General features: G+C 61.9%; 58 protein-coding genes (2 of these 58 cut by a window edge). 31 read left to right on the top strand and 27 right to left on the bottom strand.

The window, feature by feature from the left end:
* A protein-coding gene (locus LVY75_21615; GenBank protein ID XAZ21427.1) for a LysR family transcriptional regulator crosses the window boundary here: on the top strand, window positions 1-38 show its final stretch. Its footprint begins 922 nt before the window's first position; the window shows 38 of its 960 coding nt (coding positions 923-960); its start codon lies beyond the left edge, outside the window; it ends in the stop codon at window positions 36-38.
* A gap of 43 nt (window positions 39-81) precedes the next feature.
* On the opposite strand, the gene LVY75_21610 is transcribed toward LVY75_21615, so the two are convergent.
* Window positions 82-1,416, bottom strand: a complete 1,335-nt coding sequence (locus tag LVY75_21610) for an MFS transporter (protein ID XAZ25796.1) — start codon at window positions 1,414-1,416, stop codon at window positions 82-84.
* A gap of 179 nt (window positions 1,417-1,595) precedes the next feature.
* On the opposite strand from LVY75_21610, the gene LVY75_21605 reads away from it, so the two are divergent.
* The 7 genes from LVY75_21605 to LVY75_21575 all read left to right on the top strand — a co-directional run bounded on the left by LVY75_21605 (window position 1,596) and on the right by LVY75_21575 (window position 7,865).
* Window positions 1,596-2,495 carry a LysR substrate-binding domain-containing protein gene (locus LVY75_21605; GenBank protein XAZ21426.1) on the top strand — a complete coding sequence of 300 codons (900 nt, stop codon included), beginning with the start codon at window positions 1,596-1,598 and terminating at the stop codon, window positions 2,493-2,495.
* A 216-nt stretch (window positions 2,496-2,711) separates the two neighbouring features.
* On the top strand, window positions 2,712-3,770 hold the full coding sequence (locus LVY75_21600; GenBank protein ID XAZ21425.1) for an ABC transporter substrate-binding protein: 1,059 nt from the start codon (window positions 2,712-2,714) through the stop codon (window positions 3,768-3,770).
* Window positions 3,767-4,801, top strand: coding sequence for an iron ABC transporter permease (locus LVY75_21595; protein ID XAZ21424.1), 1,035 nt, complete (start codon window positions 3,767-3,769; stop codon window positions 4,799-4,801). The genes LVY75_21600 and LVY75_21595 overlap by 4 nt, the downstream gene beginning before the upstream one ends.
* Window positions 4,791-5,579, top strand: coding sequence for an ABC transporter ATP-binding protein (locus LVY75_21590; protein XAZ21423.1), 789 nt, complete (start codon window positions 4,791-4,793; stop codon window positions 5,577-5,579). Before LVY75_21595 ends, LVY75_21590 begins: the two co-directional genes overlap by 11 nt.
* Window positions 5,576-6,307, top strand: coding sequence for a molybdate ABC transporter substrate-binding protein (locus LVY75_21585; GenBank protein XAZ21422.1), 732 nt, complete (start codon window positions 5,576-5,578; stop codon window positions 6,305-6,307). The genes LVY75_21590 and LVY75_21585 overlap by 4 nt, the downstream gene beginning before the upstream one ends.
* A 195-nt stretch (window positions 6,308-6,502) precedes the next feature.
* Complete coding sequence (locus tag LVY75_21580) at window positions 6,503-6,898, top strand: hypothetical protein (protein ID XAZ25795.1); 396 nt, start codon at window positions 6,503-6,505, stop codon at window positions 6,896-6,898.
* Window positions 6,899-6,956: 58 nt separating this feature from the next.
* Window positions 6,957-7,865, top strand: a complete 909-nt coding sequence (locus LVY75_21575; GenBank protein XAZ21421.1) for a helix-turn-helix transcriptional regulator — start codon at window positions 6,957-6,959, stop codon at window positions 7,863-7,865.
* Between the two features lie 16 nt (window positions 7,866-7,881).
* On the opposite strand, the gene LVY75_21570 is transcribed toward LVY75_21575, so the two are convergent.
* The 4 genes from LVY75_21570 to LVY75_21555 all read right to left on the bottom strand — a co-directional run bounded on the left by LVY75_21570 (window position 7,882) and on the right by LVY75_21555 (window position 13,178).
* Window positions 7,882-8,676, bottom strand: coding sequence for a metallophosphoesterase (locus tag LVY75_21570; protein XAZ21420.1), 795 nt, complete (start codon window positions 8,674-8,676; stop codon window positions 7,882-7,884).
* A gap of 345 nt (window positions 8,677-9,021) precedes the next feature.
* Window positions 9,022-10,149, bottom strand: a complete 1,128-nt coding sequence (locus LVY75_21565) for an alpha/beta hydrolase (GenBank protein XAZ21419.1) — start codon at window positions 10,147-10,149, stop codon at window positions 9,022-9,024.
* A gap of 390 nt (window positions 10,150-10,539) precedes the next feature.
* On the bottom strand, window positions 10,540-11,847 hold the full coding sequence (locus LVY75_21560; protein XAZ21418.1) for a hypothetical protein: 1,308 nt from the start codon (window positions 11,845-11,847) through the stop codon (window positions 10,540-10,542).
* 440 nt (window positions 11,848-12,287) lie between these two features.
* Window positions 12,288-13,178: a LysR family transcriptional regulator gene (locus tag LVY75_21555; GenBank protein XAZ21417.1), complete on the bottom strand. Its 891-nt coding sequence runs from the start codon at window positions 13,176-13,178 to the stop codon at window positions 12,288-12,290.
* 309 nt (window positions 13,179-13,487) lie between these two features.
* Here LVY75_21555 and LVY75_21550 point away from each other — a divergent pair, with 309 nt between their 5' ends.
* Together LVY75_21550 and LVY75_21545 are read left to right on the top strand one after the other, a co-directional pair.
* Window positions 13,488-14,576: an alpha/beta hydrolase gene (locus LVY75_21550; GenBank protein ID XAZ25794.1), complete on the top strand. Its 1,089-nt coding sequence runs from the start codon at window positions 13,488-13,490 to the stop codon at window positions 14,574-14,576.
* 41 nt (window positions 14,577-14,617) lie between these two features.
* The gene (locus tag LVY75_21545; GenBank protein XAZ21416.1) at window positions 14,618-15,379 is read left to right on the top strand and encodes an SDR family oxidoreductase; all 762 of its coding nucleotides are present in this window, start codon (window positions 14,618-14,620) and stop codon (window positions 15,377-15,379) included.
* Between the two features lie 127 nt (window positions 15,380-15,506).
* Here the strand turns inward: LVY75_21545 and LVY75_21540 are convergent, their stop codons facing one another.
* Window positions 15,507-16,403 carry a LysR family transcriptional regulator ArgP gene (locus LVY75_21540; protein ID XAZ21415.1) on the bottom strand — a complete coding sequence of 299 codons (897 nt, stop codon included), beginning with the start codon at window positions 16,401-16,403 and terminating at the stop codon, window positions 15,507-15,509.
* Window positions 16,404-16,503: 100 nt separating this feature from the next.
* Between LVY75_21540 and LVY75_21535 the strand changes: the two genes are divergently transcribed.
* Genes LVY75_21535 through LVY75_21525 form a run of 3 tightly spaced genes read left to right on the top strand, consistent with a single transcriptional unit; the run spans window position 16,504 to window position 18,704 of the window.
* On the top strand, window positions 16,504-17,112 hold the full coding sequence (locus tag LVY75_21535) for a LysE/ArgO family amino acid transporter (protein XAZ21414.1): 609 nt from the start codon (window positions 16,504-16,506) through the stop codon (window positions 17,110-17,112).
* Between the two features lie 39 nt (window positions 17,113-17,151).
* Window positions 17,152-17,787, top strand: coding sequence for a LysE family translocator (locus LVY75_21530; protein ID XAZ21413.1), 636 nt, complete (start codon window positions 17,152-17,154; stop codon window positions 17,785-17,787).
* Window positions 17,788-17,801: 14 nt separating this feature from the next.
* On the top strand, window positions 17,802-18,704 hold the full coding sequence (locus LVY75_21525; protein ID XAZ21412.1) for a dihydrodipicolinate synthase family protein: 903 nt from the start codon (window positions 17,802-17,804) through the stop codon (window positions 18,702-18,704).
* 81 nt (window positions 18,705-18,785) lie between these two features.
* Here LVY75_21525 and LVY75_21520 read toward each other — a convergent pair whose 3' ends face one another.
* From LVY75_21520 to LVY75_21510, 3 genes are all read right to left on the bottom strand, one after another.
* Window positions 18,786-19,136, bottom strand: coding sequence for a DUF2200 domain-containing protein (locus LVY75_21520; GenBank protein ID XAZ21411.1), 351 nt, complete (start codon window positions 19,134-19,136; stop codon window positions 18,786-18,788).
* Between the two features lie 63 nt (window positions 19,137-19,199).
* Window positions 19,200-20,165 carry an MBL fold metallo-hydrolase gene (locus LVY75_21515; protein ID XAZ21410.1) on the bottom strand — a complete coding sequence of 322 codons (966 nt, stop codon included), beginning with the start codon at window positions 20,163-20,165 and terminating at the stop codon, window positions 19,200-19,202.
* A gap of 39 nt (window positions 20,166-20,204) precedes the next feature.
* Window positions 20,205-20,531: a hypothetical protein gene (locus LVY75_21510; protein XAZ21409.1), complete on the bottom strand. Its 327-nt coding sequence runs from the start codon at window positions 20,529-20,531 to the stop codon at window positions 20,205-20,207.
* 174 nt (window positions 20,532-20,705) lie between these two features.
* Between LVY75_21510 and LVY75_21505 the strand changes: the two genes are divergently transcribed.
* Both LVY75_21505 and LVY75_21500 read left to right on the top strand, forming a co-directional pair.
* The gene (locus LVY75_21505; GenBank protein ID XAZ21408.1) at window positions 20,706-21,449 is read left to right on the top strand and encodes an SDR family NAD(P)-dependent oxidoreductase; all 744 of its coding nucleotides are present in this window, start codon (window positions 20,706-20,708) and stop codon (window positions 21,447-21,449) included.
* Entirely contained in the window at window positions 21,446-22,348 is a 903-nt protein-coding gene (locus LVY75_21500) for a sigma-70 family RNA polymerase sigma factor (GenBank protein ID XAZ21407.1), read from the top strand. Before LVY75_21505 ends, LVY75_21500 begins: the two co-directional genes overlap by 4 nt.
* A 52-nt stretch (window positions 22,349-22,400) precedes the next feature.
* Here LVY75_21500 and LVY75_21495 read toward each other — a convergent pair whose 3' ends face one another.
* From LVY75_21495 to LVY75_21485, 3 genes are read right to left on the bottom strand one after another with little or no spacing between them, the layout of a single operon-like run.
* Window positions 22,401-23,252, bottom strand: coding sequence for an SDR family oxidoreductase (locus LVY75_21495; GenBank protein ID XAZ21406.1), 852 nt, complete (start codon window positions 23,250-23,252; stop codon window positions 22,401-22,403).
* 19 nt (window positions 23,253-23,271) lie between these two features.
* Window positions 23,272-23,691 carry a heme-binding protein gene (locus tag LVY75_21490; protein XAZ21405.1) on the bottom strand — a complete coding sequence of 140 codons (420 nt, stop codon included), beginning with the start codon at window positions 23,689-23,691 and terminating at the stop codon, window positions 23,272-23,274.
* A gap of 46 nt (window positions 23,692-23,737) precedes the next feature.
* Window positions 23,738-24,400: a DsbA family oxidoreductase gene (locus LVY75_21485; GenBank protein ID XAZ21404.1), complete on the bottom strand. Its 663-nt coding sequence runs from the start codon at window positions 24,398-24,400 to the stop codon at window positions 23,738-23,740.
* Between the two features lie 339 nt (window positions 24,401-24,739).
* Between LVY75_21485 and LVY75_21480 the strand changes: the two genes are divergently transcribed.
* The 4 genes from LVY75_21480 (at window position 24,740) to LVY75_21465 (ending at window position 28,131) form a co-directional block, all read left to right on the top strand.
* Window positions 24,740-25,078 (top strand): hypothetical protein, encoded by a 339-nt coding sequence (locus LVY75_21480; GenBank protein ID XAZ21403.1) that lies wholly within the window; start codon window positions 24,740-24,742, stop codon window positions 25,076-25,078.
* Between the two features lie 94 nt (window positions 25,079-25,172).
* Window positions 25,173-25,526: an antibiotic biosynthesis monooxygenase gene (locus LVY75_21475; GenBank protein ID XAZ21402.1), complete on the top strand. Its 354-nt coding sequence runs from the start codon at window positions 25,173-25,175 to the stop codon at window positions 25,524-25,526.
* Between the two features lie 130 nt (window positions 25,527-25,656).
* Complete coding sequence (locus tag LVY75_21470; GenBank protein ID XAZ21401.1) at window positions 25,657-27,663, top strand: ABC transporter ATP-binding protein/permease; 2,007 nt, start codon at window positions 25,657-25,659, stop codon at window positions 27,661-27,663.
* A gap of 105 nt (window positions 27,664-27,768) precedes the next feature.
* Window positions 27,769-28,131 carry a hypothetical protein gene (locus LVY75_21465; GenBank protein XAZ21400.1) on the top strand — a complete coding sequence of 121 codons (363 nt, stop codon included), beginning with the start codon at window positions 27,769-27,771 and terminating at the stop codon, window positions 28,129-28,131.
* Between the two features lie 44 nt (window positions 28,132-28,175).
* On the opposite strand, the gene LVY75_21460 is transcribed toward LVY75_21465, so the two are convergent.
* A complete protein-coding gene (locus LVY75_21460; GenBank protein XAZ21399.1) occupies window positions 28,176-28,802 on the bottom strand; it encodes a cysteine hydrolase in 627 nt (208 codons plus the stop codon).
* Window positions 28,803-29,156: 354 nt separating this feature from the next.
* Window positions 29,157-29,303: a hypothetical protein gene (locus tag LVY75_21455; GenBank protein XAZ21398.1), complete on the bottom strand. Its 147-nt coding sequence runs from the start codon at window positions 29,301-29,303 to the stop codon at window positions 29,157-29,159.
* 199 nt (window positions 29,304-29,502) lie between these two features.
* Between LVY75_21455 and LVY75_21450 the strand changes: the two genes are divergently transcribed.
* Window positions 29,503-29,946 (top strand): hypothetical protein, encoded by a 444-nt coding sequence (locus LVY75_21450; protein XAZ21397.1) that lies wholly within the window; start codon window positions 29,503-29,505, stop codon window positions 29,944-29,946.
* Between the two features lie 34 nt (window positions 29,947-29,980).
* On the opposite strand, the gene fabI is transcribed toward LVY75_21450, so the two are convergent.
* Genes fabI through LVY75_21430 form a run of 4 tightly spaced genes read right to left on the bottom strand, consistent with a single transcriptional unit; the run spans window position 29,981 to window position 35,267 of the window.
* Window positions 29,981-30,766 (bottom strand): enoyl-ACP reductase FabI, encoded by a 786-nt coding sequence (gene fabI, locus LVY75_21445; GenBank protein XAZ21396.1) that lies wholly within the window; start codon window positions 30,764-30,766, stop codon window positions 29,981-29,983.
* Window positions 30,767-30,798: 32 nt separating this feature from the next.
* The gene (locus tag LVY75_21440) at window positions 30,799-31,971 is read right to left on the bottom strand and encodes an acetate/propionate family kinase (GenBank protein XAZ21395.1); all 1,173 of its coding nucleotides are present in this window, start codon (window positions 31,969-31,971) and stop codon (window positions 30,799-30,801) included.
* A 4-nt stretch (window positions 31,972-31,975) separates the two neighbouring features.
* Window positions 31,976-32,941 (bottom strand): phosphate acetyltransferase, encoded by a 966-nt coding sequence (locus LVY75_21435; protein XAZ21394.1) that lies wholly within the window; start codon window positions 32,939-32,941, stop codon window positions 31,976-31,978.
* Window positions 32,942-32,990: 49 nt separating this feature from the next.
* Complete coding sequence (locus LVY75_21430; protein XAZ25793.1) at window positions 32,991-35,267, bottom strand: DUF3141 domain-containing protein; 2,277 nt, start codon at window positions 35,265-35,267, stop codon at window positions 32,991-32,993.
* 325 nt (window positions 35,268-35,592) lie between these two features.
* Between LVY75_21430 and LVY75_21425 the strand changes: the two genes are divergently transcribed.
* The 3 genes from LVY75_21425 (at window position 35,593) to LVY75_21415 (ending at window position 37,622) form a co-directional block, all read left to right on the top strand.
* A complete protein-coding gene (locus LVY75_21425) occupies window positions 35,593-36,426 on the top strand; it encodes a universal stress protein (GenBank protein ID XAZ25679.1) in 834 nt (277 codons plus the stop codon).
* 113 nt (window positions 36,427-36,539) lie between these two features.
* Window positions 36,540-37,064, top strand: coding sequence for a GNAT family N-acetyltransferase (locus tag LVY75_21420; GenBank protein ID XAZ25678.1), 525 nt, complete (start codon window positions 36,540-36,542; stop codon window positions 37,062-37,064).
* 84 nt (window positions 37,065-37,148) lie between these two features.
* Entirely contained in the window at window positions 37,149-37,622 is a 474-nt protein-coding gene (locus LVY75_21415) for a nucleoside deaminase (protein XAZ25677.1), read from the top strand.
* Between the two features lie 10 nt (window positions 37,623-37,632).
* Here LVY75_21415 and cadA read toward each other — a convergent pair whose 3' ends face one another.
* From cadA to LVY75_21385, 6 genes are all read right to left on the bottom strand, one after another.
* Complete coding sequence (gene cadA, locus LVY75_21410) at window positions 37,633-39,408, bottom strand: cadmium-translocating P-type ATPase (protein XAZ25792.1); 1,776 nt, start codon at window positions 39,406-39,408, stop codon at window positions 37,633-37,635.
* Window positions 39,409-39,708: 300 nt separating this feature from the next.
* Window positions 39,709-40,203, bottom strand: coding sequence for a GNAT family N-acetyltransferase (locus tag LVY75_21405; protein XAZ25676.1), 495 nt, complete (start codon window positions 40,201-40,203; stop codon window positions 39,709-39,711).
* 19 nt (window positions 40,204-40,222) lie between these two features.
* A complete protein-coding gene (locus tag LVY75_21400) occupies window positions 40,223-41,437 on the bottom strand; it encodes an MFS transporter (GenBank protein XAZ25675.1) in 1,215 nt (404 codons plus the stop codon).
* An 8-nt stretch (window positions 41,438-41,445) separates the two neighbouring features.
* Window positions 41,446-42,537: an FAD-dependent oxidoreductase gene (locus LVY75_21395; GenBank protein ID XAZ25791.1), complete on the bottom strand. Its 1,092-nt coding sequence runs from the start codon at window positions 42,535-42,537 to the stop codon at window positions 41,446-41,448.
* 1 nt (window position 42,538) lies between these two features.
* On the bottom strand, window positions 42,539-43,240 hold the full coding sequence (locus tag LVY75_21390) for a cupin domain-containing protein (GenBank protein ID XAZ25674.1): 702 nt from the start codon (window positions 43,238-43,240) through the stop codon (window positions 42,539-42,541).
* Between the two features lie 2 nt (window positions 43,241-43,242).
* Window positions 43,243-43,989, bottom strand: coding sequence for an SDR family oxidoreductase (locus LVY75_21385; protein XAZ25673.1), 747 nt, complete (start codon window positions 43,987-43,989; stop codon window positions 43,243-43,245).
* 120 nt (window positions 43,990-44,109) lie between these two features.
* On the opposite strand from LVY75_21385, the gene LVY75_21380 reads away from it, so the two are divergent.
* The 4 genes from LVY75_21380 (at window position 44,110) to LVY75_21365 (ending at window position 48,450) form a co-directional block, all read left to right on the top strand.
* A complete protein-coding gene (locus LVY75_21380) occupies window positions 44,110-45,027 on the top strand; it encodes a LysR substrate-binding domain-containing protein (protein XAZ25672.1) in 918 nt (305 codons plus the stop codon).
* A gap of 110 nt (window positions 45,028-45,137) precedes the next feature.
* Window positions 45,138-46,115: a PAS domain-containing protein gene (locus LVY75_21375; GenBank protein XAZ25790.1), complete on the top strand. Its 978-nt coding sequence runs from the start codon at window positions 45,138-45,140 to the stop codon at window positions 46,113-46,115.
* 6 nt (window positions 46,116-46,121) lie between these two features.
* Window positions 46,122-46,505: a response regulator gene (locus tag LVY75_21370; protein ID XAZ25671.1), complete on the top strand. Its 384-nt coding sequence runs from the start codon at window positions 46,122-46,124 to the stop codon at window positions 46,503-46,505.
* 184 nt (window positions 46,506-46,689) lie between these two features.
* Window positions 46,690-48,450, top strand: a complete 1,761-nt coding sequence (locus LVY75_21365) for an adenylate/guanylate cyclase domain-containing protein (protein XAZ25670.1) — start codon at window positions 46,690-46,692, stop codon at window positions 48,448-48,450.
* Window positions 48,451-48,516: 66 nt separating this feature from the next.
* Here LVY75_21365 and LVY75_21360 read toward each other — a convergent pair whose 3' ends face one another.
* Window positions 48,517-49,089, bottom strand: coding sequence for a TetR/AcrR family transcriptional regulator (locus LVY75_21360; protein ID XAZ25669.1), 573 nt, complete (start codon window positions 49,087-49,089; stop codon window positions 48,517-48,519).
* A 155-nt stretch (window positions 49,090-49,244) separates the two neighbouring features.
* On the opposite strand from LVY75_21360, the gene LVY75_21355 reads away from it, so the two are divergent.
* The 3 genes from LVY75_21355 to LVY75_21345 all read left to right on the top strand — a co-directional run bounded on the left by LVY75_21355 (window position 49,245) and on the right by LVY75_21345 (window position 52,783).
* On the top strand, window positions 49,245-49,820 hold the full coding sequence (locus LVY75_21355) for a DUF308 domain-containing protein (GenBank protein XAZ25668.1): 576 nt from the start codon (window positions 49,245-49,247) through the stop codon (window positions 49,818-49,820).
* 229 nt (window positions 49,821-50,049) lie between these two features.
* Window positions 50,050-51,369, top strand: a complete 1,320-nt coding sequence (locus LVY75_21350; GenBank protein XAZ25667.1) for a hypothetical protein — start codon at window positions 50,050-50,052, stop codon at window positions 51,367-51,369.
* A 250-nt stretch (window positions 51,370-51,619) separates the two neighbouring features.
* Window positions 51,620-52,783, top strand: coding sequence for a M20 family metallopeptidase (locus LVY75_21345; GenBank protein XAZ25666.1), 1,164 nt, complete (start codon window positions 51,620-51,622; stop codon window positions 52,781-52,783).
* A gap of 227 nt (window positions 52,784-53,010) precedes the next feature.
* Here LVY75_21345 and LVY75_21340 read toward each other — a convergent pair whose 3' ends face one another.
* A complete protein-coding gene (locus LVY75_21340; GenBank protein XAZ25665.1) occupies window positions 53,011-53,589 on the bottom strand; it encodes a TIGR00730 family Rossman fold protein in 579 nt (192 codons plus the stop codon).
* Between the two features lie 142 nt (window positions 53,590-53,731).
* A complete protein-coding gene (locus tag LVY75_21335; protein ID XAZ25664.1) occupies window positions 53,732-55,030 on the bottom strand; it encodes an ATP-binding protein in 1,299 nt (432 codons plus the stop codon).
* A gap of 260 nt (window positions 55,031-55,290) precedes the next feature.
* Between LVY75_21335 and LVY75_21330 the strand changes: the two genes are divergently transcribed.
* Window positions 55,291-55,429: the beginning of a LysR family transcriptional regulator gene (locus LVY75_21330; protein XAZ25663.1), read on the top strand. Its footprint extends 788 nt past the window's final position; only the first 139 of its 927 coding nucleotides appear in the window; it begins with the start codon at window positions 55,291-55,293; the stop codon falls past the right edge of the window.

The following is a 55,429-nucleotide window of genomic DNA, read 5'->3' as shown; positions in this document are numbered from 1 at the left end:
TGCTATCGGCGTGCGAGGGTTCTGCGGGATCGGCCTGACCGGGAACGAAGGAATGCTCTCGGCCCCTGGTGAACAGAATGCTCATCGACTGCTCGCTCCAGATTGTCCCGCCAGTTCGTAGCGGGCGCGGCTCAGGCTGACCAGGCTGGCAATTGCCGCGCAGGCAGCCGACAGGACGACCGCAGATTCGAGCGCGGCAGAGAGCGGCAATGTCGCGAAGATCAGCGACATGGAGATCCCGCCCAGGGTCTGGCCGAGAAGCCGCGCAGTGCCTTGCATGGCGCCTGCCGCGCCGCTTCTGGCTTTCGGAGCCGAGAGCAGCAGAATGCGGTTGTTCGGCGTCTGGAACAGGCCGAAACCCAGGCCGGCAATCACCGTGCCGACCAGAAACGCGATGCCTCTCGGATCGGGCGGGCAGAGAGCGGCCACAAGGAGACCGACAGCCAGCAGCGCGCCGCCTGTCGCGCAGAGCCATGCGGTCTTGACGCGGTTTGCCAGACGTCCCGAAAATGGCGCGATGATCGCGGTCGCAACCGGCCAGGGCATCATGTAGAGACCGGCCAGAACCGGGGTCATGTGCAGGCTGTGCTGGAGATAGAAGGGCAGCGCGATGTAGCTCAGCATCTGGCCGCAGAAGCAGGATATCGAGGCGATGACCGCCACGCGGAATGCGGGTGCCGCCAGGAGATCCGTCGGAATGATCGGGGCATCGCTTTTGCGTTCCAGGCGCAGCAGGACGACTAGGCAAGCTACCGAGGCGGCAATGAGGACCGTGCCGCTTGCCGGCGCGGTCGCTATCCGGTCGGTGCCGCAGAAGAAGAGGATGAACATCGACGTGTTGGCCAGCAAGGCCTTGACGTTCAGCTTTCGCTTCGTGCCCTGCATCTTCTCCAGCAGACCGCCGCTGAGCAGCACGATGATGCCGAGCGGTATATTGACCGCAAAGAGCCAGGGCCAGGTCGTGACGGAAAGGATGGCGCCGGCAATGCCCGGACCGGCAGCGGAAGAAATCGCGATGACCATGGCATTGACGCCGATGATCGGACCCAGCATGTGCTGCGGCAAGGCCGAGCGCAGGTTCATCATGGCAAGTGCCATGATCGCGCCCGCGCCGAGGCCCTGCGCGAAACGGGCAAGGATCAGCAGGGAAAGGTCGCCTGCGAAGGCGCAGGCAGCCGAAGCCGCTGTGAACAGCGCGACGCCGATCAGGAAGACCCGCCGCGCGCCATAGACTTCCCCGAGCGCGCCACACGGAAGAAGGGCGACCAGCACGGCCAGCTGATAGGCTGAGACGACCCATACGGTGCTGCCCGCTTCCACGTGCAGCGAAAGCGCGATCGTGGGCAGGGCGACGTTGGCAATGGCTCCATCAAGAACGACGAGAACGGCGGAGAGAAGGATGAGTGCGATGGCCATGTACTGTCGAGGCGATGCCGGGCCATCCTGAGAAATCGGTGCGGTAGAGGCGAGGGACATTGAGAAACTCCCAATCGTTGTCGGATGGCCGACCAGTTAGGCCTTGACGGCTACAAGCGCCAGACGCAACGAAATCAAACGACTGTTGCATCAAACGCCATGCCTGAGTAAATTGAGCCATGTCCGATCTCGACCTCAATCTTCTGGTGGCACTCGATGCGCTGCTGCGCGAGAGAAGCGTATCGGCCGCCGCGCGCCGGCTTGGCCTCAGTACATCAGCCATGAGCCGGACACTGTCACGATTGAGGGCTGCGCTCGGCGATCCGATCCTTGTGCCGGCCGGGCGCGGCATGGTCGCAACGCCCCATGCCCTGGCGATCGCCGAAGACGTGCATTCGTTGAGAGAAGCCGTGAAAGCGGTGCTCAGTCCGCCGTCAACAGTGGAAATCCGCGAGGTGCGCCGCGATTTCACCATCCGTGCCAATGAGGCGTTCGTGCTTATTTTTGCCGCGGGCCTGAGCGCTGCTGTGGCGAACACGGCACCAGGGATAAGGCTTCGGTTTGCGCCGCGAGCGGACAAGGACGTTCAATCCCTGAGAGACGCGGCCGTGGATCTCGATATCGGCGTCCTGCCGACGGAGAGCGGGGAACTTCGTTGCCAGACCCTTTTTCAAGACCGGTATGTGGGTCTTGCACGGACAGGACACCCAATTTTCGATGCAGATCCGATCACGGTCGAGAGCTATTCCGCCTGGGGCCACGTACTGTTTTCACCGCACGCGGATTTTGCCGGCCCGGTCGACAGGGCGCTCGCCGAACTCGGCGTCTACCGCGACGTCAGACTGATCGTGCCAAGCTTTCCAACAGTAATCGCGGTTGCGGCGGCATCCGATTTGATCGGCGCGATTCCGAATTCCTATCGCAAATCCGCCGCAACAAGCCAGATCAGGACTTTCGAGCTGCCGGTCGCGGTGCCGGGTTTCGACATCGTCCAGGCGTGGCACCCGCGGATGGATGCAGATCCCGTTCATCGTTGGCTGAGAGCGCTGATCTTCGAGACGTTCAAGTCAATGAACTGAATGCGCATTCGATAGTGAAAAGGACGGGCATCGGGGCAAGGCAGACGCTGTTCGTCGCCGTGCGCCGGCCGCTTTTGCGCGTGTCGCTTTGATCGCAGATTGACAGACCATCATTCCTTGTTCCCGCGTGATCGACATATTCATCCTGATATAACGCCGTTGTATACGGCGGGATATCATGCTAGCGGTCGGCTCCATCCTTGAGGACCCATGCCCATGATCGCCCGTCTCGCTTTCGTTGCGAAAATCGCCATTTCTATCAGTGGTTTATTGCTGTCTGCCCCCGCCTGGGCCGACCGTCTGGTTACCGATCAGATCGGCCGACAGGTGCACATCCCTGACGTCGTCAGCCGTGTCGTCATCCTGCAGCACCAGACGCTCAATATCGCCGTGCAGATGGATGCGATGGACAAGGTGGTCGGTGTACTCGACGAGTGGAAGAAGCAGCTCGGCGCCAATTATGTGCGTCTCGCACCACAGCTTCCGAACCTTGCCATGCCGGGTGGCCTCACCAAGGTCAATATCGAGGAGTTGCTGAAGCTGAAGCCGGATGTGGTGTTCGTCACCAACTATGCGCCGGCCGACATGGTCAAGCAGATCGAGGATGCCGGCCTCGCGGTCGTCGCCATTTCGCTGCTCGACGTGCCGCCGGCCGAAGCCGTCAAGCTCAATCCGAGCGTCAAGGACGAGCCGGCCGCGATCGACGCTGGTTTCGCGACCGGCGTGCGGCTGATCGCCGACGTGCTTGACCGCAAGGAAAAGGGCGAGGAGATGATCGCGGTCACCAAGAAGACCCGCAAGCTCGTTGCCGACCGGCTCGCCGACATCCCGGAAGACAAGCGCGTCGCCACCTACATGGCCAATCCGGACCTCTCCACCTATGGCCGCGGCAAATATACCGGCCTGATGATGGAGCGCGCCGGCGCCCGCAACGTTGCGAACTCGATCGCCGGTTTCAAGCAGGTGTCGATGGAAGACGTCCTGACATGGAACCCGGCCGTCATCTTCGTCCAGGAGCGTTATCCGGCCGTCGTCGACGAGATCAAGAAGGGTGCTTCCTGGCAGACGATCGATGCCGTCAAGAACGGCAAGGTCTACCTGATGCCGGAATATGCCAAGGCCTGGGGCTACCCGATGCCGGAAGCGATGGCGCTCGGTGAACTCTGGATGGCGAAGGAGCTTTATCCCGAGCGCTTCAAGGATATCGACATGCAGAAGGAAGCAGATGCCTATTACAAGGAGTTCTACCGCACCGACTATCGCCCTGCGCAATGAATGACGACGTCTTGCCGCGACGCCCGCCATCGGTGATCATCGCCATACTGGCGGTCACTCTGGCGCTCGTCGCGGTCGCTTCCCTTGGCATAGGCCGTTACGACATTCCGTTCGCACGGGTAATCCAGATCCTCTGGGCGCCGATTTCCCCGCCGGACGTGCCGGTAACCCCGACGGAGGCGAACGTCGTCTTCACGGTGCGCATGCCGCGCATCCTTCTGGCGCTTCTGGCCGGCGCGGGTCTCGCACTTTCCGGCGCCACGATGCAGGGCGTGTTCCGCAATCCGCTCGTGGGGCCGCAGGTGATGGGCGTCTCCTCGGGTGCTGCCTTCGGTGGTGTGCTCGCCATCCTCTTTGGCTTTCCGCGTTACGGGCTGCTTGGCTCGGCTTTCGTCTTCGGGCTTTCGGCCCTGGTTCTGGTCTATGCGCTGAACGGCATCGTCGCGCGCCGCAACATCCTGGCGCTGGTACTGGCCGGTGTCGTCGTCACCGGCTTCTTCGGTGCGCTCGTCAGCCTCGTCCAGTATCTGGCCGATACGGAGGACAAGCTGCCGGCCATGGTCTTCTGGCTGCTCGGCAGTTTCGCCACCGCCAACTGGGAAAAGTTCCTGCTGATCGCCGCACCCGTTCTGATCTGCAGCTTTCTGCTGCTCGGCCTGCGCTGGCGCATCAATCTGCTCTCCATCGGCGACGAGGATGCCCGCGCCCTCGGCGTCAATGTCGAGCCGCTCCGCTGGCTGATCCTGATCCTCGTCTCCTGCATCGTATCGGCGCAGGTGGCCGTCAGCGGCGCTATCGGCTGGGTCGGGCTGGTCGTGCCGCATATGGCGCGCATGCTGGTCGGCCCCGATCACCGGGTGATGATGCCGGCCTCGTTGATGACAGGCGCGCTTTACCTGCTGATAATCGATACCGTCGCCCGCACTGCCACAGCCACTGAAATCCCGCTCGGCATCCTGACCGCGCTGATCGGCACGCCGGTCTTCGCGCTGGTGTTGAAGCAGACCCAGAGAGGCGCACGTGGATTCTGATCCGGTCATGCTGCGCATCGAGGCCGTCAGCCAGTCCTATGACGGCGAGCACTGGCAGTTCCGCGATCTCGATTTCGACCTGAGGGCAGGTGAGATCACCGCTATCCTGGGGCCGAACGGCCGCGGCAAATCGACATTGCTGCGGGTTTTGGCAGGACTTCTGAAGCCAACCTCCGGCCGGGTGGAACTCAATCAGGGCACCGGCTTCGTACCGCAGGAATTCATCGGCTCCTTTCCCTATTCGGTACTGGATGTGGTGCTGATGGGCCGCGCCCGGCATATCGCAGTTTTCCAGACGCCGCGAAAGCGCGATGTGGAAAAGGCGATGGCGGCACTCAGCGCCACCGGCATGGCCGACTACGCGTCGCGCAATATCGAGGCTTTGTCCGGTGGCGAGCGTCAACTCGTGCTGATTGCCCGCGCGCTTGCGGGTGAGAATGCGGTTCTGTTGCTCGACGAGCCGGCTTCCGCGCTCGACCTGAAAAATCAGGATGTCGTGCTCTCCCTGCTCAGCGAATTGGCCGACCGTGAAAAGCTCGCCATTGCCTTTACCACCCATCAGCCCAACCACGCGGTCGCCGTGGCTGACAAGGTGCTGCTCATGCTGCCGCAGACGAGAACCGTCTTCGGCGCAACCGGAGAGGTGATGACGGAAGCCTATCTGGAAGCGCTTTACGGCATTCCGATCCTGTCGGCACGCCTCGGCAGCGGTGAGCGTGAAGAAACCGCTTTCGTACCGCTCTTCCGGCAAAGAGACCGAAAAGGAGAACGTCGATGACCCAATCCGTGAAGGTGCTCTCCGCTGGCAGCATGCGGCATGCATTTCCTGCCATCATCGGCGCTTTCGGGCAGATGACGGGTATCGGGATTTCGCTGTCACTTGGACCTGCCGGCCTGCTGCGCGAACGGATCGAGGCGGGCGAGGCATTCCATCTTTTTGCTTCGGCCAATATGGCGCATCCGCGACGTCTCGCTTCCCTCGGCATCACCGAACAGCCCGTCTGCTTCGCGCGCAATCGGCTTTGCGTGATCGCACGCGCCGATCTCGGCCTCGCGACGGAGAATTTTCTCGACATCCTCTCAGATCCCCAGGTGAAGATCGGCACATCGACGCCAGGCGACGATCCTTCCGGGGACTATGCTTTCGAGGTTTTCGACCTCGTGGAGGCGCAGCATCCAGGCATGGGCGTCGCGCTGAAAGCCCGCGCGCGGCAACTGGTCGGCGGCCGCAATTCGCCGCCGACACCGCCCGGCAAGGGCGGCGGCTATCTGATCACTGACGGCGAAGCCGACCTTTTCCTGAGCTATTATTCCAACGCCCGGCTGCTGGAGGCCGATCCAGCTTTCCGCGTCGTGGAAATCCCGGCGGAATTCTCTCCCAAGGTCGAATATGGTTTGGGGCTGTGCAAGGGCGCTCCGGACGATGCGAGAGAACTGCGGGATTTTCTCCTGTCCGATCAAGGGCAGGAGATCTTGAAAGAAGCAGGCTTTTCGCGGGTCGGCTAGATTTTGCGGATGCAATCCTCATGTGCCTGGCCGTTCGGCGGATCGCAACCATGCGCGATAGCCGAAACCCCGCCATCGAGCTCCCTCGCAAAACTTGGCCGATCCAGAACATTTGTTGGCAGCTTCGCGAAATCCGGCTTCGGCGCGGAATGCTAGGCTCGTCTCACTTGCTTCACTCTCGAAAGGCCGTTGCCCGTGCTTCTGGATCGTTCCCGCCTGCCTGTCGTCTTCATCCGCACCGAGGCTAATGCCGAAACTCCCATCAATGATCAGATCGAGGCTCTCCTGGAGGAGCGGCGGCCTTTCGTGCTCGTCACGGATCACGCACCCGACGATCATGACGAGGACACGCAGGAGGAACGCAAGGAGCGGGCGCTGTTTTTCAAGAAGATCAAGGACCGGATGAGGGCCTATTGCCGCGGCATGATCGTCATCGACGGCGGCAGGCCGATGTCGCCTGCCATCAAGATCGCGGCGGTCACGGCCGGAAAGGCCTTCGGCTTCGCGATCGTCTTTGCGGCAGATGAAAAGGAGGCGGAACGCAAGGGGGGCAGCCTGCTCGGCAGCAGAGACGATGCCTGGTTACTCTGAATCCGGCTTCTGTGATAGGTCACGCGCCGTCGGCCAAGTTCGCTCATGGGGATCGGCAATGGATATTCCGGATAGATTTGACCCCGCGCGGATCGACGATGTGTCGTGGCCGGCCTTCAGCTTCATCACCGAGACGACATTCGTCGGCGAGTCCGAACCTCATCGCCACCAGAAGGCACAGCTGCTCTACGTGATCAGCGGGGTGCTGACGATGAGGGCGGCCGGCGGCGTCTGGACGGTGCCGCCGAATTGCGCGCTGTGGATTCCGGGCGGCACCGCCCATAGCGGGCGCGTCTGCGGCCATGTCAGGATCGGCAATCTCTATGTCGACGCCAAACTGACCGACGGACTGCAGGACGAGTGCGGCATTCTCTTCGTCCAGCCTTTCCTGCGCGAGCTGATCTTTCGGCTGGAGCCGCGCCCGGATGGTCCGGATATCGCGCCCGAACGGCTTAACCGTCTGGTGGGGGTGCTTCTCGATGAACTGCGCGCCGCGCCGCTCGAGCCCATCCATCTGCCGATGCCCGCCGACCGCAGGCTGCAGCGGCTCGCCGAGGCGATGGTCGCCGAGCCCGGCCTGCGCTTCACCATAGACGAATGGGGCGCGCGGGTCGGCGCCAGCAACCGCACGCTCAGCCGCCTGTTCCAGCGGGAGACGGGCATGTCCTTCCTGCGCTGGCGCCAGCAGCTGCATATCGGCGTGGCGCTTCAGCGGCTGGCGGCCGGGCAGCTCGTGACCGTGATCGCCGGCGATCTCGGCTATGAAAGCGTCAGCGCCTTCATCGCCATGTTCCGCCGCATGCTCGGAACGACGCCGACGCGCTATTTCAGCGACCAGATGCCGGCGAGCCAGCACAGGCTGGAAATCACGGCGGACTGGCGCACGGAGCCGGGCGAGCGCGACGGCGGGGATGTTGCCAAGGGGTCGGCATCCAATCTGGTACCGTTCAGGCGGGAGCCGAATTGATATTTCCTGGCGCGGCCTAGAACAGCAGATCCACATTGTCATGAGACCGGGTGAGGGGCCGGCCTTCCAGGAAACGGCAAGGACCGGGGCCGGCTGCCGTTGCCTGCAGCACCGAGACATCGCCTGAAGGGCTGATGTGAAGCGCCGACAGGATATTCGTTGCAAAGGCGCCGGTATCGATGGCAATCCGGTTCGGGAAGATCTCGACGCGTTCGCTCGCGGTGATCGTGTGCCCGTGAACGACGATCTTGCCAAATGAAGCGCTGGCATTCAGGAACTCGCCGCGTATCCACATCAGCGCCTGCGCCTCCTGTTCGGCCAGGGCAATGCCGGGCTTCAGGCCGGCATGGACGAGGATGTGGTGGTCGAGCTCGACATAGCGCACGGCATCGCGCAGGCATTGCAGGCGTTCGTCTCCGAACCGGCTCCGGATTTCCTCGGCAGTGATGCTTGCCTCAAGGGGCAGGCCGAAGGAGAGCATCGTCTCGCTGCCTCCGAGGTCTCGCCAGTGGCTGACAAGATCTGCCCGCGCGACCGGGTCCGTCTCGTCGAGGATCAGAAGCGGGATGGCGTCATGGTTGCCGCATATCAGTTTCGAGCCCGGCCTGTCGCGCAGCGTCCGGATGACGAGATCCAGCGCCCTGCGGCTCTCCGGCCCGCGATCCATGATGTCGCCGAGGAAGACGATCCGGTAATCGATCCCCTCGTCACGCGCCTTGCCGGCAATGCCTGAGAGCATCTCCTCCAGCAGGTCGGCGCGACCGTGGATATCGCCGATGGCGAATGTGTGCAGGGAAGCGTTCCCGGTCATCGATGGCTGGCTCCGTTATGGCATTTGGTATGGCATTGTTCGTGAGCCGCGCCAAGCTGAGACCGGGGGAAGGTGGATGATACAGGGCGCGGCGGCCGAAATAGATTTGCGCCGATGTTTGCGGGCGACTGTGGCTCGGAAAAGACCCCGCCCCAAACCCCTCCCCACAAGGGGGAGGGGCTTAACTTGCGGCTGCCTTTTTCCTTCACATCTTTAGCGTCTCGGGAGAGAAACGCCGCGCTCAGGGCCAGTCCCTCCCGCTTGTGGGGAGGGGTTTTCTTTCGGGCTGCAGAGCGGACAGAAAGTGCCGTTGGCTCGCCGGGGCCGAACGCCGAAGCAATCCGCTCACGAGGGTTTTCCGGCCCTCTTGACCAGCCGCCACCGGCCTTGCCCGATCGCCTGGCGATTGGCGATCTTTTCGGGCGCAGTGCCGGTCAGCACGGCTTTTATGTCGTCGCGCATCTGCGGGAAGACCCGGTAATATTGATGGTTTTGCGGCTCCGATGCAGAAAGGATGGCGCTGACGTCGACGGCCGATACCTTGTCGCTGATGGTGCCCATATTGTCGGGGCCGTCGGCGCCGAGGCGCGGGCCGTTGAATTTCGTGCCGCTGCTGAGCGTGCTCAGGATCCAGTCCTTCTCGGAATAGTAGACGGTGATCGACCGGCAGATCCGGGGCAGGAACTTGAACTTCGCGGGATCGTCGAAGGCGTCGGCATCCTCGTCGGCGGCGGCGAGGATCACCTTGTCGAAATAGCGGCGGAGCGGCGATGACGGTGCGCCGTCGAGCGAGGTCATGGCGTTGACGGCCGAAAGCGTCGGGGAGGCGGGTTCGGGCAGTTTCATCAGCGCCTGCAGCGCGTTGCGCATCACATAATTGCCCATGCTGTGGCAGATCAGGTGGATGGCCTGGTCGCAGCGCTCCTCCTCGCTGAGCTTGTCGACGAAATCGCTGAGGCGGCGCAGGGTTCTGGCGATCGCGATGCCGGATGCCGCCGCCGTCTTGCGGTCATGGGCATAATCGCCGAATGGCGTAGGAATGGGCAGGAGCGAGGCGAGCGACGGCCAGGAGAAGACGAACATGTTGACGTCGAGCCCGTAGAAGGCGCTGAGCCACCCGGCGCGCTCGATGGAATCGACGAAACTGTTGCTGAAACCATGGATGAAGGCGATCGTCGGCTTGTTGTCGGCCTTCATCGAGGCGCGGATGGCATCGAAGATCGTGTCGCTGCCAAGCGTCGGCGCCTCGCCCTCGGCGAAGAGAAGCTGCTGGCTGGCCACGGCAAGCGAGCCTGGCACCATCACATTCGTCTTCCTCGACAGATTGACGTCGACCTTGGCGCTGCCATAGCGCACATCGATGCCGCTGGTCGGGCCGAGCTCCGTGCCGAAACCGATGATGCGCTGATGCTGCGGATCGGTGGGATCGAGCAGCGGCTGGCGATTGGTTGCGAAGTAAACCGTCTTGATCATGATCTTCTTCGCCTCTCGACGGCGCGACCGTGCGGCTCTCGTTGCATGATGAACGCGATAGCAAGCGGACAGTAAATCCTGCCACGACTGGCGTATTAATTACGCCGATCCGTGTGGATTTGCAGTATTCAATTTTTCTTTGAATATTTCCTCAAGAATTAGCTAATGCATTCTAGTGAGGATTGCAACAGGAATCAGGTTATCCCGGAGGCCGTCCGGGAATTCATGTTGTTCCGGCATGATCCATATGAAGAACCTCTGACGATCCACCAACTGATCTGACTTGGAGCGAATGACTGCTTTCGGCTCCTTTGCGGACACTCCAATGACCGGAGTTTCGCGCGCGGCGTCCAGAGCTGGCTCGACTGGCAGGATAGACGTCGATGAGGATTAGCGCTGCGTTACCGCTTGAGCGGGACAGACGCTGCAACTCCTCTCGAGCTTTTCCAAAGCGCCAGCACCGGCCCAGCTTTCAAAGCCATATGCCTTGACGCGTTGTCTGATGAGGCAGCAGTCGGCGCGACCGGCCAAGGCCGGCTCAAGCGGATAATCGGTCCAGAACCTTTCGGCAGGCTTCCAGTAGCCCAGAACATCGAGCAGCGACACGCCGAAATAATATTCGTCTGCGAAGGAGTCCCCGTAACCAGGATTGTGCCGATAGGTGCCGTCCGGGTTCAGAGTGTTTTCGAATGACCAAAGCAACATCTGGCGGATTTCATCGCGGGCCGTCCTGCGCTCCTCCTCGCTCATGTGGGGCCAGCCGAACTTGAAGATTGAGGCGACATCATAGAGGTTGTGGTTGGTAAACTTCCCACCGCTGCGCCACCCGAAGGGATAGGGATCGTCCTTGATGGCAAGCGTCGTCCTGATGATCTGCGGCCAATGATCCACTTCGCCCTTGCTGTATCGCACGACATGAAATGTTATGCTGAGATCGGTGGTCTTGCGTATCTTGCCATCGATGACGTACCAGGCTCCCCAATAGCCAGTTGCGGTATCCTGTGAGCCGTGGATAAAAAACCATGCAGCCTCGCGTGCTTCATCCCAGTCTATGCTTTCGTCGAGCGCTACGTAGCCGGAAAGTATATCCTGGAGATCACGCTTGTAGGCTGCCGTCGAGTAACTCGTCATCAAGCTGCTTAGCTCGCCACGGTTGTCGATGCCGGTGTTTTCGATGTCCGAGATCAGCAGGCTCTGCAGATAGTTGATGAGTTCACGGCCGGTGCGCAGCCTCGGGCGCAAACGATAGTGAGGGGGTTCCCCCTGGCTTGTGAGAAGGCCGATCGCCGTTGCCGTCGCGCCTACTCGCATGAACCATTGATCGTAGCAAAGTCCCCAGAAGCCATCGACCGGCGATTGCTCGCTGGCAAAGTTCTGGTCTTTATCCTGTAAGCTCCGCTCGATGCGCTCCAGCTTATCCTCCAGCGCATTCCAGTTTGCCGTGTAGCCGAGCAGCCACTTTGCCTCGAGATACAGTTGCTCCGAGCATTGCAGAGTATTGCCCGCAGCTTGTTCGGCAGCGATCCCGGCCGCGAGCGCTTCGAGGCGCTCCGCATAGTGCTGACGCCGTTCTCGATAATTGGGGTCAAACGCCTCGAACTCGCGAACAATAATGTCTCGCATGCCGCCCTGGTCCGCGAGCGCGACTGAGGGGAAGCCGTAGAAAATTGCGACGACCCCCGAAAGCGCCAGCAGCATCTGCCGAAACCCTGCAGCAATGCGGCGACTCCACAGCGCATGTGCCATTGTCTCCTCCACATTCGCCAAGTGGTCCCGTTGCGCTACGACGACGGCTAGCCGCTTGGCTTTCGCGGAACTCCCACGCGTAGCTGTGCCAGATTTGCGTTCGATGACGTTAAGGGGAGATTATACTTCCAGCCCATGAAAAGAGGAAGATTTTACGACGGCGGGTGCAAAGCTCCCCGAGGATATGGAGAAGTGAGTTGACGGCGAATGCAGCCGATATTCGCGAGGTCGCAAGATCGCGCAAAGCAGACGCCGTTAACCCCCCATATCACCCTCACACCAGCGACCGCCTCGCCACCTCGATCACTTTCTGCGTCAGGCCCGCAAGCCGGTCCGCGGCGAGCCGGCTGATCTGCCAAAAGATCGAAGGCGACTGTCACTGACTGGCGATATCACTTTTGCCTGAGCGCATCGAGAACGACTCTGAACGCTGCGGACGACTGCCGACGGCTCGGATAGTAAAGATGATACCCTGGGTAAGACGGGCACCAGTCGGCGAGAACCTGAACCAGGTGCCCGGCCTCAATGTCAGGTAACGCCAAGCCGTCGGGTACGAATCCGAAACCGTAACCGCTGATGGCGGCGTTCAAAATCTGCCTGATACCGTTGCATATGACCTGGCCATCCACTCGAACTCTCAATTCCTCCCCGTCCTTTTCGAACTCCCAGGCGTAGGTTCCGCCATGGGTCGGAAGCCGGAGGTTGATGCATTGATGTGACGTGAGTTCCTGTGGTCTCATCGGAGTGCCCCGCTCTTCGATGTACGCTGGACTGGCGATCACGATCATCCGTTGATAGGGGCTGATGCACACCGAGATCATGCCTTGGGACACGATCTCCCCAAGCCTGACGCCCGCGTCAAACCGCTCGGCCACAATGTCAGTCAGCCCGTAGTCGACGATGAACTCGACCTTGATGTCGGGATATCGCCGCAGGACTCTATCGAGTTTTGGCCAGAGAACCGTGTCGATGGCGTAGTCCTCAGCGGTGATGCGGATCGTACCAGCGGGTTTTTCTCCAAGTTCGGTGATTGAAAAAAGTTCGCCTTCGATCTCCTCGAACCGAGGAGCGATCACGTTCAACAGTCGCTCACCCTCGGCCGTAGGCGACACGCTGCGAGTGGTGCGGGTGAGAAGACGGAGCCCAAGGCGAGATTCGAGCGCCCGTATCGTATGGCTGAGACCCGATTGCGACATGCCCAGCTGCGCGGCGGCTTTCGTGAAGCTTCGCTCCCGGGCAACGACAATAAAGGCCAGGAGATCATTTACATTCGCGCGCAGCATCCATCTACTCCATCGATTGGATCGACCACAGATACGGCCTGGGCCGCGCAACATCATCTCCGATTATTGCTCCTCAAGAATAAGTGATAGCAGTCGGTATGTCTTAGAATACGCAAACAGCGGCTTTGCGCGATCGACGCTCCCCTTTTCCTTAAGTTCGGTGCGTTTCTGAGCTGTTGATGACGGTTTTCCCACGTCCCCGATTAATGCATGGGACACATAAGCGCTTGCGAATTGCGGCCGATAATCACTCAGGTCCAGCCAGCTTATATTCCTCCTGCAACCATCAGACGGCAAAGGAGAATGACAATGGACAATGGATCTGTTGAATCGAACGACCGGCAGTCAACGGTCGGCATCGGTCGGCGTGAGCTTCTCAAGTTGGCCGGAGCAGGAACTGCCGCGGCAGGCGTGATCTCGCTCGCTGCCAGCCCTGCGTTCGCCCAGTATGCCGGGGTCTGGGACAAGACTTTCAAGCAAAGCGATCGCGTGGAGCACCGCAAGGTCTCGTATGTCAACCGCCTCGGCATCAGTCTCGTCGCGGACATGTATGTCCCGAAGAACCTTGACGCCTCGCGACGCCAACCCGCGCTGATCGTCGGCCATCCCTACGGCGGTGTCAAAGAGCAGACGGCCGGGCTGTATGCGCAGACGATGGCTGAGCGCGGGTTCATCACCATCGCACACGATGCCTCGTACAATGGCGAAAGCGGCGGCCAGCCGCACTTCATCTCTTCGCCGGAAGCCGTTGTCGAAGACTTCAGTGCGGGTGTCGACTTCCTGGGTCTCGACCCACGCGTCGATCGGAATCGTATTGGCGTCATCGGCGTTTGTGCCAGCGGCGGTTTTGCACTTGCAGCCGCTCAGATCGATCCGCGCATGAAGGCGGTCGCCACCGTCAGCATGTACGACATGGGCGGCGCGAAATGGGCCTGGAAGGGCGTGGAACTGACGGACGATGCCCGGATCGAAATGCTGACAAAAATCGGCGAACAACGCTGGGCCGAAGCGGCGGGTGCTCAGAAGCAATACGGCGCACTGCCGGAAAACCTGACATCCGAGACGGACGCGATCACGCGGGAGTTCTTCGATTATTACCGGACGCCCCGCGGCGCTCACCCGCGCGCGACGACCGCCATGAACGTTTCGGGTGACCCATCCTACCTGCACTTCCGGCCGTTCGACCATGTCGACATGATCTCGCCTCGGCCTGTTCTTCTGATCGCAGGCGAGTACGCCCATTCGCGCTTCTTCAGCGAACAGGCGATTGCGAAGGCTGCTGAACCCAGGGAGTTGTTCATCGTTCCCGGCGCTGGTCACGTTGACCTCTACGACAAAGTCGACCTGATCCCGTGGGACAAGCTCGAGTCCTTCTTCGATCAGCACCTGTCAGCCTAGTGGACGACGCCGAATTCTCATCGGAACAGTGAGTGAATGCTATGAACATCTCTTTCGAAAACAAGGTCGCTTTGGTCACGGGTGCAGCTTCCGGCATGGGACTGGCGGCTGCGAAGGCCTTTGCGGAGGCCGGAGCGGCGGTCGCGCTTGCCGACGTCAATGAGAGCGCCGTGCGCGTTGCGGCTGACTCCCTGACCTCTTCAGGACATCGCGCTATCGCCATTCAGTGCGACGTAGCCGACATGGAACAGGTTGCTGCCATGGTCGAGAAGACGGTAGCGGAATTCGGCCGCCTTGATGCCGCTTTCAACAATGCTGGAGTCCAGAGTCCCGTCGCCGAGACCGCTGACGCAGACCCCAAGGACTACGACTTCGTCATGGGGGTCAATCTGCGGGGGGTGTGGAACTGCATGAAGTATGAGTTGCTGCAGATGCGCAAGCAGGGGTCGGGTGCAATCGTGAACAACTCCTCTCTTGGAGGCCTGGTAGGGATTGCAGAACGGGGCATCTATCATGCCTCAAAACATGGCGTGGTCGGTCTGACCAAAAGCGCGGGGCTTGAATACGCCGCCAAGGGAATCCGGATCAACGCCATCTGCCCAGGCATCATCGAGACGCCCATGGTCACAGGAATGCTTGAGACTCAGCCGGAAGCGATGGATGCGTTGATGCAAGTCGTTCCAATGAACCGGCTCGGTGGAGCGGAAGAGATCGCCGACGCCGTGCTCTGGCTTTGCAGCGACGCGGCGAGCTACATCATCGGACACGCTTTGCCTGTTGATGGCGGCTACACCGTTCAGTAGCCCGCCCGATCAATCCTCATGATGATCAGCACGTTTGATGTAAGTCTGTCTCGGGCATCGTGCTGATCATCTGTTCTTTTTGCGATGACCACGCAAAACAGACGCCGTTAACCCCCCCACATCACCCTCACACCAGCGACCGCCTCGCCACCTCGATCACCGTCCGCGTCAGGCCCGCAAGCCGGTCCGCGGCGAGCCGGCTGATCTGCCAGTAGAGGACGACATCGAGAGGCGTGTCCGGAATCAACTCGACGAGGCGGCCGGCCTTGATGTGGGCCTGCGTCAACTGGGTCGGGTTCATGCCCCAGCCCATGCCGAGAAGGGCGGCATCGAGAAAGCCCTGCGTGGCCGGCAGCCAGTGGGTCGGCACGTTGACGTCGGTCTTGAGCGTGCGGCGGATCCATTGCGCCTGCAGGCGGTCCTTCTGGTTGAAGGTGAAGGAAGGGGCGCGGGCTAGTGCTTCCGGGGTGACGCCGTCGGGAAAATAGCGGCGCACGAATTCGGGGCTGGCGGCGGCGTGGTAACGCAGCGCGCCGAGCGAGTAGCGGCGGCAGCCGGCGACCGGTTTTTCCATGCTGGTGACGGCGGCGATGACGCGGCCGCGCTCCAGCCATTCGGCTGTGTGGTCCTGATCCTCGATGGAGATGTTGAGGAGGTAGTTCGAGCTTTTCGAGAAATCGGCCATCGCCTCCAGAAACCAGGCGCCGAGGCTGTCGGCGCTGGTGGCGATCTGCAGCGTGACGCGCTGTTCGGGATTGTCGCGGTCGCTCAGCGCCGGCAGGTGCTCCAGCAATTCGCTTTCGAGCATGCCGACATTTTCCATGTGGCGGCAGAGCCAGTCGCCCTTTTCCGTTGCCGTGCACGGCGTTGCGCGCACCACGAGGGCAGCACCAACGCGCTCTTCCAGCTGCTTGATGCGCTGGGAGACGGCAGAGGGCGTGACGTTCAGGATGGCGGCGGCCCTTTCGAAGCTGCCGGTCTGGACCACGGCAAGCAGGACACGAAGGGCAGGATAATCGATCATGGGTAAGCTGCGCTTAATTGACGTAAGGATGATTAATTAGCCTAATCCGATCGATCGGTCTACGGAGCGTTGCAACAACGCGACGGAACTCTCTGATATCATGGACATCTCGACCTATTTCACCGGCATGGCCGCCGGCCTCAGCCTGATCGTGGCGATCGGCGCGCAGAATGCCTTCATCCTGCGCCAGGGCTTGCGCAACGAATATGTCTTTGCCGTCTGCCTTGCCTGCGCGCTTTCGGATGCGATCCTGATCGTCATCGGCGTCACCAGCCTGGCGCAGGTGGTGAAGCTCATGCCCTTTCTCGATCCGGTCATGCGTTATGGCGGGGCGGCGTTCCTCATCTGGTATGGGGCAAAAAGCCTCTATTCGGCGGTCTGGTCTTCGGGCACGCTGCAGGTTGCAAACGGGGCGGGGGCAAGCTTCGGCAAGACCATGGCCATGTGCCTGGCGCTGACCTGGCTCAATCCGCATGTCTATCTCGATACGGTGATCCTGCTCGGCACGATCTCGACGCGTTTTGCCGGCCATCAGGCCGCCTTTGCCGCAGGGGCGGTGAGCAGCTCCTTCCTGTTCTTTTTTTCGCTGGGATATGGTGCGGCCTGGCTTCGTCCCATCTTTTCACGGCCGGTTTCCTGGCGCATTCTCGAGACCATCATCGCTTGCGTGATGTGGCTGATCGCGTTCAAGCTCCTGAACGGCATGTGACGGCTGCATGCGCCTCAATCACGACCTTGGGAAACCGGAATGAACGTCGATCCGCATCACCTTGCCCTAGTCTTCACCGCCTATATCATCGCCGCAGCCAGCCCCGGTCCCAGCAATATGCGCATCATGGGTGTCGCCATGCATCAGGGGCGCCAGTCGGCGCTGATGATTGCCGCAGGCGTCGTCAGCGGCTCGCTCTTCTGGGGCTCGATGGCGGCAACAGGGGTTTCGGCCGTTCTGGCGCAATATGCGCAGGCGCTCGTTGTCCTGAAGATAGCCGGCGGGCTTTACCTCATGTTCCTCGCCTACAAGGCCGGCAAATCCGCCATGACCTCGGATGAGAAGCAGGGCAGGCCGCTCGATGCCATCAAGCCGGCCTCGGGCTTCAGCCTTTATCGCCGCGGCCTGCTGATGCACCTGACCAACCCGAAGGCGCTGCTCGGCTGGATCGCGACCATGACGCTTGGTCTCGGCCCGGGCGCGACGCCGGCGACCGTCGCCGTCATCCTCGCGGGCTGCGCCATTCTCAGCATCACCATCTTCTGCGGTTATGCGCTGGTCTTCTCCACCGCGCCGATGATCCGCATGTATCGCCACGCGCGGCGCTGGATCGAGGGCACGCTGGCGCTCGTCTTCGGTGCCGCCGGCATGAAGCTCCTGCTGTCACGCGCATAAGAAGGAAATTCCCGATGCCGCTTTTCCATGGCCTTTCCGCCTTTCCGATCACGCCGGCCGATGCCTCGGGCATTGTCGATACCGGCGCGCTCGCCATGTTGCTCGGCCGCATTGAGGCCGCGGGCGCAGATTCCATCGGGTTGCTCGGCAGCACCGGCGCCTATGCCTTCCTGTCGCGCCAAGAGCGGCGCCGGGCGGTGGAGGCGGCCATGTCTGCCGTCGGCGGCAAGATCCCTGTCATCGTCGGTGTCGGCGCGCTCCGGACGGATGAGGCGCAGGCGCTCGCCAGGGATGCGCGGGAGCTTGGGGCGGATGGCCTGCTGCTCGCGCCGGTCTCCTATACGCCGCTCACCGACGACGAGGTCTACGAGCATTTTGCCGCTGTCGCCGATGCCGGGCAGCTGCCGCTCTGCATCTACAACAATCCGGGCACGACGAAATTCACCTTCAGCGCCGAGCTGATCGCCCGGCTTGCCAGGCTTGGCACCGTCCAGGCGGTGAAGATGCCGCTGCCTGCCAATGGCGATATTGCAGGCGAGATCAAAAGTCTCCGTGCGGTGACGCCAGATGGTTTCGCGCTCGGCTATAGCGGCGACTGGATTGCGGCGGATGCGCTGCTCGCAGGCGCCGATGGCTGGTACAGCGTGGTTGCGGGCCTGCTGCCCGCCGAGGCGCTGAAGCTGACGAGGGCCGCGCAGGCAGGTGACACCACGGAGGCGGGACGCATCAACGAGGCCTTCGCGCCGCTCTGGGCGCTGTTCAAGGAATTCGGCAGTTTCCGTGTCATGTATACGATTGCCGATCTCATCGGCCTCGGCCGGTTTTCGCCGCCGCGCCCGGTGCTCGGCCTTGCCGAGGCCGCACGCGGGCGGGTGCGCGAGGCGCTTCAAAGCCTTGGTGCCGCAGTCGGCCGGTAGAGCATTTCCGCTGCCGGAATTGCTCCGGCCAGCGGGAGTGGTCTCCACGACGCGGAGTCATAGCCACGGGCCGGGCCGCGGCTATGCCCGCAGGATTTTCTCCATCGCCTTTCCCCTGGCGAGCTCATCGACCAGCTTGTCCAGGTAGCGGATCTCCCGCATGGTCGGCTCCTCGATCTCTTCGACGCGCACGCCACAGACGACACCAGATATCAGCGACCGGGACGGGTTCATCGCCGGCGCCTGCGCAAAGAAATCCTCGAAGCTGGTTTTCTGCGCCAGTTCAGCGTCCAGGCTCTCCGGGCTGTGCCCCGTCAGCCAGCAGATGATCTCATCGACCTCGGCTTTGGTGCGGCCCTTCTTCTCGGCCTTGGCGACATAGTGAGGGTAAACGCTTGCGACGCTGACCGAATAGATACGATGCTTCGTCATGCCTCCTCCCTGATGGCGGGCATCTCGCGACAGCGCCGACAGCTTTGCCGTTGCGCGATCTTCTCAGACGCCATGATAGACGAGGCGCGTGAACAATTCAGGGGTGACGAGGAACTGCCCCCATTTCGCATCGAATTCGGCTGTCGGCTTTGCGGCAAGGACCTCGTCGATCGGCTTTCCGGCGGCTTTCAGTTTGGAGACGTTCCCGCGAATATCGACCAGCATCGTCCTGTACTCGGTGAGTTCCGATTTGTTGCTGACGGGATGGCCGTGACCGGGGATGACGATCGTGTCGTTGGCGACATTGGCCAGGATGTCCTCGACCGCCTTGATCATTCCGTCGATGCCGCCACCGGTCGAATAGTCGATGAACGGATAGATGCCGTACCAGTAGAGGTCTCCGGCATGGACGATGTTTGCTTCGCCGAAGGTGACGGAGATGTCGCCATCGGTGTGAGCATTCGGATGATGCTTCAGCATCAGGGTGGATTTGTCGAGCTTGAGGGACATCTCGTCGCCGACGGTTTCCGAAGGCACGGCAGCGAGCGGCGGTCGCGGGAATTCGTAATCCCAGTCTTCGACCCTCACGACCGACATCAGGTGTTTGCAGGTGTTTTCATGCGCCAGAATGGCCGCGCCCTCGGCGTTCAGCCATGCGTTTCCATCGGTGTGATCGAAATGCCAGTGCGTGTTGATGAGATGAGTGATCGGCTGTTTGCCAAGTCGGGCGAGGGCCTCGAGTACCCGCGGCCGGGAGGCGGTGATGCCGCCATCGATGAGAACCTTTCCGTCCGCGCCGGTCAGGACGGCGATGTTTCCGCCCGATCCTTCGAGGATCGATACGCCGGCCCTTGCCTTATGGACCTTGATCGGCTCCTTGGCGGCGGAGTCGCGGATTATATCGACGATGCCCTGAGCCTTCGCGAATACCTGTTTCGGGCTGAGCCAGCCTCCGGATGCGGCGAATGTCGAGGCGGCCACGCAGCAGAGACAAAAACCGCGACGGGAAAGTCTGAAATCCTGGGTCACTTGGCAGGTCCTTTCCGGAATGGCGGCGGCGCTTCAGGGTCAGGCTGAAGCCGCTTCCCCGCCTTGGTTGATGATTTCGGGATGTGTGGAGCCCATGCCGTAGAGCAGGCGATTGCGCAGTTTGCGCGTGCTGTTTTTCTTGATCAGTTTGATAGACGAAAAAGCGATGCCGGCGATGGGAACGATCTGGTCGTCATCGTCGCGTCCGGGAGCCGTAGACGGCCCATCAGATCGTTGTTCCCCTCGCATGACAGACCCCGGACGGAAGCTTTCAATGCAGTCGCGGGAATGTACAATATCAGAAAATTGCACGCAATCATCCGGCCGACCTTCACGGATACCGTTCTTCGGGTTGGCGGAACCCATGGCCGCTTGCGGTGATCCAGGCCGATATCGATCACCCTCGAATTTCGGTCGAGCCGAATCTTTATACGCCGGCCGCCACAAATCGCAGATGGAGATGACTCTTTTTGCCTCGTTGGAACGTCGTTGTTGCGACCGTCGTCGAACGGTCTGACCCGACCCGAATGAGGATGAGAGATGGATCTGGATGGAAAGCGAATTGTTGTTGTCGGCGGCAGCCGTGGTTTGGGGAGGGGGCTTGCCGAGGCATTCGTGGCGCGCGCGGGCGACGTCACGGTGGTTGCCCGGAACGTTACGGCCATGCAGGAGGCGGGCGAACAACCGGCCTTCACGGCCCTGTCGGCTGATGCAACCGATGTCGATGCGGCATGGCGCATCATGGAAGAGAGGCGACCCGATCTCGTCATCATGAATGCCGGTGCGGAACCGCCCATGGAGCGGATCGACCGGATCGGCTGGGAGGCATTCACCACCAACTGGAATGTGGACGTCAAGGCCGCGCTGCACTGGGTACAGGCTGCCCTGACCCTGCCGATGGCGCCGGGCGGGCTTGTCGTGCTGGTTTCCAGCGGAGCCGCCGTGCAGGGCTCGCCGCTGTCTGGCGGTTATGCGGGCGCCAAGCGCGCGCAGTGGTTCATTGCGAAATATGCCGAGGGCCTGTCGGCGCAGCTTGGCCTGGGCTTGCGCTTCCGGGTCATCGTTCCCCGGCAGATGTTTGCCGGAACCGGTGTCGGCGATACCGGCATCGGAGCCTATGCCGCGGCGGCGGGTCGGACATTTGCCGAGCAGGCGGCCACCTGGCCGGACATGACGCCGCGGGCTTTTGGCGATATGGTCGCCGACCTGATCGGCAGGACTGATCTCGCCGAGGCGATGGTCTACGCGGTGCGCGGGGATACGGGAGTGACGGTCATCGAATGACGGAAGACGCTGCCCTCAAGGACGAAGAGAGGAAAACTCTGCTCGCAGCACTCGCGAGCGAAGCGGATGCGCTTCGCCCCGAGCTGCATCGCTATGCGGCGCGTCTGGTGGGGTCCGTCATCGACGGCGAGGATGTGATCCAGGAGGCGTTTGCCAGGGCATTTGCGACGGCGGGCTCGATCCCGCCTGACACGCCGCTGCGCCCCTGGCTGTTTCGCGTCGTCCATAACAAGGCCATCGATACCCTGCGCCAGCGCAGTACGCGCCGGGCCGAGCCCCTCGAGACGGCATTCGATCTCGCCGACATCAGCGCCGTCGGCCCCGAGGATGCGCTGATCCGCCAGGACACGGTGCTGATAGCGCTTGGCCATTTTGCGGAATTGCCGGTGCCGCAACGCAGCGCGGTCATCCTCAAGGACGTGCTCGGAGAGTCGCTTGCGGATATCGCAGCGTTGCTGGAGCTGAGTGTCGATGCCGTCAAGGCGCATCTGTCGCGCGGCCGGGCGAGCTTGCGCGCCGTCTCCGACATGCGGCGCGACGTTGCGCCACCGCCCAGTCCGGAGGCCCTGAACTTTGCAGCGCTGTTCAACGCCCGGGATTGGGACGCCTTGCGCCGCCTGCTGGCCGACGATGTCCGGCTGCGTCAGGCGCGTCGGCCGGAAATCTCCGGTGCCGCCGATGTCGGCCGGTTCTTCACATATTATGCCGAATATCCGCCGGTCAGGATCGAGCCGGCCTGGCTGGAAGGCCGGGAAATATTGCTGGTATCGGCCGAAGCGTCCGGCGGTCCTTCCTATTTCATGCTGCTCGAATGGCAGGGGCAGAAGATAAGCCTGATCCGCGACCATCGCTATGCGACCTATGTCATCGAGGGTGCCGATGTCATGCCGGCAGCATAGTGGTGACCCGGAGCGATTGAGCGCTTTGCGGCGGTCGATGCCATGCCCCTGCCTATTGTGATGTGACGAGCGTTTCCGGCTTCAGATCATATGACCGCTGAACCAGGCCGGCACGCGTGCCGAGACCATCGGTTGTCGCCCGCGTCCACACCTGCAGCGACTGCTCGCGAACGCCGTCTGCGAGTTCCGGCGCAACGATGTTGCGGAAGAGCTGCGATTTGCCTGCGATCACGTCGGCAATGGCGTTGAACACGGTCGACGGCTCGAATTGTTCGAAGGGGAAGGCCAGCTTGTCGTAGTCGAACACGCGCTCTCCCGGGTCGTCGTTCCAGCTCTTCGGGGCCAGGAACCCGGCATCGTTGAAACCGGTGAGATAGGGGCCGGGGTTGATGACCGCCACCTCCACGCCGAATTCCTGAAGCTCCATGGCCATTGTCTCTGCAATTGCCTCGAGCGTGTGCTTGGAGGCACCATAGGCGCCGACGAACGGGCCTGAAAGGATGCCGACGACCGACGACATGAAGATGATCCTGCCGCTGCGCCGCGCTACCATCTTGCGCGCTATCCCCTGGGTGAGCTGCACCGGGCCGAAGACATTGACCTCGAACTGTCGCTGCATGTTTTCAGAGGGGATGTCGATGATGGCGCCGCCCTCGATAATGCCGGCGCCGTTGACAAGCACGTCGATGTCCCACGATGCGGCGCGCCTGCGATCGCCCTCATTGGTGACGTCGAGTTTTTCGATGCGCAGGGCGAGGCCGTGGTTCCTTGCCTGGATCTCCAGCGCGCGGAGCTGCGGATAGTTCTCGACGCAGGCAATCACCTCGTGACCGCGCCGCGCGAGCTCGATGGCCGCACCGTTGTTAAGGCCGCTGCCGGCACCTGTGATCATGATGGTGGTCATTGTTGCCTCCCGCAATGGATCAGTTGCCCGAGAGGGCCTTGGCGGCCATTTGGGCCACGTCCTCGTCCTGCTCGCCGTTGCCGCCGCTGGCGCCAACTGCGCCCACGACCTCTCCATCGATGCTAACTGGCATGCCGCCGGGAAAGATGATGGCGCGGCCGCCGAGGCCATTGGCAATGCCGTAAAAGTCTCCGTGGGGCTGGGCAATCGTGGCGATGAAGCTCGTTGCGAGGCGGGTGGAGATGGCGGTGTAGGCCTTGTTATAGGCCAGCGCGACGCTCGAAAGCGAGGCGCCATCCATGCGCGCCTGCGCGATGACGGTTCCACCGACATCGACAACGCAAATCGTGCTGGGCGAGCGGATCTCGGAGGCGCGGGCGATGCCGGCCCTGATGATTTGGTCCGCCTCGGCGAGACCGAGGCTCTTGAGGGTGATCATGGTCTTCTCCTATCGATATCGATTGGAATGGAAGATGAATTGATGACTATCCCGGCTGCTGGGCCGCTACGCGTCGCAACGCTTCTTCGTAGTCGCGCGGCCTGCTCGCACCCGAGATGCGGTATTTCTGTTGAAGGATGAGTGTCGGCACGGAGCGGATGCCGCGGCTATGCCAATCCGCTTCAGCGCATCGGACCTTGTTGGCGTAAGCGCCCGATGTGAGGATCTCGCGGGCGGCCGAAGGATCGAGCCCCACCACCTGCGCCGCATTGGCAAGGACATCGAGATTGGAAACATCTGCACCATAGGTGAAATGCGCTGCAAAAAGTACAAGCTCGAGACCGATCTGGCGCTTCTCGAGTTCGGCCCAATGAACCAGCCGGTGTGCGTCGAACGTGTTGTAGAGACGCCGACTGTCGATCGACGCCATATCGAAGCCGACCTCGGCCGCTCTCGCACGGATGGTTTGACGATTGCGCGCCGCCTCCGCTGCCGACAGGGCATATTTCCGCCCGACATAGGCCGTGCTGTCTTCACCGCCTTCCGGCATGGCGGGGTCGAGCTCGAAGGGCTGAAATGAGATCTTCACCTCTATCGAATCCTGCACGCGTATCAGCGCGGCAAGGAGACTGTGCAGGCCGATCGCGCACCAGGGGCAGACGATATCGGAGATAAACTCCACCTCGACCGATCGCTTCAATGAGATCATGGACCCTCCAGGCATGACGCCTTTCCTTGGCCGTCGGCCACGCGGATGTCCCGTGACAGCAACTCTTTGGCCACTGACAGACAAGATCGGGGAGCGGGGGCGAATATTCCCAAGCCATCGAAGAAAGATCGCAACCAACTGAAAACAAGAGGGGATTTTTGCAATCCTGCTGACTGTCCTTCGAAGCGAATGGCCGCAAGCTCTACTCGGCGTAAAGCTGGCTGCGGGATAGTGGCACGTAAAAACGAGGCAAGGGTCGCGATTTCTCTGGGGCTGCGCGGGCGATTGCCGACGAGTGGGTGTAAGCTGACGCACAATTGAGCACAGGAGGTAGCGTCAATGCCGCGTTTTCTTGCCGTTTACACCATGAAGCCCGAGGACTTTGCGTCCTTCCGAAAGCTGACCAAAGCCGAGCAGGATGCGATCGATACCGTTGGCGTTGCACAGTGGGCGGCGTGGGAGGAAAAAAATGCTGCGTCCATCCTCGATCGAGGTGGCATGGTCGGCAAGACGACACGCATAACCAGGGACGGCATCGCCAAAGCCTTCAATCCACTCTGCGGCTATCTCGTGGTGGAGGCGGAAACGGCTGATGATGCCGCACGATTGTTCGAGGACCATCCGCACATCACCGTGTTTCCCGGTGACGGTGTGGATATCATGCCCTTCGTAACCTGAGCGCTTGCGGGCGAGCATCACCCATTTGCAGTCATCTCTCGAGCGGGCGAAGGCGGGCGACGTTTGCTTCCGTCTCGAAAACAGAGGAAATCACATGCAGATAGCCGCGCTACCGGAACCGCCATATTATATGGTCAGCTTCACCTCGCAGCGAACAAACTTAGACGATGGATATGGCGAGATCGGTTACGCAATGACCGAACTTGCGAGCCAACAACCGGGGTATCTTGGCTTCGAAAGCGCGCGCGGGGCAGATGGCTTTGGAATACTGGTCTCTTTCTGGAAGGACGAAGACAGTATCCGCGCATGGAAAGCCCTCGTCGACCATGCCGAAGCACAACGAAGAGGCCGCGAAGAGTGGTACTCGAAATACGAAATTCGCGTCGCTCTCGTGCAGCGCGCCTACGGATTTGACGGCGGGGGCCGACAGATGGCGAGTGCCACATAAAGGAAGCGGTTCGGCTTCTCCCGAACCTCTTGATCCGGTCACGGCCGTCTATTCACCTTCCTGTTTCCGGCAGACACCAAGCTTGACCGCGCTCGTGAAACCTTTCGATTGGTAATCCGTTTTCGCTCACATGGCCGAAGCAAAACTGAAATCGAAATCGGTCGACGGCGCCGAACCTGATGGCGTCGAGGAGACGCACCAGGGGAAGGCATCGACCGTCGATGTCGCGCCGCCGCCAGATGTTATCGAACCCGATCCGGGGCTCAGCCCGGAGGAGGCCGAAGAGGCGCGCAAGAAATATCTGCTGAAGCGGTTCTGGATCAGCGCGCGCGGCTATTGGAGCCGCAAGGGCGATGGTTTCGCCTGGCCATGTTCCATCGGGCTGCTGATCATGATCGGCGCCAATGTCGGCTTCCAGTATGGGATCAACAGGTGGAACCGCGGCATATTCGACGCCATCGAGCGGCACGATGCGGGTACCGTCTATTATCTGAGCGCGATCTTCCTGCCGCTGGTCGCCGGCAGCGTCATTCTCGTGACGTCACAGGTCTATGTCCGCATGATGATCCAGCGGCACTGGCGCCGGTGGCTTGCAACCTCGCTGATCGCACGCTGGCTGGCGAACGGGCGCTACTATCAGCTGAACCTCATCGGCGGCGATCACAAGAATCCGGAGGCGCGCATTTCCGAGGATCTGCGGATCGCCACGGAATCGCCCGTCGATTTCGTCGCCGGCGTCATCTCGGCCTTTCTCTCGGCCTCGACCTTCATCGTGGTTCTCTGGACGATCGGCGGCGCGCTGACGCTGCCGGTCGGCGGGATGTCGATCACCATTCCCGGCTTCCTCGTGGTCACGGCGGTGCTCTATGCCGCAATCACCTCGACGACGATTGCCGTCATCGGCCGGCGCTTCGTTCGGGTTTCCGAGGTCAAGAACCAGGTGGAAGCCGAGTTTCGCTATACGCTGACGCATGTGCGCGAAAACGGCGAAAGCATCGCGCTTCTCGGCGGCGAGGAGGAGGAGCGCAACGACCTCAACAAGACCTTCGACAATGTTCTCCATCAGTGGGCGCAGCTTGCGCACCAGTATATGCGCACGACCTTCGTCTCGCACGGGTCGATGCTGATTGCGCCTGTCGTGCCTGTGCTGCTCTGCGCGCCGAAGTTCCTCGAAGGCAGCATGTCGCTCGGCGAGGTGATGCAGGCGGCATCGGCCTTCGCGATCGTCCAGACTGCCTTCGGATGGCTCGTCGACAACTATCCGCGGCTTGCCGACTGGAACGCCTGCGCACGGCGCGTCGCCTCGCTGATGATGTCTCTCGATGGGCTGGAACGGGCCGAACAGAGCGATGCGCTCGGTCGCATCCAGCATGGCGAGACCGGGAGCGAGGCGATGCTGAGCCTCAATGATCTGGCCGTGTCGCTGGACGATGGAACCGCCGTGGTTACGGAAACCCGGGTCGAGATCGAGCCGGGCGAGCGGGTGCTGGTTGCCGGCGAATCCGGCTCGGGCAAGAGTACGCTCGTGCGCGCCATTTCGGGTCTCTGGCCCTGGGGCCACGGCAGCGTCGATTTCCATGCCGACAGGCGGTTGTTCATGCTGCCGCAACGGCCTTACATCCCTTCCGGCTCGCTGCGCCGGGCCGTCGCCTATCCCAATGCCGCCGACGCCTGGTCGCTGGACGAAATCAAGAGCGCGCTCGATAAGGTGGGGCTCGGTTACCTCAACGAGAAGCTCGGGGAAGAGGCGCCGTGGGACCAGATCCTGTCGGGCGGCGAAAAGCAGCGGCTCGCCTTCGCGCGCCTGCTGCTGCACAACCCCGATATCATCGTTCTCGACGAGGCGACCTCGGCGCTCGACGAGAAGAGCCAGGACAAGATGATGGAGATGGTGATCCGGGAACTTCCAAAAGTCACCATCCTCAGCGTGGCGCACCGGGCCGAGCTCGAAGTCTACCACAGCCGCAAGATCACGCTGGAACGGCGCAAAGGCGGCGCCAAACTTGTCAGCGATATCGATCTCGTCCCGCGCAAGAGGAAGCGGAACATGCTGTCGCGCTTCCTGGACAGTCCGCGCTCCCTGGCGAAGGGCCGAACGCGCTCGGACAAGACGGCGCTGACGGACAGCAGGAAGTAGAGACCCGTCCGCGGCCTTCCGTCAGCCTTGCGCCAGTTTCACAACCTACTGGTACTGGCGCGCTCAACGCGCGGTTTCAATCAGGGAATATTGAAGGTCGATTTCATGACAGCTCCAGTTACCGGAAACCCATTGTCGCAAATGCTCAACAATGCTTTCACGAAGCTTGATCGGGACGGTGACAACAAGCTGAATGCGGATGAGTTCGCTGATTTCAATCAGGTCCTGATGCCCGGACTGAAGCTCGATGACAACGGCAAGCCGACGGTCGACATGCAGGCCCGCATGGATCACAACGGCGACGGTTTTGTCGATCGCGACGAGATGAACACGACGGGCGTGCTGATGCCTGCGGACATGTGCGATCCGAGTCTCGGCTCCATTATCAACTACCTTCACCTGAAGGGCGACGACGCAGCGCTTCGGGCAATGACGATGCTGGAGAGCGACACGCAGGACGATTCCTGACGGCGGTCGCTATTCGAAGAGTTTGCTGCCGAAGTGGGCCGGCGCTAGCGCGGACGGGCGACGGCTGACAGGAAATCCTGCGTGTTCGACAGGATGGTGTCGCCCATGAAGCGAAGGGATTCGACGGATCGTCTGGCGGCGTCCGCGTCCCCAGATCCGCATGCGTCTTCGAGCAGGATCGGCACGATGCCAAGGTCGGCGGCATGGCGGCAGGTCGGCTCTATGCCGATCTCCATTGCAATTCCGCAGATCGCCAGTGCCGAAAGGCCGGCATCGCGCATGGCGATTGCGAGCGGCGTTCCCTCGAAAGCCGACATGCCCAGCTTGTCGAATACGAAATCCTGCTCCTGCGGCTGGAGTTCGGGAATGATCCGAACCGCCTCGCTGTCCCTCAGAAACCAGGGTTTCACGGCCTCGGGGTCATCGGTGCGCTGCCATGCCATTGCCATGCGCGTCGCAAACAGCCCCATCCACGGCCTCGGCAGGGAAAGGTGGCGGCAGAAGGCAATTCTCATCCCGGCACGTCTTGCGCCAGCGACGATCTCGGCGATGCGGCGGCCCGTTTCTTCCGCTCCCGGCACCTGCCGGGCAATGCCGATCTGCATATCGTAGACCAGCAACGCGGTTCGATCGGGAGAAAGCCAGTCTGCAAGTGTCGTGGGTATCGTCATCGGCGCATTCCCTGAGAATGGTGACCGCCCTTAGTTAGGGCGTGGCTGGCCATTTGAACAGCGATGCGGCGCACGCGCAGTGCAATTGCGCAATGCTCCCGGCCATCTGGAGAAGTGAAGGACAGGGCAACTTCCGGCCCGCCTGCCTTTGATCGGAACAGGAGCGCATGGCCAGGTCCTGCCCACCCCATATTGAATTCCAGCAATGTATTGAGTACAAATTATTATTAACTGCTAATAATAAAGAATTCACCGATTTACTCTATAAAAAGGGATAAGCGAAAGAGGGAGGGGCCTCTGTTTATTGTATCTGTACTGGATGAAGGCGAAGAGAGAAACTTTGTTGCCGTCGCTCTACACATCAGCGACAGCGAGATTCACATCGATGTCGGCGGCGTCGAGCATCACTTCAGACTGGCCGACCTGATCGATATTCTCTCGGTCGAACACCATCGCGCTCATGATATCGCAGGGCGCGGGCGCGCCCTTGCGCTGTGCCATTGATCACGGTCGGGCCCGATATCGATCCCATGCCACGCCATTGCCGCGCCCCGGAGGGGCGGGCATAAATCGCCTTTGTGGTCCGCTTTCGGACGCCGAGGCGCGTTGACTGACGTCCAAAACTTGTCGTGTCGAGCGGAACCTCGGCGGATGTACCAAGTTGTGCCTGATGACCCATGAAGCGCAATGGAGGTTTTTCATGCTTCTCAAGCTCATCACGGCATCCATCCTTTCCATCGGCCTCGCGACGTCAGCAATGGCGCAGACTTCAGGCGTCGGTGGCGGCACGGGCAGTGCGGGCAGCGGCACGGGCGGTGCTGGTGCTGCCGGCGGTACGTCCGGCAGCGGCGTCTTCAGCCCCGGCACATCCGGCACCGGCATGGGGACGGGCGCGGGCACCGGTACAAGTACAGGTACAGGTACAGGCACGGGCACCGGCAATACGCTGGCGCCGGACGCAAACAGCACCACCAACAGCATCGTGCCCGATCCCGATACGACAAATCCGTCCGTGCGCGGCGCCTCCGGCACAGGCAACGGCATGAGCAGGGGAACGCCGGATTGCAACGGCATGACCGGCACGGGCACCGCCTCGGGGCTTCCGGGATCGGACACCTCCGCGCAGATACGCCCGAACTGCTAGGGCACTTCCGGCAAGGCCGTCACCCACCAGTGACCTAATCGATGATGTGATAGCCGCCGTCGATATAGATCGTATCGCCGGTGATCAGCCTTGCCGCGTCATGCGCCAGGAAGGCGGTCGCCATGCCGACATCGTCGATCGAGACGAGGCTGCGCGTGGGGGCCGTTTCCTCGGCCTTGTTCAGGAGTTCGTCGAATTCGGGAATGCCGGATGCCGCGCGTGTCGCCAGCGGGCCGGGGGAGATGGCGTGGACGCGGATGCCTTTCGGCCCGAGTTCGGCCGCGATGTAGCGCACGGCGCTTTCGAGTGCGGCCTTTGCGAGGCCCATGACATTGTAGTTCTTCACCACCATCTGGCTGCCGTAATAGGTCATGGTGAAGAGCGTGCCGCCGCGTTTCATCAGCGGTTCGGCAAGATGGGCCATGCGGATGAAAGACCAGCAGGATATGTCCATCGTCTTCAGGAAACCGTCGCGCGGCACATCGACGACGCGGCCCTGCAGCGTATCTTTCGGCGAGAAGGCGATGGAATGGACAACGAAGTCGAGCTCGCCCCAATATGCGGTGATGTTCTCGAACACCGCTTCCAGCTGCCCCGGCACCGACACATCGAGCGGCAGGAAAATCGGCGCTTCCAATGCGTCCGCCAGCGGCTCGACATGGGGTTTGGCCTTGTCGTTGAGATAGGTGACCGCGAGTTCGGCGCCAAGCGCGCGGAATGCCCTGGCGCAGCCCCAGGCGATCGACTGGTCGTTGGCGATGCCCACCACCAGGCCACGCTTGCCCTCGAGAAGTTTGGCCTTCACGTCCGGGATCATCATCTGCCCCTCTAGTTGGTTGAATGGTCTGCCGGTCAGGCGGCGACAAGTGCAAAAGTATGACGTGCGATCATCAGTTCCTCGTCCGTCGGCACGACGTAGAGCGCGATCCTGCTGTCGTCGCCGGATATGAGCAATTCGCCGGCATCGTTGGCCCTTTCATGAAGCGTTGCTCCCAGCCAGCCGAGCTTGCGGACTATGCGCTCGCGCATGACGGGCGAGTTTTCACCGACGCCTGCGGTGAAGACGAAGGCATCGATACCGCCGAGGGCTGCTGCAAGCATGCCGGCATTGAGGCCGATGCGATGGACGAAATGATCGAGTGCGAGACCGGCTCCCGGCTCGTCGCTCGACAGCAGATCGCGGACATCGTTGCTGATGCCTGACAGGCCCTTGAGACCGGACTCCTTGTAGAGCAGATCCTGCAATTGCGCCGGGCTCATGCCGCGCTCCTGCAGCAGATAGAGCAGCACGCCGGGATCGATCTGCCCGCATCGTGTGCCCATGGGCAAGCCGTCGAGAGCGGTGAAGCCCAGTGTGCTCTCGATGCTTTTGCCTTCGTGGATGGCACAGAGCGAGGCGCCGCTTCCAAGATGCGCAACGATGAGCCGGCCGCGGCCGATATCCGGTGCGATCTCGGCGAGCCTGCCGGCAACATATTCGTAGGAGAGGCCGTGAAAGCCATAGCGCCGCACACCCTCGGCGAAGTAATGGGCGGGAATGGCGTAGTGATCGGTCACCGGATCATGGCCGCGGTGGAAGGCGGTATCGAAACAGGCGACCTGGGCGAGCTGCGGCTGGTTTTCCAGCAATACGCGAATGGGTGCCAGGTTGTTCGGCTGGTGCAGCGGCGCAAGCGGTGTGTAGCGCTCGAGGTCGCGCAGCAGGTTCGCGTCGATACGCACCGGGTGCCTGTGGTCGGGTCCGCCGTGGACGACCCGATGACCGACGGCGACCAGGCGCCCCTCGTGCCGTTCCCGCAGCCATTGTCCCACCAGCCGCATGGCCGCCGGCAGGTCGGGAACGGTTTCGCCGGGATAGTCGGCGTCGGCGAGCTTTTCGCCGGCAGCGTTCTTGATGGTCAGGCGCGGCGCGGTGCCGATGCCCTCCATCTTTCCCTTCACCTGCCGCGCAAGCGGGTCCGAGGCGGCGAAGACCTCGAATTTCAGACTGGAGGAACCGGCATTGACGACGAGAAGCGTGTCCATGGCATCAACCGCCCTGAATCGGCGCCGTACGCCGGCGCGCTTCGGCAAAGAGCACGCCGACGGCGCAGGAGGCGAGGCGCGCCCGCACGTTGTCGGCACGCGATGTCAGGATGATCGGCACCCGCGCGCCGAGCACGAGGCCCGCCGCATCCGCCCGCGCCAGGAAGGTGAGGTTCTTCGCCAGCATGTTGCCGGCTTCGAGATTGGGGACGACGAGGATCTGCGCCCGGCCGGCGACCTCGGACCGGATGCCCTTGATGCGTGCCGCTTCCGGATCGATCGCATTGTCGAAGGCGAGCGGTCCGTCGAGGATGCCGCCGGTTATCTGTCCGCGTTCGGCCATCTTGCAGAGTGCGGCCGCATCGATGGTCGAGGGGATCTTCGACGTCACCGTCTCGACCGCCGAAAGGATCGCCACCCGCGGTGTGCCGAGGCCGATCGCAGTGAAGAGATCGATGGCGTTCTGGATGATATCGCGCTTGGCGTCGAGATCGGGCGCGATGTTGATGGCGGCGTCGGTGATGAAGAGCGTCTCGGAATAGTTCGGCACGTCCATGACGAAGACATGGCTAATGCGCCGTGCCGTCCTCAGGCCCGTGGCCGATGAGGTGACGGCCCGCATCAGCTCGTCCGTATGCAGGCTGCCCTTCATCAGCAGGTCGGCGCGGCCCTCGCGGATGATCTCCACCGCTTTCGCAGCCGCCGCATCGCTATGCGGCGCATCGACCAGCTCGAAGGGCGAGATATCGATGGCATGCGCTTTTGCAACCGTTCTGATCTTCTCCGCCGGCCCGACGAGGACCGGACGCATGAGCCCGTCTTCGGCGGCTTCGACCGCCCCGCGCAGCGATGACTCGTCGCAGGGATGAGCAACGACGGTGGTCATCTGCGGCGCTTGCCTTGCCTTGACAATCAGCCGTTCGTATTTCTCGTGTCGCCTGGCTTCGCCAGGGTTTTCCCAATCCGGCATCTGTCTCCGCTCCCTGTTGTAAGACCGTTTCGAGCCCTGCTGCGCCCGGTTATTTCGCGCGCCTGACGGTCCTGAGTGGCGTCGGGCTGCCTGGTGACGGGCTACCCTGCAATGGGCTGCCTGGCGATGCCGCTCCGGCAAGGGGTGCTGCGGAAAGGCCGAAGAGGTCGACGATCCTCTGCCAGCGCTGCTCGGCCTCGCCGGAAAGCGGGCCGCGCGCGTTCAACACTTCACGAAGCGAGCCGAGGGCGTGGCGGCGGGCTTCCTCGTCCGCCGGCAGCAGTTGCGGTATCGCGTCGACGGCAGCCTGCTCATCGATGACGAGCATGAGGAACTGGTCGCGGATCAGCGCCTTGAATTCGCCAAGCGTCATCGCCGGCATGTTGTTCTCGGCGCGCCGCATCCGGCGGATGGCGGCAAAGCCGCGCTCGTCAGCTGCGCCATGCGCCATGGCGACATGGAGCAGGCTGCGCGCCAGACCTTCCTGCAGGCCGCCCTTGTCGAGCCGCGCCCTCAGTTCCTCGATCCTTGTTTTCAGCACCTGGGCATGCAGCGCTGTCTTGCTTGCGCGACGGTGCGGCTTCTCGTTCCATGGATCGATGCCGACCGCCGCCTGCAGGAACGGCGAGCCGTAGACGGTGAGGAACGCCGCCTCGCTGAACGCCTCGATCCCTTCACGCCATGCGTCGAGCCCGGCGACGATCTGCTGTGAAACGATCTGCTCGATGGCGAGGAAGGGGTTGTTGGCGGTAACGGGGCGGCGCTCTTCCTCCACGTCGACCGCAAGGTCGGCAATGGGCGCCATCAGGGGATTGAGGTCGGAAAGCAGCTCGTATTGCAGCCGCAGCGGATGCAGCCTGCGCATCTCTTCGGCCGCCTGTTCCGGCACCATTGCGCGGATGAAAGGCTGGGCGAAGGTGCGGTAGAGCGACAGGTTGATTTCCGAGACCTTGGCCGCCGTCGCAAAACGCCTGTCATCGGCGGCATTGTTGCAGCCGAGCGCGCGTATATCGTCGAGCGTCCGCTCTTCGCAGCGCATGATCCAGTCGCCTTCGACAAGGTCGCCGCCGACGGTCGCATCCGTCCTGGCTTCGAAAATCGCCTCGTAGAGACCGGGCGGCAGCGCATCGATCAGGTCGATATTGCTGGAGAATTCCCCATGTTCCTTGCGGGCGACGCTGGCGGAGACGAAAATGCCGAGATGGCCGATCTTTTCGTGCACCGTGTAGACGATCGTCTGGCCATGCGAGCGTATCTCGTTGACGTTGTCGTAGAGATCGGCGATCCAGCCGAGCGCCTGGGCGGGCGGGGTGATATTGTCTCCCTTCGAGCAGAAGACGACGATCGGCGCACGGATATTCCTGAGATCGATCGTCTCGCCCTTCGAGGTCTCGATGCGGCCGGCGGCGAGATGGTTGCCGACAAAGAGCTCGTCGACGATGAACTGGATTTCCTGCGCATTCAGGTTGACGTGATTGCCCCACCATTGCTCGAAGCCGAGATAGCGCGGCGCCTCGGTATCGATCTTCGAATAGAGATTGTACTGCTTGGTCCAGAGCGTATTGGCGGGGTTCTGGTTTTCGAAATTCTGCACCAGCCATGCCCCGTCGAATTTGCCGTGGCCGAGATCGCCGGTCAGCGCCGTCAGCCAGGTGCCGCCGAGCAGGCCGCCCGTATAGCGCATCGGATATTCGCCGCGCTTGCCGGCCCAGTAGGAAAGGGGGGCGCCGGCGATGATGATCGAGCCGAAAAGCTCGGGCCGCATGGCAGCGAGCATCATGACGGCCCAGCCGGCCTGGCAATTGCCAATCACGCAGGGTTTTGCGTCAGCGTCCGGATGCAGCGCAATGACCTTTTCCAGAAAGATCGCTTCGGCAAGCGCGATATCCTCGAGCGTCTGGCCGGCGACCGGGTCCGGCAGGAAGCCGATGAAATAGCAGGGGTGGCCGGCTGCGAGTGCAACACCGATCTCGCTGTCGGCCTTGAAGCCGCCAATGCCCGGCCCATGCCCGGCACGCGGATCGACCACGACGAAAGGCCGGCGTGTTTCGTCGATGTCCGTGCCCTCGGGCGGGACGATGCGAACCAGCGCGTAGTTGACCGGCCGCTCGAGGTCGCGCCCGTCTAGCAGCACCTCGGGCGTGAAGCTCAGCACATGGGGTGCTGCCGCTTCCGAATGGACACGATATTGATTGCCGCGCTTTCGCATCACATCCCAGAAGAGAACGCTGCGCTGGGTGGCGTCTCTGAGATAATCGAAGGCCATGCCGGCCGGGCCGAACTGGGTTGCAAAATCAAACTTCGAGAGATGGGAAGGGTACCACATGCCAAACATGTCAAACCTCCTGGCTCGCCGCTCTCGGCGGGAGTTCAAAGACCTAATTGCTGGAAGTAATAGTCTCGATCCTCGTCCGCATTGCGCATGGGCGGCGCTGCCGGCCACGGGAGTTTTGTTAGCACCTGCAGCATAGTTGGAGTGCCCCGCGGCGCAACGTATTTTACGGTAGGTTACGGGCCGTTTTCGGCTCGCCTTTCGACCCGTCATCCATGTCCGGCGGGCGGGCTTGCCGGCCGATCGTGTTGACCGATGTCAAAGACCATGGCCTGCCGGATCGCTACCGTGGGGATATCCATCACGGAGGGCAGCCATCATGGCCATCACGACAGTTCTTGGTATCCTCAGGAGCAGCAAATTCGAGCGCGACCTGAAAGGCGTAGCGGGTTTCTGCGCCACCTACGGGGCCCATCTGACCGCACTTGCCGTTTCGATCGGCGCGGCCCCGTCGCTCAGCCAGTACGATGCCATTTCCACAATCTGGCTGGATGAGAGGCAGCGCGAGATCGACGAACTCGCCACCACGACCGCGAAGATCAAGGAGACCCTGTCGGGCAGCGACCTCTCGTTCGAGGTGCAGGATCTCTACACGGAATTTGCATGGGCCGACGAGGATTTCGCCGAGCGCGCGCTTTATGCCGATATCGTGCTCCTCGGATCCGACGCGGCAGAAGATGCCGACCTCAGAAAGCGGATCTTCGATGGCGCGCTCTTCCAGACCCCGACGCCGATCCTGATCAACCGCGGGCAAAAGGCCATCGCCGCGTCGCCAAGGTCCGTGGTGCTGGCATGGGATTCCAGCAACGAGGCGGCGCGGGCGGCCCGCCAGTCGCTCGATCTTCTGGAAAGAGCCGAGATCGTTCATGTGACGATGGTCGACCCGGTCGCGCGCATGCGCACGAATGGCGAGGAGCCGGGCGCCGACATAGCGGGCTTCCTTGCCCGGCACGGCGTCAGGGTTCAGGTCGATCGGCTCTCGAGCGAAGGCAAAAGCGCCGATGCGATCATCACCCGGCATGCGGTGGACATGGGGGCGGACCTGATCGTCATGGGCGCCTACAATCATCCGAGATGGCAGCAGAGCCTGTTCGGCGGCGTGACCCGCAGGATGATCGAGGAATGCCAGCTGCCACTCTTCCTTGCCCACTGAACCAGAGAACTTCGGCCTTCTCGCGCAAATGCCATCAGCAACAGGGAGGTGGATCCCTGTCCAGAATATTAGAAAATGTGTATGAAGGTCGAGCTGGTTCGGGGGACATGCGAATGCTGTCGATTTCGAGGGCATGCACGGCAGAGGATTTCACCATCAGTGGCGAATTGTGCAGGTCGTTTGGCGCCTGGGATGCCGAGGCATGCCGCGCCTATGACATCCCGCCGGAGGTTGTAGCGACCTTTTTCCATAGCGAGGACGACGAGGCGCTGGCTGCAAGGTACAGTCAGGCGGACGCTCCGCTTCTGCTGGCTCGATGGCATGGCGAACCGGCGGGGTGCATTGCCCTTGCACCCTTCGACGAAGGCGCGGCCGAGATCCACAAATTCTATGTAGACCCGGCCTTTCGAGGGCGCGGTATCGGCAAGGCACTCCTGCAGGCGATCATGGCCGAAGCCGGCAAGGGGCCGAGATCGATGCTGCTGCTTCATACGACGGTCTATATGAAGAGCGCGGTGTCGCTCTACGAAGCGTTCGGCTTCACGCCTTGCCCGCCGTTCCGGGACATTCCTGATGTGATCAGGCACACCGAGGTCTTCATGAAGCGGCCGATCGAGCGCGACAATTTCATTCAGTAGCCTGCTTGCTGCGATTGCTGCCCCTTGGAAATCTCCCGCATCCAAGCGAAGATCATCCCGCTCTAGCTCTTGGGGGAGACGCTGATGGAAAACCACGAGGCCTTTTTACGTGAGGCGATTGCGCTTTCGAAATCCGCCATGGAAAACGGCGACGAGCCGTTCGGGTCGGTGCTGGTGAGGGATGGCGAAGTCATCCTTCGCGCCGAAAACAGCGTCTTCACCGGCCACGACATGACGAACCATGCCGAGATGAACCTCGTCAAACTGGCTGCAAAACACTACGACACCGCCTATCTTGCCGACTGCACGCTCTACACCAGCACGGAGCCCTGTGCGATGTGCTCCGGGGCGATCTACTGGTCAGGCATCGGGCGCATGGTATTTGCATGCTCGGAGGTACGGCTTGGCGAGATTGCCGGGATCGGGTTGAACGTGCCGAGCCGGGCGGTGCTGCAGACCGGGGCGCGCATTGTCACCGTCGAGGGACCGACGAACCTCGAAGAGGAAGCCGCCGCAGTCCATCAGGAATTCTGGCCGAAACATCTGGGCAAGGTTTAGGGCTCGCTATCTAGCGCAGTGCCCTGAGCGCGTTCAGGATAACGGCCACATCGATCACTTCCTGCAGCATGGCGCCGGTGACCGGCGGCAGGAAGCCGGCGCCCGCGAAGAGCATGGCGACGAGCGAGAGGCCGATGCCGGCGAAAATGCTCTGGACTGCGATGGAGCGGGAGCGCCTGGCTATCTCGATTGCGGTGGCGATCCTGTTCAGATCGTTGCGGATCAGGACGATATCGGCGGCTTCCGCCGCAGCCGCGAGATTGGTGGCGCCGACGGCGATGCCGACATCGGCAGCTGCAAGCGCCGGAGCATCGTTGACGCCGTCGCCGACCATCATGACCCTTCCGGCTGTGCGCTCCCTGGCGACGATCTCGACCTTCTGGGCGGGCGTGAGCCGCGCCTCGACGGCATCCAGCGACAGCGATCCGGCAATGGCGGCGGCAACGCTGCGCTCATCGCCGCTCGCAAGCACGATCCGGCGGACACCCAGCTTGCGGAGCTTGCCGACAAGCTCGACCGCATCGCCGCGCAGCCGATCCTCGAAGCCGATTTCGCCGGCGAGTTGTCCGTCGAAAGAGACCTTTGCCTGCATCCGGCCTTTTTTCTCAGGCGGGCGGGAGGGCCTGCCATCCGCCGTGAAGTAGTTTTCGCCGCCGACGCTTACCCTGATCCCGTCGACAAGCCCGGAAATTCCGGCGCCTGCAAGCTCCGATACGTCCGTCGGGCGTGACAGCGCCAACTGCCGTCTCCGGGCTTCCCTGACGATTGCGCGGCCGACGACATGCGAGGATGCCTGATCGAGCGAGGCGGCAAGACGCAGGATCCTGTCCGGTCGTTCCGGCCCGTCGATCGAGACGACCTCGGGGTCGCCCGCCGTCAGCGTGCCGGTCTTGTCGAAGACCGCGACGGAGGCGTCGGCCAGGATCTCCAGCGGGCCTGCGCCCTTCACCAGCACACCCGCCTTGGCCGCCTTCGAGGTTCCGGCCGCAAGCGCCACGGGAACGGCGAGGATCAGCGGGCAGGGAGTTGCGACGACCAGAACCGCGACGATGCGCGCCATGTCGCCGGACAGGATGGCGGCGCCGGCCGCGATTGCCAGCGTCAGGAGCAGAAAGGCGATCGCATAGCGATCGGCCAGTCGCGCGATCCGCGCCTTCGAACGCCGGGATGCCTCGACCAGCTTGACGATGCCGGAATAGGTGCTGTCTTCGGCGCGGCTTTCGACCCTGATCTCGACCGCGTCTCCGGCATTGGTGGCGCCGCTCTCGATCCGCGCACCTTTGGCAAGGTGCACCGGAAAGGCTTCGCCGGTCAGGACGGATTGATCGATCGATGCACTCTCCGACATCAGAGTACCGTCGGCAGGGATCACATCGCCCCTGCGGATCATCAGGATATCGCCGACCGCAATGTCGGGAATGGGGACTTCCTCCAGCCCGTCTTCCATGAGGCGAAGTGCGGTGCGCGGCACCTGTGCCAAGAGGGCCGACATGCCTTCGTCGGCACGCCGATGCGCATAGGCTTCCAGAAACTGGCCGCCCGCATACATGAGGGCGACGATCGCCCCGGCGAGATATTCGCCGAACCAGAGGGTCGAGCCCATGGCAAGGGCTGCGATCAGGTCAAGACCAAAATCGCCGTTTCGGAGCTTGGCACCAATGTCGATCAACAGGAAGGCAAGGGCAACACAGGTGCTTCCCGCAAGGGCAAGCCGGCTTGCCGAGCCGAAATCCAGCAGGAAGAGGACGAAAGCACCGGCCAGACCGGCCACTGCTGCCGCCGCCATGATTGTCGAGCGCAAGCCGATGTCGGGGATCCATGCGCGCGGTTCGCCGGAAATGCGAATTCGGGGCTGAACCTTCGGCTCGTCCGGAACGCTCATGGTCGCACGCCTCCCATTTCCGCTGGGTGTTGCCTCTCGGGTGCGCAGGATCGATGCTTGAACTCGTTGCCTGGCGCCGTCATGCGTCCGGGAATGTGGCACGGTCAGCGGATTTTTCCTTGATCTCACGCAAGCTGCGCCTGACCGATGGGCACGACGACCTTGCTCCAAGGGCTGACATGATGAAATGTCCCCTGTCGGACGTTAAAGCGTCATGATCATCTCGTGCCACACCATTCCACCATGATCGGATGCGGACGGTTTGACGTAACGGTAGCCCATCTTCTCGTAGAGCGGCACATGCTGGTCCTTGCACATGAGGTGGATGGTCTCCTTTCCCATCCCGCGCATCTGCTGGATAAAGCGCTGCATGAGGAGTTTCGAATAGCCCTTTCCCTGTTCGGCGGGATCGACGACGACGGATATAATGACGACATTCGGAGCGGCCGGATCGTGGCCAACCAGCTCCTTGAATTCTTCGTCCGACATAACGACGTCGAACGCGCAACCGCTATTGATGAAGCCGGCGATTTTTCCGCCGATGTCAAGAATCAGAAATCCTTCGGGGTACTGCGCAATACGCTTTTCTATCCTCTCCAGCGTTGCAGCCTCGTCGCCCTCATAGGCGGACGTTTCGATCTCGAAGCATCGCTCGGCATCATCAGGGATAGGGCGTCGAAAGGAGTGGGCGGAGGGCATCGTGATTGTCCTTTTGTGCCTAAACGGGGTTGGTGTGAAGAGTTTTGGCAGATCGCCATACCAACGGGACCAGCACCAGAGCGGCGGCCGGCAGGACAACCCAATTGATCGTCTCCCATCCCGAATTGTGAAGGAGCGATCCCGCGGAGAATGATGCGCACGCGACGGTACCGAATACCAGGAAGTCGTTCGCGCCCTGAACTTTGCTTCGTTCCGCGGGCGTGTAGCAATCGGCGACCATCGACGTCGCTCCGATGAAGCCGAAGTTCCAGCCGACACCGAGCAGGATAAGGGCGATCCAGAAATGCGCGATGTCCAATCCGGAGAGTGCCACGGCCGCTGAGCAGCAGATGAGCAGAAGGCCGACAGCCGCTACCTTTTCCTTGCCCAATCGAACCATGAGCCTTCCCGTGAAGAAGCTTGGGCCGTACATCGCGAGGATATGCCACTGGATGCCAAGCGCTGCCTGGTCGACGGAATGTCCGTGACCGACCATGGCGATCGGCGATGCGGTCATGACGAACGTCATCAGTCCGTAGGAAACGACGCCTGTTGCGATAGCGAGGAGATAGCGGGATGTACCGAGAATCTCGAACAGAGGCCTCCCGCCTTCGGCTTGCGCGCCCGAGGACCGGGCAGACGGAGGCCGGGTGAGCATCAGGAGAACGGGGACGGCGAGCGTTGCCAGCGCGGCCTGGCTGACGAAGCTGCCAGCGAACGGTGTTCCTGGAAAGGCGTCGCGTGTCCAGATCACTAGCTGGGGTCCGATGATCGCGGCCACAAGGCCACCGATCAGGACGCGGGAGATGGCCTTCTGGCTCTCGGCTCCAGTCGCGTAGTCGGCGGCTGCGAAACGATAGCTCTGCACATAGGACGAATAGAAGCCCGCGAGAGCTGTCCCGAAGCAGAAGACAACAAAGCTGCCGAGCGCGATCCCGAGCGCGGCGATGAGCCCGGAGATCGTGCCGATACCCGCTCCCACCAGGTAGCCCGACCTCCGCCCGAACCGTCGCATAACATAGGCGGCCGGAAGCGTGCCGAGAGCCAGACCGAGATTGAGCAGGCTTACGGGCAGTGTGATGAGATCGGGGGCAGGAGACAGGTGTTGGCCTACCAGGCCCCCGAGGGAAATCACGATCGGCGCGTTCGCGCCGCCGAGGGACTGGGCGATCGTCAGAACCCAAAGGTTTCGTTTGGCCGCCGACTGGTCGACGCCACTCTCCATCACGCTCATCGAAATTCCTACTTTGAAAGATAGGGGGAAACGGCCCGCTGCGCGGCAGTCACAGCCCCAGAGAGATAACCTGGTTCGGTGGGACTTGTCTCGCTTCCGGCCAAGCTCAGGCGTCCGTTCCACGGGCCGGTTACCCAAGCGTCGTCAAGGACGGCCGGATGTCCACCCCCAACGAGGTCGGCTACGGTCGCTGTCAAAGGATCGGCCGCCCAGTCCTTCAGCAGCGTCGCGACCGGGTCTCCAGCCGCGGGACCGAACAAGCGCACAAGCTGACTGACGCAGGCCGCCTTCAATACGTCTTCACCGACCGTGGCGCGCTGATCGGCGGGGACGCCGATGAAGCCGAATATGGCGGCTTTCCCCGACGCCGTCGTCGCGTCATGGATTTCGACCAACACCCCGACCATGCTCTGTGCGGTTCCGGACAGACCATTGGTTCTCCAGAACGGTTGATCATAGATCGCGAAGAATTTGGCATGCGGAGCCATCCAGGTTGCCGTATCGCGCCACCTCTTCGCGGTTCCGTCGTCCTGGGGCGGATCGAAGGTCACTGAGGCTTCCAGCAATCGTGGTGGCAGCGCCGCGATGACGTGTCGTGCCTCGATAGTTGTCGTTTCCCCACCGTCGCCTTGAACCGTCAAACGAACGGAACTGCCGCCGAGGGACATCGCCGTCACCTTGCTCCCGAGCAAGATTCGTTCTGCGGACAGTTCCCGGGAGACAGCACGAACCGCAGCGGCTGTTCCGCCCGAAAGCCGCATCGAACTTTGATCCGGCATCTGCGGGCTGTACCGCTGAGGACCTTCGCGGGACATGCGTTCGAAGACGACGTCGCCCTCACTGTTCTGAGCGAAGGATTGAAGACCAAAATCTGATATCAGCGAAGCCATGGCGGGCTGCATCGCCGGCCAATACCACGAGGGTCCGAGGTCGAACCCATCGTCCGAAGGTTGGCCGCTCGCGTCGGCGGAGAAGATGCGACCGCCAAGACGGTTGCGCGCCTCGACGACCAGAAAATCTATCCCGGCAGCGTTAAGTGCCCATGCCGCGTAGAGTCCGGCCAGGCCCGCGCCGACAACAGCAATTTCGCACGACTTCATTCTACTTTTCCTTCGTATTGTCAGCATCTTCGAATTTGCAGACGTCGTCATGTAGCAACGGGCCTGACTTCATCCAGACACGTGCGCCCCCTTTGCCGACGACCGCGTCGAACGGGTGGCCGGCCGGCAGTCGCAACCATGTCCAGCAATCAAGGAGCTCGTCTTTCTCAGTAAGCTCTCCAGCCAGAACCAGAAGTTCAAGACCTTCGGGATTTTCGAGATGGATGGTGGCCTCGGGCTCCCAGTCTTCACGGAGGACGCGCTCGTCATCAGCGTCGTACAGCACGCGTGATGAGACCGCACCGGATCGGGTTTCCTGTGGCGCGCCTTCGCCGGGACGGCAAACGAGCCGTTCCTGATCTCCCGTCTTGAACTGCCAGAGCTTGACGAGGATCACACATCCGTCGGCGCTGCCGGGGGCATGACCCGTTCCGGGTGGATTGCGCACGTAGGTCCCGGCCGGGAAGTCTCCGGTCTCGTCCTGGAAAACGCCATCGAGCACAAGAAATTCTTCGCCGCCCGGATGCTGGTGATACGAGAACCGGCTTCCCGCCGCGTAGCGCACGATGGAGGTCGCCCGAGCCTTTTCACCTCCGATCCGGAACAGCATGCGGCGGTCCACGCCCTTGATCGGGCTAGGAACCCACTCGATGCGGCCGGCATGGACAACTGCCCGCTTGGTGAGGTCTTCGTTGATCAACATGGTCAAAGCTCCGATCTTCCGCCGTCGATGACGATTTCCGAGCCAAGCATGTAGCTAGAGGCATCGCTCGCAAGGAAAAGCACGGCGGACGCGATCTCCTCGGGTTTGCCCATTCGTCCGATTGGCACCTGGCTGCCGACGCGATCGGCATAAACGCGGAATTCTTCTTCTGTCTGGTTCTTGCCGCGGTGGATCGGTGTCTCGATCGATCCGGGGCTGACCGCATTGACCCTGATCTTGCGATCCAGCAGTTCCGCGGACATCGTTCTCGCGAAGGATCGCACGGCCGCCTTCGAAGCGGAAAGTACAGCGCGCCCTGGAGTTCCGACCTTGTTGAGCCACGAGGTATTCAGGATGATCGATCCGCCATCACGCATCATCGGGAGGACGGCCTGCACGGTGAAGAAGACACCCTTCACATTGGTGTCCATGATCTTCGAGTAGGTCGCTTCGTCGGCGGTCGCGAGCGGCGTGCCGATAGCGGTACCCGCATTGGCGAAGACGATGTCGAGCGCAGTGAATTCCGCGCTGAGACGCTCGCCCATACGCCTGAGGTCCTCGACCGAAGACACGTCTGCCTCAATGGTCAGGATGTCGTCGCCGAGTTCCGCCTGAGCCGCGCCGAGCTTTTCCGCCGAGCGACCGGTGATGGCGACGCGCGCGCCATTGTCCTTCAACATTCGTGCGGCAGCGAGACCGATTCCGCTCGAGCCGCCGGTGACGAGTGCTGTCTTGCCTACAAGTGTCATGTCCAAACCTCTCTTCGAAACCAATCCATGAACCTGCGGGCTTGTCTTGACGAGACAAACGAACGATATCGGATAGAAAGAAAATCTTTGTCGCTTTGGTGCGACGACAAGGCTGCATCCATGAGAAACCTCACCCGGCTCAAGTCCCTGCAGGCACTGGAAGCATCGGCAAGACACGGCAGCTTCGTCGGTGCGGCAACCGAACTCAACGTCACGCCCGCCGCTGTCGGCCAGCTCGTCCGATCGCTGGAAGACTGGGTCGGCTATCCACTCTTCAAGCGATCTCGTTCGGGCGCGGAACGCCTCGCTCCGGTGGACGAGGCAAAGGAGGCCCTCGACGACATCGCGCAGGGGCTGGACCTCCTTGAGTCGGGTCTGCGGAAGCTGCGCGGCAGGAAGGCCCGCACTGTCGTCGTCGTGACGGCATCGCAGGCATTGGTCGCCAACTGGCTGCTTGGACGGCTCGGCGACTTTACGACTGGACACCCGAACATCGATGTCAGGCTCGATGTCACGGATCGGGTGATCGACCTTGCGCAGGGCGAAGCAGACATCGGCATCCGCTGCGGGCTCGGGGACTGGAAGGGCGTGAAGTCCACGTTCCTCATGGGCGAGGAGATCATCGCCGTTTGCAATCGCTCGCTCCTCTCAGAGGACAGGGAGGTAACGCCGGGGTGGATCATGGAGCAAACGCTTATCCATGACGGCACGCCCCACCCTGGCGGAGACTTCCCTTCATGGAACGACTGGCTCGCCCGCGCCGGCGCCAACCGATCGCCAGAGGAAGCCGGGCTCAAGATCAACTCGACGGCGGCAGTAATTCATGCCGCCATCGCAGCCAAGGGCGTCGCTCTTGTGAGGAAGGCGCTCGTTGCGCAGGAACTGGTTGGCGGTCGTCTGGTCCACCTGATGCCAGACGTCCGATGGCCTGTGAAATGGGCGTATTACGCTGTCGCCGCACCGAAAGCTTTGCGCAGGTACGAGGTGACCGCATTCCATGATTGGTTGACGGCGTCAGTTGGGACTGACGTCCGCTAAAGGCCGGATTGCGGCCATGAACCGGAAGCGGACGTTGCCAGGTATCTGAAGCGGCCTATCTAATCGTCCAATGCCCTCATTTTGGCGGTGGCGGGGACTGGATGGCAACGATGCTGCTGGAAGATTTGTATCGCCTGATGAAAACGGGGCATGTGCAGGCTCAGGGTGTGGTGGACACCATGACCCAGCCGGTTGTTGTCCTGGATCAGCACTTCTGCGTAACGACGGCGAACAATGCATTCATCAAGGTGTTCGAAGTCGACCGTGAGGACATCGTCTCGCAGAATTTCTTCGAGCTCGGGAACGGGCAATGGGATATTCCCGAGCTGCGACAGCTCATATCTGCCGTCATCCCGCGAGCAGCCGCCGTCATCGGCTTCGAAGTGAAGCACGATTTTCCGGCGATAGGGCAGCGGACCTTTCTCATCGATGCCCGACGCCTTGCTCATCCCGACAATAACAGTCCGAACATCCTGATCATCTTCGATGATGTTACCGAGCGGCAGCGACACGAAGCTGAAATGGATTTCATCGTCGCCGAAATGCGGCATCGATTGAAGAACCTTGCCGCCGTGGTTCGCTCTGTTGTGAAAAACACCAGGGCCGACGATCCTTATCTGGCAGACTTCAAGGAGGCGCTCCTCGGAAGGCTGGACATCACCTTTCAGGCTCAGGCGGTCGCTGCGCGCGGCGAGCCGATCGGGTACGAACAATTGGTAAGGGAAACGGTCGGACCGACGGTTGCGACCCGGCTCGAATGCTCCGGCACGCGCGTGGAACTGCAATCTTCGAAGATCGTTCCGGTCAGCATGATCATCCATGAACTCGCGACGAACGCCATAAAACATGGTTCTGCTTCCATGCCTGGCGGGAAGGTCAGGGTAACATGGGAGCTGGAGGCCGGGGGGCGAGGACGAACATTCCTCGCGTGCCACTGGCGTGAGGACGGAGGGCCACAGGTTTCTCCGCCCGAGCAAAAGGGCTATGGAACTGAACTCATCGAAGGTCTCGCCGCCCATTTAGGTGGAAGCGTGGAAATTACCTTTGCACCTGACGGTTTGACGGCGAACTTCAAAATTCCGATGTGAGGCGCTGTGAGCAACGTAACCAACGAAGAAGCCGAAGGCGCCTATCAAGTCCTCGTTGTCGAGGACGAGTTCCTGATAGCCGACGAGCTTCGCCGTGTGCTGATTTCCGGGGGATTTCGAGTGATGGGTCCGGTATCCTCCAATGAGGACGCGCTCGATTTGATCGATCAGGACAAGCCGGACTTCGCGGTACTCGACGTTTACCTCGGCGCCGAGACGGTCACCCCCGTGGCGCTGGAATTGCAGCGGCTGAAGGTGCCGTTTGTGCTTGCGTCTGCGTCTTCCCCCCATGAGCTGGCGTCCAGCCCTGTCCTTGCCGACGCAATCAACCTGGGAAAACCGACGGGATCGGGCCAGCTCATTGCGACCGTTCGCAAGCTGATCGGGTAGTCGAATGGCATCCGCTCGAACCGAGGGCGGTCATCGACGGGAAATTGGCGGCAATGAAGCGATGCCATGTCAATTTCTCCAATCACCTGCTTGCCGCGGCCAGCGTCGCCGATCACCCGTCGTCCACGCTCGCGAATGTGCTACATTGCTTCATGACAGGCTTCTGTTGCGGGAGGGATCGAGAATGCAGCGCAAGCTGGCCACGATCATGGTCGGGGATTTCGTCGGCTCCACTTCTGCGATGGAAACAGATGAAGAGGGAGCGATTACCCGGATCGATACCGTGCTCGAAACGGTTCGCACCGTCGTCCAGCGCCATGACGGCCGTGTGTTCGGCACGGCGGGGGATGCGCTGCTTGCGGAATTCGCCAGTCCGGTCAATGCGCTCCGGTCCGCCATCGAGGCGCGCGCCGAGATCGCTGCGCTTCCTGGAGCGAGCGGCGGCGACATGCGGTTCGGCCTCCATCTTGCCGATGTCGTCGTCGTCGGCTCGGACCTGCGTGGCGACGGGGTGAACATCGCCGCGCGCATCGAGGCGTCCGCGCCACCCGGCGCAATCGACGTTTCAGGGCTGCTTTACGACCAGGTGCGGCGGGTCTCGCCCTGCGGGTTCGAAGATATCGGCGAAAGACGGCTGAAGGGGATTCTGGAGCCGATCCGGATCTACCGGGTCACCGAACTGGTGGACCGCCACGTCTATCAGTTCGCTCCAACGCGCTCCGCCCCCAGCGCCGCCCAGTCTCCCCGGACCAACTCGATCGCGGTGACGCGCTTCGACGTGGCGTCTGGCGACGTTGCGGATCAATGGTTCCTGGCGGAGGGCATTACCGACGACCTGACGCTCGAACTCAGCCGCCTGAAAGGGTTGTTCGTCAGTTCCCGCTCGGCGGCCGCCGCCCTGACGACGAAAGACCCGGTCGAGATCGGCCGTCTTCTCGGCGTCGGCTATGTCATCAGCGGCTCGATCCGGCAGGTTGGCGAGGACCTCAGGGTCAATATCGCGCTGACCGAGACGGGAGAGGGGCTCGTCATCTGGTCGGAGCGGATCAAGCGCCCGTTTCGCGAATTGCTCGATGTGCTGGACGAGATCATCGCCCGTGTCGCGGCAACGGTCTCCGGACGCATCGAACAGTCGGAACTTGCGGCAGCACGGCTGAAGCGGCCGGAGAACATGACGGCCTATGAGTACTATCTACGCGGTCTCGACCATCACCGCCTGGTGGGCGTGGCGGATGTTCACATCCATGAAGCGATGAGCTGGTTCGAGCGGGCAATGGTGGCCGACCCCGGTTTCGGCCGTCCCTTCGCAATGCATGTCTGCTCGTGGAGCAACCTGCCGAGCTTCGACATGGACAAGGCCGAACAGCAGGTTGCACATGCGCTCGCCCTCGACCCGTCCGACCCGGAAGCCCATCGCATCATGGGCGCAATCAAGATGAAATCGGGCGACTTCGTTTCGGCCCGCTATCACCACATCCGCGCCCATGAACTCGCACCGAACGACGCCTATATTCTCGGCCGCAGCGCTGCCTTCTACGTCTATGCCGGGGAGGCCGAGCGTGCCCTCGAAATGCTCGATCGCGCCGAAACGCTCGATCCCTTCCTGCCGGTCTGGATTACCGAAGAGCGGGTGGCGGCGCTCTATGCGTTGAGCCGGTTCGAAGAGATGATGCGCGTCGCCGTGACGCTGCCGTTCCAGACCAGGCGCAAGTCGCTCTACCAGGTTGCCGCCAGCATGGCTTGCGGCAATGCCGACAGGGCCGAATCCCTGGTCCGGCAAGCGCTCTCGCTCGATCCGACCCTGTCGGCGGTCTATATCCGGATGCAGGAAACCTATGCGGACGAATCCGTCACCGAAACGCTGGTGGCGCGCAATTGCGATGCCGGCCTGCCGTTGACGCCGCGCAAGCCCGCAGCGCGGAAGAAATCACTCTCCCTGAGATGACGATCGTCCGGCTGCATCAGACTGCCGCCGCCCGTCTCCAAAGATCGGCGCAGGCCGCGAGTGCCTCTAGGCCTTGAGCCGGGCGAGCTGCGGGCCGACGATCGCGGCAAAGAGGCTGGGCTCGCCGAGAGCGCGGGCCGACAGCATGGCGCCATGGACGGAGGCCATCAGGATCTGCGCTTCCTCCTCGGGCGATCTGGCGAGCCGGAAGAGCTTCTGCTCTGCACCGGCCTTCAGCACCGAGGTCAGCCAGGCGGCCAGGTTCTCGAAATGCCGGCGCACATGGGCTGCGACCGGCTCCGGCAGCATCTGCATTTCGGCCGCGAGCATGGCGCAGACGCAGAATGGTTCCGTGGCATCGAGGATGCATTTCTGCCAGTAGTTCAGATAGGCCTGCAGCTGATCGACAGGGCCGGGGACGTGCTCGCGCAGCGAGTTCAGGCCGGATTCGGCGCGCTGCGTATAACGATCGACCAGGACCTGCACGAGCTCGGCCTTGGTGGGGAAATGGTGGTGGATACTCGCCTTGCGAATACCGACCGCCTCGGAAATATCGGCATAGCTGAAGCCGTTATAGCCTCCCGCCACGACGAGGGACTGCGCTATATCGAGGATCTTTTCCGAAGTCGTCTGTTCCATACAGCTTGCCTATCTGCCGGTAGGCAAGGCTGTCAAGCTGGCGCTGCGGGCTCGCTCACGCGCTTGTGTTCGTCATGGCAGCGGGCGGTGCGTTTGACGATTGACTCCTCAAAGTTATCTACCTACTAGTAGGAAGACAAAACAAGGAGCCTGTCATGCAGAACCAATCTTCCGCGCAATCGAGCTGGTTGCGATCCTACTATTTCGTCCGTGCGCTGTTCTCTATCGGCTGGATCATCGCCGCCATTCTTGCGGCCAGTCTGTCGGGAAGCCAATCGGCGCTCGCCTCGGTGCTGCTCGTCATCTATCCGGCCTGGGATGCGGTGGCGAACCTCGTGGACGCCCACTCGAATGGCGGATTGAAGGCGAACCCCGCGCAGAGCTTCAACGTCGCCGTCAGCACGATCACCACGCTCGCCGTCATCATCGCCGTGCTTGATAGCATCTATGCCGTGCTCGCCGTCTTCGGCATCTGGGCGATCTTCTCCGGCCTGCTGCAGCTTTCGGCGGCCGTGCGGCGCTGGCGCATTTACGGCGCGCAGTGGGTGATGATCCTCAGCGGCGCCCAATCGACGCTCGCCGGCGGCTTCATGATCAGCCGGGCCTATGGGACCGCGGCGCCGAGCATTCTCGACATTGCGCCCTATGCCGGGTTTGGCGCCTTCTATTTCCTGCTGTCGGCGGTGTGGATGACCGTTGCGGCCTATCGGAAGGCGAGCGTGCAGGGGTGAGGCGCGCCAGCCCCAGCCGGAATGAGAGAATGCTTCGATGGCATGGGCGCGGAGAGTCGCCCATGCCATCGTTTCCGTGGGATTCCAAAGCCGACGGTTGTGGAATCCAATGCGTACGACCCTACGCCATGCCCGCGCAAGTTTATATCGGCATATGAGTGTTCAACTTTGATGAGGGATGCGGGGGCGCGTCCCGCCATTCTGCATGGCACCGCACGGGGGAACACGCATGACAGTCACCAGTTCGATCATGTCCGCAATCCTGCAGTCGTCGACGTACCGGTTTTCAAAGACGACGATCGAGGAGTGGCGGGCTGCCAGGTCCGGCGCCGGTGATGAGGAGATCTCGGCCTATTCCAATGCGACGGTCGATGGCGGCGACGGCAGCGATTACATCAGTGCCTATGATCATGCGACCGTCAGCGGTGGGCGCGGCGACGACGTCATCGATACCTACGATCATTCCATCATCGACGGCGGAGACGGCAATGACCACATATCCGTCTACGATCATTCGAAGGTGACCGCCGGGGCGGGCAACGACTGGGTGAGCGGCTACGATCATTCGACCGTCGAGGCCGGAGACGGCAATGACTACATCTCCGTCTATGGCGACTCCACGGTCGATGGCGCGGCCGGCAACGATGTCATCGAGACCTACGAACGTTCGGTCATAACAGGCGGCAAGGGCGCAGACCGGATCCAGACCGGCGGCGGCTCCATCCTCAAATATGCCGCAGGCGACGGGCGCGATCAGATCCGGGTCTCCGGTTCGGCCACACTGCAGCTCGGTGAAGGCATTTCCGCCGATGCGGTGCAGGTTACCGTCAATGGCCGCACGGCGACCATCAGCATCAATGGCAATGCCGACGATGTCATCACCGTCGAGCTCTACTCCGCGGGATCATCATCGCTGACAATAGCGTTTGCGGATGGCAGCACGCGGCAAGTCACCGCCCAGCCGACGGGCGCAGGCGGCACACCGCATCTGCCGCCAAATTCTCAAGCCCCGATCCTTTTGCCTCCTGGCGAGCCGGCGATGTCAAAGGAAGCATTCGAAGCAATGATCCGTGACCCGAACATGTCGCAGGCGCAGAGAGAATATCTTGTCGGCGCGCTGGCGCCGGCTATTTATGGCATCCCGAGGTATGACTACTCCCGTCTCGAGTGGCACTCATTGCCGCCGGGCGCGGCGCAGCCGATGTCAGCCGAGGTGAAAGCGGTACTCGCCGCCCGCGAAGCTCATGCCCAGCAGTTGAAGGCGGAATATGATGCCGAGACGGCAGCTCATCCGGAGCGCTACAATCCGCAGCCCGAGAGCAACGACATGTATGAGACCAATGTCGCAACATTGCCTGACGACGCCATCAAGCCGGGGATCGACTATATCACCTACCTCATTCAAAGCGGCGAGGCCGAGAAATACTCGTTCCATTCCGGAAATGGTGACCAGACCACCAGTTCCATCCACCAGTATCTCTACTGGCTGCAGCAGCGCGCTCGGGAACTGGAAAGCGATGGTGTCTATTCGCCCGGCATGTTCGGGTAAACGGGGGCCGAAGGGGGCTAGACTTCGGACCTCGTATACCTCCCTCAGTCCTGTGCTTGCCACAGAATGAGGGTGAGGATGATGGGCTGAGTGCTCAAAGCAAGCTCTTCATTCGAGGAGATGTCGATAGACGATTGTCGGTTTTCTCGCACCCCGGTTGGCAAACCGCCCCCTCAGCGGCTAATCTTGCGCCACCCCACCTTCGGCCGCCGCTTCCCACGCCCGGCCGCACCATCACGAGGACATCATCATGAGCACCATCGAAGCCGTTGCCGAAGAGGCCAAGGGCTGGCGCCGGCATATCCATCAGAATCCGGAGTTGCTGTTCGATCTGCCGGAGACGGCAGCCTTCGTCGTCGGCAAGCTCGCCGAATTCGGCTGCGATGACGTGACGACCGGGCTTGCCAGGACCGGCGTCGTCGCCGTCATCGAGGGCTCGAAAGGGCCGGGCAAGACGATTGCGTTGCGCTGCGACATGGATGCGTTGCCGATGTCGGAGCAGACCAATCTTCCCTATGCCTCGAAAAATGCCAACCGCATGCATGCCTGCGGTCATGACGGGCACACCGCCATGCTGCTTGCCACCGCAAAATGTCTTGTCGATAACCGGGATTTCTCCGGCAAGGTCGTGCTGATCTTCCAGCCGGCGGAAGAGGGCGGCGGCGGTGCGCGTGTCATGATCGAGGAAGGCCTGCTTGAGCGTTTCGGCATCGACGAGGTCTACGGCATGCATAACGAGCCGGGGCTTGAGATCGGTTCCTTTGCCACACGCGCCGGACCGTTCATGGCGGGCGCCGACCGTTTCGTCATTACCATCAACGGCAAGGGCGGGCATGCGGCAGCACCGCAGATGACGCGCGATCCCGTTCTCGTCAGCGCCCATATGGTGACTGCGCTGCAATCGATCGCCTCGCGCTTTACCGATCCCTTCGATCCGGTCGTCGTTTCCGTCACCTTCTCGGAAGCCGGCAATGACAAGGCGCTGAACGTCATTCCCGCTTCCGTGCGCCTCGGCGGCACGATCCGCACCATGCAGGCGGATACGCGCAAGGCCGTCGAGCAGCGTTTCCGCGAGATCGTGCATGGCACGGCGAAACTGTTCGAGACGGAAGCCGAGATTGACTGGCGGCCGGGTTATCCGGTCACGGTCAACGATGCCGGCAGGACGTCAGCCATCGTTGCGGCGGCTGCACGGGTCGCCGGCGAGGAGCGGGTGGAAGCGGCCTACGTGCAGTCGATGGGCGCGGAGGATTTCTCCTACATGCTGGAGAAACGGCCGGGCGCGATGATCCTGATCGGCAACGGGGATAGCGCGGGACTGCACCACCCGGCCTATGATTTCAACGACAAGGCGATTGCGCATGGGGTGCGCTACTGGTTGTCGCTGGTCGGGCAGGAGCTTGGGGGACGCTGAGGCCGACTGGTGGGGAGGAGCGTGTTTTTCTTCTCCCTCGTTCTTGCGTCCCTGGCGCCGGCGCCAGGGATATCAGAGAAGCCAGCCACCGCGCGTCCGTGCGGTGAATGACGGCCGACATATGCGGCAAGCGAAATAGTCTCTCCTGCCCAAGGACTTTGGCAGGCTGGATCCCTGTGACAAGCACAGGGATGAGGGAGAGAGGAGGCGGTCGGAGAGCCTGTCCCTCACAACCACTTCGGCACGTCGACCCGCTGAAACGCCCTCAGGTCTCCAATCAGCCCGCCCGCATCGGCATTGACTGAAATTGAATAGCGATGCGCCGGCGGAAGGAATTTCGTCTCCACCATGTGGTCGATGAACTTGAGAAAGGCATTGAAGAAGCCCGCAGAATTCAACAGGCCGACGGGTTTATCGATCTCGGAGAGCTGGTTCATCGTCCAGACCTCCATCAATTCCTCGATCGTCCCGATGCCGCCGGGCAGCGCGATGAAGGCATCGGCGAGCTCGGCCATGCGCTGTTTGCGCAGGCGCAGGGTCGGCGTGATTTCATCCGTCGTGAGCTTCGGGTGCGAATGGCCGCGCTGATGCAGGCTTTCGGTGATGACGCCATGCGCCGTGCCGCCGGCCTCGAGCACGGCATCGGCGACGACGCCCATCAGGCCCTTGGTCGTTCCGCCATAGACGAGGCCGATGCCCTCGCTCGCCATGGCCCGGCCAAGCGCCCGGGCGCCATCGGCAAAATCGTCCGTTGCGCCGAAGTTCGATCCGCAGAATACCGCGATGGACTTGATGGAACGTGTCATGATCGGTCGCCTTCCTGTGTTTTAGCTGACACGCAATAGCGGCCAGTCGCAGCAAAGGAAAGCGGTCAGGAGGCTCGGTCCGGCATCAGTGCCGATATGCACAACCTCGATCTGCAGTATCAGTGCGACGCCGGCGTTGGGCCTACCGATCGGTCTCAGTTGCGGCCACCGGCAGCGAGACGGAGAAAAGGGCGCCGCCGCCATTGTGGTTGGCGGCGCTGATATCGCCGCCGTGGTCGAGGACGATGGACTGACAGATGGAGAGGCCGACGCCGACGCCGTCCTGTTTTGTGGTGTAGAAGCAGTCGAATATCCGCCCGAGATCGACGGCTGATATGCCGTCGCCGCTGTCACGGACGGAGAATTGTATCCTCTGGCCCGACGCGCTGGTGGCGATCTCGATGCGGCGCGGCCGCTTGCCACTGCTGACGATGGCCTCGATGGCATTGAGGAGCAGGTTGACGATAACCTGCTGCATCTGGATGCGGTCGCCGAGGAAGGCGGACAGGCCGGGAGTGCAGGCGACCGAAAGGCGGATCGCGTGCATATCGGTCTCGTGGCGGACGAAGGACAGCGCATCCCCAATGATCTCATTGAGGTCGAGCGGCTTTCGTATCGTCGCCTGGCCGCTTGCCATGCCGCGGACGTGTTTGACGATTTCGCTCGCCCTATGGGCGCTCGCCGCCATGCGCGCGGCAATCTCCTTGAGCTTGGTGATGTTCGGCTCGTCGCGCGACAGATGCAGCCTTGCGGTTTCGCAGTCGGTGACGATCGCGGCAAGCGGCTGGTTGACCTCATGGGCAATCGAAGTCGCGAGCCTGCCGAGCATGGAGAGCCGCGCCGTATGCAGCGGGTCGGCCTCGCGCTCGCCGGGTTGTCTCCGCTCGGTGATATCCGTGAGCACGACCAGCAGCGGTTCGGGACTTTCGGCCGAGGGGAAGGTGACCGACAGTTTGACATCCAGCATGGCGCCCTTGAAGCTGCGCATCTTCATCACCTCCGAGAAGAGCTTCGTCCCCTCGAACCATGCGCGCATCAGTCTCCTGCCGGTCTGGGGCGATAGGGCAAACAGATAGCTTGCCGGCCCCTGCAGGTCGTCGCACGAGGATGCCTGCAAAAGGGAAACGGCCATCTCGTTGGCGTCGCTGACGAAAAGGCCTGCCTGCGAAATGCCCGCCGTGAGAAAGTGCTCGGCATCGCCCCTGGCCTTCGATCCGGAAAGTAGTGCCCAGAGGCTCGTGGGATCGAGCTGCAGGACCGGGACCGGAAGATGATGGATGAGGGCTGGAGCGTGCGTCTCGCTGCGCGCACGCCTTGCCGGCAGATCGCCGTTAGCGCCGCCTTGGATGACGACGATCGGCGGCTGCGCGACAGAGCGCTCGCCATGTCTGGCGTCATCCCATCGAGCAGCGATGTTCCGCGCTATCGGCGTGTCGGCCATTTGCCCTTCCTATACGCTCAGCCACTATGTTTCAGGCCGGATGTTCCGGCGGGTGCAATAGTTTGTCCGAGACAATGCCTCTTCGTTGCGGGCGCGCGCATTCTGCGGGCGCGCATCCACCTGCGGCCGCCATTGGCGGCACCATATCGGTCATGATAGTAGCCATCAGGCTGAATAGAGTCGAAGCCAAGGTAAAGCGGGGCAAAGGGTGGCACAATGCCCGCTTCCGGCAACAGGGTGTTGCGCTCAGTGGAACATAGATGATCGACCTGGATGATATCAGAAGCTTCGTGGCGGTGGTCGAAAGCGGCGGCTTCAATCGTGCCGCCCAGAGCCTCGGCGTGTCCAAGTCGATCGTCAGCCGGCGCATCGCGCGCATGGAGACTGATCTTGGGGCGC

Origin of the sequence: Sinorhizobium sp. B11 (assembly GCA_039725955.1) — a bacterium.
Taxonomy (GTDB): Bacteria; Pseudomonadota; Alphaproteobacteria; order Rhizobiales; family Rhizobiaceae; genus Rhizobium.
The sequence above is the reverse complement of the archived record's forward strand: the minus strand, read 5'-3'. Positions and strand labels throughout refer to the sequence as shown.

Bases quoted from the DNA above. Each gene is read 5' to 3' on its own strand.
- LVY75_21500 (XAZ21407.1), top strand. From the start codon at position 21,446: ATGACGGAAGACGCTGCCCTCAAGGACGAAGAGAGGAAAACTCTGCTC.
- LVY75_21345 (XAZ25666.1), top strand. From the start codon at position 51,620: ATGAGCACCATCGAAGCCGTTGCCGAAGAGGCCAAGGGCTGGCGCCGG.
- LVY75_21400 (XAZ25675.1), bottom strand. From the start codon at position 41,437: ATGAGCGTGATGGAGAGTGGCGTCGACCAGTCGGCGGCCAAACGAAAC.
- LVY75_21365 (XAZ25670.1), top strand. From the start codon at position 46,690: ATGCAGCGCAAGCTGGCCACGATCATGGTCGGGGATTTCGTCGGCTCC.
- LVY75_21480 (XAZ21403.1), top strand. From the start codon at position 24,740: ATGCCGCGTTTTCTTGCCGTTTACACCATGAAGCCCGAGGACTTTGCG.
- LVY75_21565 (XAZ21419.1), bottom strand. From the start codon at position 10,149: ATGATCAAGACGGTTTACTTCGCAACCAATCGCCAGCCGCTGCTCGAT.
- LVY75_21375 (XAZ25790.1), top strand. From the start codon at position 45,138: ATGCTGCTGGAAGATTTGTATCGCCTGATGAAAACGGGGCATGTGCAG.
- LVY75_21425 (XAZ25679.1), top strand. From the start codon at position 35,593: ATGGCCATCACGACAGTTCTTGGTATCCTCAGGAGCAGCAAATTCGAG.
- LVY75_21570 (XAZ21420.1), bottom strand. From the start codon at position 8,676: ATGACCGGGAACGCTTCCCTGCACACATTCGCCATCGGCGATATCCAC.
- LVY75_21435 (XAZ21394.1), bottom strand. From the start codon at position 32,941: ATGCCGGATTGGGAAAACCCTGGCGAAGCCAGGCGACACGAGAAATAC.
- LVY75_21600 (XAZ21425.1), top strand. From the start codon at position 2,712: ATGATCGCCCGTCTCGCTTTCGTTGCGAAAATCGCCATTTCTATCAGT.
- LVY75_21550 (XAZ25794.1), top strand. From the start codon at position 13,488: ATGGACAATGGATCTGTTGAATCGAACGACCGGCAGTCAACGGTCGGC.
- LVY75_21405 (XAZ25676.1), bottom strand. From the start codon at position 40,203: ATGCCCTCCGCCCACTCCTTTCGACGCCCTATCCCTGATGATGCCGAG.
- LVY75_21585 (XAZ21422.1), top strand. From the start codon at position 5,576: ATGACCCAATCCGTGAAGGTGCTCTCCGCTGGCAGCATGCGGCATGCA.
- LVY75_21340 (XAZ25665.1), bottom strand. From the start codon at position 53,589: ATGACACGTTCCATCAAGTCCATCGCGGTATTCTGCGGATCGAACTTC.
- LVY75_21540 (XAZ21415.1), bottom strand. From the start codon at position 16,403: ATGATCGATTATCCTGCCCTTCGTGTCCTGCTTGCCGTGGTCCAGACC.
- LVY75_21335 (XAZ25664.1), bottom strand. From the start codon at position 55,030: ATGGCCGACACGCCGATAGCGCGGAACATCGCTGCTCGATGGGATGAC.
- LVY75_21525 (XAZ21412.1), top strand. From the start codon at position 17,802: ATGCCGCTTTTCCATGGCCTTTCCGCCTTTCCGATCACGCCGGCCGAT.
- LVY75_21470 (XAZ21401.1), top strand. From the start codon at position 25,657: ATGGCCGAAGCAAAACTGAAATCGAAATCGGTCGACGGCGCCGAACCT.
- LVY75_21555 (XAZ21417.1), bottom strand. From the start codon at position 13,178: ATGCTGCGCGCGAATGTAAATGATCTCCTGGCCTTTATTGTCGTTGCC.
- LVY75_21440 (XAZ21395.1), bottom strand. From the start codon at position 31,971: ATGGACACGCTTCTCGTCGTCAATGCCGGTTCCTCCAGTCTGAAATTC.
- LVY75_21355 (XAZ25668.1), top strand. From the start codon at position 49,245: ATGCAGAACCAATCTTCCGCGCAATCGAGCTGGTTGCGATCCTACTAT.
- fabI (XAZ21396.1), bottom strand. From the start codon at position 30,766: ATGATGATCCCGGACGTGAAGGCCAAACTTCTCGAGGGCAAGCGTGGC.
- LVY75_21360 (XAZ25669.1), bottom strand. From the start codon at position 49,089: ATGGAACAGACGACTTCGGAAAAGATCCTCGATATAGCGCAGTCCCTC.
- LVY75_21530 (XAZ21413.1), top strand. From the start codon at position 17,152: ATGAACGTCGATCCGCATCACCTTGCCCTAGTCTTCACCGCCTATATC.
- LVY75_21510 (XAZ21409.1), bottom strand. From the start codon at position 20,531: ATGGGTTCCGCCAACCCGAAGAACGGTATCCGTGAAGGTCGGCCGGAT.
- LVY75_21575 (XAZ21421.1), top strand. From the start codon at position 6,957: ATGGATATTCCGGATAGATTTGACCCCGCGCGGATCGACGATGTGTCG.
- LVY75_21450 (XAZ21397.1), top strand. From the start codon at position 29,503: ATGCTTCTCAAGCTCATCACGGCATCCATCCTTTCCATCGGCCTCGCG.
- LVY75_21415 (XAZ25677.1), top strand. From the start codon at position 37,149: ATGGAAAACCACGAGGCCTTTTTACGTGAGGCGATTGCGCTTTCGAAA.
- LVY75_21460 (XAZ21399.1), bottom strand. From the start codon at position 28,802: ATGACGATACCCACGACACTTGCAGACTGGCTTTCTCCCGATCGAACC.
- LVY75_21420 (XAZ25678.1), top strand. From the start codon at position 36,540: ATGCTGTCGATTTCGAGGGCATGCACGGCAGAGGATTTCACCATCAGT.
- LVY75_21490 (XAZ21405.1), bottom strand. From the start codon at position 23,691: ATGATCACCCTCAAGAGCCTCGGTCTCGCCGAGGCGGACCAAATCATC.
- cadA (XAZ25792.1), bottom strand. From the start codon at position 39,408: ATGGCGGCGGCAGCAGTGGCCGGTCTGGCCGGTGCTTTCGTCCTCTTC.
- LVY75_21385 (XAZ25673.1), bottom strand. From the start codon at position 43,989: ATGACACTTGTAGGCAAGACAGCACTCGTCACCGGCGGCTCGAGCGGA.
- LVY75_21485 (XAZ21404.1), bottom strand. From the start codon at position 24,400: ATGATCTCATTGAAGCGATCGGTCGAGGTGGAGTTTATCTCCGATATC.
- LVY75_21605 (XAZ21426.1), top strand. From the start codon at position 1,596: ATGTCCGATCTCGACCTCAATCTTCTGGTGGCACTCGATGCGCTGCTG.
- LVY75_21455 (XAZ21398.1), bottom strand. From the start codon at position 29,303: ATGGCACAGCGCAAGGGCGCGCCCGCGCCCTGCGATATCATGAGCGCG.
- LVY75_21535 (XAZ21414.1), top strand. From the start codon at position 16,504: ATGGACATCTCGACCTATTTCACCGGCATGGCCGCCGGCCTCAGCCTG.
- LVY75_21610 (XAZ25796.1), bottom strand. From the start codon at position 1,416: ATGGCCATCGCACTCATCCTTCTCTCCGCCGTTCTCGTCGTTCTTGAT.
- LVY75_21505 (XAZ21408.1), top strand. From the start codon at position 20,706: ATGGATCTGGATGGAAAGCGAATTGTTGTTGTCGGCGGCAGCCGTGGT.
- LVY75_21560 (XAZ21418.1), bottom strand. From the start codon at position 11,847: ATGCTGCTGGCGCTTTCGGGGGTCGTCGCAATTTTCTACGGCTTCCCC.
- LVY75_21390 (XAZ25674.1), bottom strand. From the start codon at position 43,240: ATGTTGATCAACGAAGACCTCACCAAGCGGGCAGTTGTCCATGCCGGC.
- LVY75_21520 (XAZ21411.1), bottom strand. From the start codon at position 19,136: ATGACGAAGCATCGTATCTATTCGGTCAGCGTCGCAAGCGTTTACCCT.
- LVY75_21350 (XAZ25667.1), top strand. From the start codon at position 50,050: ATGACAGTCACCAGTTCGATCATGTCCGCAATCCTGCAGTCGTCGACG.
- LVY75_21395 (XAZ25791.1), bottom strand. From the start codon at position 42,537: ATGAAGTCGTGCGAAATTGCTGTTGTCGGCGCGGGCCTGGCCGGACTC.
- LVY75_21430 (XAZ25793.1), bottom strand. From the start codon at position 35,267: ATGTGGTACCCTTCCCATCTCTCGAAGTTTGATTTTGCAACCCAGTTC.
- LVY75_21465 (XAZ21400.1), top strand. From the start codon at position 27,769: ATGACAGCTCCAGTTACCGGAAACCCATTGTCGCAAATGCTCAACAAT.
- LVY75_21475 (XAZ21402.1), top strand. From the start codon at position 25,173: ATGCAGATAGCCGCGCTACCGGAACCGCCATATTATATGGTCAGCTTC.
- LVY75_21380 (XAZ25672.1), top strand. From the start codon at position 44,110: ATGAGAAACCTCACCCGGCTCAAGTCCCTGCAGGCACTGGAAGCATCG.
- LVY75_21545 (XAZ21416.1), top strand. From the start codon at position 14,618: ATGAACATCTCTTTCGAAAACAAGGTCGCTTTGGTCACGGGTGCAGCT.
- LVY75_21495 (XAZ21406.1), bottom strand. From the start codon at position 23,252: ATGACCACCATCATGATCACAGGTGCCGGCAGCGGCCTTAACAACGGT.
- LVY75_21595 (XAZ21424.1), top strand. From the start codon at position 3,767: ATGAATGACGACGTCTTGCCGCGACGCCCGCCATCGGTGATCATCGCC.